At 57.2% G+C, this 57671-nt stretch carries 50 protein-coding genes and 4 tRNA genes (1 of these 54 only partly in view); 5 read left to right on the forward strand and 49 right to left on the reverse strand.

Translation table 11 applies throughout. The annotated features are described in order from the left end of the window. The 11 genes from ACHUE7_RS09890 to ACHUE7_RS09940 all read right to left on the reverse strand — a co-directional run bounded on the left by ACHUE7_RS09890 (window position 1) and on the right by ACHUE7_RS09940 (window position 10000). Window positions 1-76: transfer RNA gene (locus tag ACHUE7_RS09890), tRNA-Val, on the reverse strand. Between the two features lie 216 nt (window positions 77-292). Further along, window positions 293-1570 (reverse strand): TRAP transporter large permease, encoded by a 1278-nt coding sequence (locus ACHUE7_RS09895; protein WP_348477901.1) that lies wholly within the window; start codon window positions 1568-1570, stop codon window positions 293-295. Then, complete coding sequence (locus tag ACHUE7_RS09900) at window positions 1567-2049, reverse strand: TRAP transporter small permease (protein ID WP_394169808.1); 483 nt, start codon at window positions 2047-2049, stop codon at window positions 1567-1569. Before ACHUE7_RS09900 ends, ACHUE7_RS09895 begins: the two co-directional genes overlap by 4 nt. Continuing rightward, a complete protein-coding gene (locus tag ACHUE7_RS09905) occupies window positions 2046-3044 on the reverse strand; it encodes a TRAP transporter substrate-binding protein (RefSeq protein WP_394169809.1) in 999 nt (332 codons plus the stop codon). The genes ACHUE7_RS09900 and ACHUE7_RS09905 overlap by 4 nt, the downstream gene beginning before the upstream one ends. Window positions 3045-3110: 66 nt before the next feature. Further along, window positions 3111-3986: a TRAP transporter TatT component family protein gene (locus ACHUE7_RS09910; protein ID WP_394169810.1), complete on the reverse strand. Its 876-nt coding sequence runs from the start codon at window positions 3984-3986 to the stop codon at window positions 3111-3113. Window positions 3987-4123: 137 nt separating this feature from the next. Further along, window positions 4124-4663 (reverse strand): hypothetical protein, encoded by a 540-nt coding sequence (locus ACHUE7_RS09915; protein ID WP_394169811.1) that lies wholly within the window; start codon window positions 4661-4663, stop codon window positions 4124-4126. Window position 4664: 1 nt separating this feature from the next. Beyond that, on the reverse strand, window positions 4665-5366 hold the full coding sequence (locus ACHUE7_RS09920; RefSeq protein ID WP_348477896.1) for an OmpA/MotB family protein: 702 nt from the start codon (window positions 5364-5366) through the stop codon (window positions 4665-4667). Next, a complete protein-coding gene (locus tag ACHUE7_RS09925) occupies window positions 5363-6607 on the reverse strand; it encodes a hypothetical protein (protein ID WP_394169812.1) in 1245 nt (414 codons plus the stop codon). The genes ACHUE7_RS09920 and ACHUE7_RS09925 overlap by 4 nt, the downstream gene beginning before the upstream one ends. Before the next feature lie 143 nt (window positions 6608-6750). Further along, window positions 6751-7917: a sodium ion-translocating decarboxylase subunit beta gene (locus tag ACHUE7_RS09930; RefSeq protein ID WP_348477894.1), complete on the reverse strand. Its 1167-nt coding sequence runs from the start codon at window positions 7915-7917 to the stop codon at window positions 6751-6753. 11 nt (window positions 7918-7928) lie between these two features. Further along, complete coding sequence (gene oadA, locus ACHUE7_RS09935; protein ID WP_394169813.1) at window positions 7929-9728, reverse strand: sodium-extruding oxaloacetate decarboxylase subunit alpha; 1800 nt, start codon at window positions 9726-9728, stop codon at window positions 7929-7931. Window positions 9729-9769: 41 nt separating this feature from the next. Beyond that, window positions 9770-10000 (reverse strand): OadG family protein, encoded by a 231-nt coding sequence (locus ACHUE7_RS09940; RefSeq protein ID WP_394169814.1) that lies wholly within the window; start codon window positions 9998-10000, stop codon window positions 9770-9772. A 334-nt stretch (window positions 10001-10334) separates the two neighbouring features. Here ACHUE7_RS09940 and ACHUE7_RS09945 point away from each other — a divergent pair, with 334 nt between their 5' ends. Next, on the forward strand, window positions 10335-11297 hold the full coding sequence (locus ACHUE7_RS09945; RefSeq protein ID WP_394169815.1) for a tRNA-dihydrouridine synthase: 963 nt from the start codon (window positions 10335-10337) through the stop codon (window positions 11295-11297). A gap of 116 nt (window positions 11298-11413) precedes the next feature. Here ACHUE7_RS09945 and ACHUE7_RS09950 read toward each other — a convergent pair. The 9 genes from ACHUE7_RS09950 to ACHUE7_RS09990 all read right to left on the reverse strand — a co-directional run bounded on the left by ACHUE7_RS09950 (window position 11414) and on the right by ACHUE7_RS09990 (window position 18934). Then, window positions 11414-11490 (reverse strand) — tRNA-Arg (locus ACHUE7_RS09950). A gap of 144 nt (window positions 11491-11634) precedes the next feature. Continuing rightward, window positions 11635-11711 (reverse strand) — tRNA-Arg (locus tag ACHUE7_RS09955). Window positions 11712-11798: 87 nt separating this feature from the next. Next, window positions 11799-11888, reverse strand: a tRNA-Ser gene (locus ACHUE7_RS09960). A 106-nt stretch (window positions 11889-11994) separates the two neighbouring features. Next, window positions 11995-12189 carry a carbon storage regulator CsrA gene (gene csrA / locus ACHUE7_RS09965; RefSeq protein ID WP_028670139.1) on the reverse strand — a complete coding sequence of 65 codons (195 nt, stop codon included), beginning with the start codon at window positions 12187-12189 and terminating at the stop codon, window positions 11995-11997. Between the two features lie 251 nt (window positions 12190-12440). Further along, on the reverse strand, window positions 12441-13673 hold the full coding sequence (locus tag ACHUE7_RS09970; RefSeq protein WP_394169816.1) for an aspartate kinase: 1233 nt from the start codon (window positions 13671-13673) through the stop codon (window positions 12441-12443). 110 nt (window positions 13674-13783) lie between these two features. Continuing rightward, window positions 13784-16387, reverse strand: a complete 2604-nt coding sequence (gene alaS / locus ACHUE7_RS09975) for an alanine--tRNA ligase (protein WP_394169817.1) — start codon at window positions 16385-16387, stop codon at window positions 13784-13786. Window positions 16388-16722: 335 nt separating this feature from the next. After that, the gene (locus tag ACHUE7_RS09980) at window positions 16723-17199 is read right to left on the reverse strand and encodes a regulatory protein RecX (RefSeq protein WP_394169818.1); all 477 of its coding nucleotides are present in this window, start codon (window positions 17197-17199) and stop codon (window positions 16723-16725) included. Window positions 17200-17270: 71 nt separating this feature from the next. Then, window positions 17271-18359, reverse strand: coding sequence for a recombinase RecA (gene recA, locus ACHUE7_RS09985; RefSeq protein ID WP_394169819.1), 1089 nt, complete (start codon window positions 18357-18359; stop codon window positions 17271-17273). 86 nt (window positions 18360-18445) lie between these two features. Further along, complete coding sequence (locus ACHUE7_RS09990; protein WP_394169820.1) at window positions 18446-18934, reverse strand: CinA family protein; 489 nt, start codon at window positions 18932-18934, stop codon at window positions 18446-18448. Window positions 18935-19027: 93 nt separating this feature from the next. Between ACHUE7_RS09990 and mutS the strand changes: the two genes are divergently transcribed. Next, entirely contained in the window at window positions 19028-21592 is a 2565-nt protein-coding gene (mutS, locus tag ACHUE7_RS09995; RefSeq protein ID WP_394169821.1) for a DNA mismatch repair protein MutS, read from the forward strand. A gap of 157 nt (window positions 21593-21749) precedes the next feature. Next, window positions 21750-22073 carry a ferredoxin FdxA gene (gene fdxA / locus ACHUE7_RS10000; RefSeq protein ID WP_127554848.1) on the forward strand — a complete coding sequence of 108 codons (324 nt, stop codon included), beginning with the start codon at window positions 21750-21752 and terminating at the stop codon, window positions 22071-22073. A gap of 91 nt (window positions 22074-22164) precedes the next feature. Here fdxA and rpoS read toward each other — a convergent pair whose 3' ends face one another. The 29 genes from rpoS to rpsB all read right to left on the reverse strand — a co-directional run bounded on the left by rpoS (window position 22165) and on the right by rpsB (window position 53869). Beyond that, entirely contained in the window at window positions 22165-23196 is a 1032-nt protein-coding gene (rpoS, locus tag ACHUE7_RS10005; protein ID WP_394169822.1) for an RNA polymerase sigma factor RpoS, read from the reverse strand. A gap of 54 nt (window positions 23197-23250) precedes the next feature. Next, entirely contained in the window at window positions 23251-24174 is a 924-nt protein-coding gene (locus ACHUE7_RS10010) for a peptidoglycan DD-metalloendopeptidase family protein (RefSeq protein ID WP_394169823.1), read from the reverse strand. 113 nt (window positions 24175-24287) lie between these two features. Continuing rightward, entirely contained in the window at window positions 24288-25181 is an 894-nt protein-coding gene (locus ACHUE7_RS10015) for a DUF368 domain-containing protein (RefSeq protein ID WP_394169824.1), read from the reverse strand. A 67-nt stretch (window positions 25182-25248) separates the two neighbouring features. Continuing rightward, complete coding sequence (locus ACHUE7_RS10020) at window positions 25249-25929, reverse strand: protein-L-isoaspartate(D-aspartate) O-methyltransferase (RefSeq protein WP_348477883.1); 681 nt, start codon at window positions 25927-25929, stop codon at window positions 25249-25251. Further along, window positions 25926-26951 carry a tRNA pseudouridine(13) synthase TruD gene (gene truD, locus ACHUE7_RS10025; RefSeq protein ID WP_394169825.1) on the reverse strand — a complete coding sequence of 342 codons (1026 nt, stop codon included), beginning with the start codon at window positions 26949-26951 and terminating at the stop codon, window positions 25926-25928. Before truD ends, ACHUE7_RS10020 begins: the two co-directional genes overlap by 4 nt. Then, window positions 26951-27436, reverse strand: a complete 486-nt coding sequence (ispF, locus tag ACHUE7_RS10030; protein ID WP_127554845.1) for a 2-C-methyl-D-erythritol 2,4-cyclodiphosphate synthase — start codon at window positions 27434-27436, stop codon at window positions 26951-26953. The genes truD and ispF overlap by 1 nt, the downstream gene beginning before the upstream one ends. Before the next feature lie 36 nt (window positions 27437-27472). Next, window positions 27473-28180 carry a 2-C-methyl-D-erythritol 4-phosphate cytidylyltransferase gene (ispD, locus tag ACHUE7_RS10035; protein WP_394169826.1) on the reverse strand — a complete coding sequence of 236 codons (708 nt, stop codon included), beginning with the start codon at window positions 28178-28180 and terminating at the stop codon, window positions 27473-27475. A gap of 27 nt (window positions 28181-28207) precedes the next feature. Further along, window positions 28208-28522, reverse strand: a complete 315-nt coding sequence (locus tag ACHUE7_RS10040) for a septum formation initiator family protein (protein WP_246026187.1) — start codon at window positions 28520-28522, stop codon at window positions 28208-28210. Between the two features lie 186 nt (window positions 28523-28708). After that, window positions 28709-30004: a phosphopyruvate hydratase gene (eno, locus tag ACHUE7_RS10045; RefSeq protein WP_394169827.1), complete on the reverse strand. Its 1296-nt coding sequence runs from the start codon at window positions 30002-30004 to the stop codon at window positions 28709-28711. Window positions 30005-30194: 190 nt separating this feature from the next. Beyond that, window positions 30195-31817, reverse strand: coding sequence for a CTP synthase (locus tag ACHUE7_RS10050; RefSeq protein WP_127554843.1), 1623 nt, complete (start codon window positions 31815-31817; stop codon window positions 30195-30197). A gap of 174 nt (window positions 31818-31991) precedes the next feature. Further along, a complete protein-coding gene (tilS, locus tag ACHUE7_RS10055; protein ID WP_394169828.1) occupies window positions 31992-33344 on the reverse strand; it encodes a tRNA lysidine(34) synthetase TilS in 1353 nt (450 codons plus the stop codon). Beyond that, window positions 33341-33823, reverse strand: coding sequence for a GNAT family N-acetyltransferase (locus tag ACHUE7_RS10060; RefSeq protein WP_394169829.1), 483 nt, complete (start codon window positions 33821-33823; stop codon window positions 33341-33343). The genes tilS and ACHUE7_RS10060 overlap by 4 nt, the downstream gene beginning before the upstream one ends. 151 nt (window positions 33824-33974) lie before the next feature. Next, window positions 33975-34931: an acetyl-CoA carboxylase carboxyl transferase subunit alpha gene (accA, locus tag ACHUE7_RS10065; protein WP_394169830.1), complete on the reverse strand. Its 957-nt coding sequence runs from the start codon at window positions 34929-34931 to the stop codon at window positions 33975-33977. 568 nt (window positions 34932-35499) lie between these two features. Continuing rightward, window positions 35500-39009 carry a DNA polymerase III subunit alpha gene (gene dnaE, locus ACHUE7_RS10070; protein ID WP_394169831.1) on the reverse strand — a complete coding sequence of 1170 codons (3510 nt, stop codon included), beginning with the start codon at window positions 39007-39009 and terminating at the stop codon, window positions 35500-35502. Between the two features lie 90 nt (window positions 39010-39099). Continuing rightward, window positions 39100-39708 carry a ribonuclease HII gene (gene rnhB / locus ACHUE7_RS10075; protein ID WP_394169832.1) on the reverse strand — a complete coding sequence of 203 codons (609 nt, stop codon included), beginning with the start codon at window positions 39706-39708 and terminating at the stop codon, window positions 39100-39102. Next, window positions 39705-40859 carry a lipid-A-disaccharide synthase gene (gene lpxB, locus ACHUE7_RS10080; RefSeq protein ID WP_394169833.1) on the reverse strand — a complete coding sequence of 385 codons (1155 nt, stop codon included), beginning with the start codon at window positions 40857-40859 and terminating at the stop codon, window positions 39705-39707. Before lpxB ends, rnhB begins: the two co-directional genes overlap by 4 nt. Further along, window positions 40859-41629, reverse strand: coding sequence for an acyl-ACP--UDP-N-acetylglucosamine O-acyltransferase (gene lpxA / locus ACHUE7_RS10085; RefSeq protein WP_394169834.1), 771 nt, complete (start codon window positions 41627-41629; stop codon window positions 40859-40861). The genes lpxB and lpxA overlap by 1 nt, the downstream gene beginning before the upstream one ends. Beyond that, on the reverse strand, window positions 41626-42084 hold the full coding sequence (gene fabZ, locus ACHUE7_RS10090; protein ID WP_348477871.1) for a 3-hydroxyacyl-ACP dehydratase FabZ: 459 nt from the start codon (window positions 42082-42084) through the stop codon (window positions 41626-41628). The genes lpxA and fabZ overlap by 4 nt, the downstream gene beginning before the upstream one ends. Further along, the gene (gene lpxD / locus ACHUE7_RS10095; protein ID WP_394169835.1) at window positions 42081-43142 is read right to left on the reverse strand and encodes a UDP-3-O-(3-hydroxymyristoyl)glucosamine N-acyltransferase; all 1062 of its coding nucleotides are present in this window, start codon (window positions 43140-43142) and stop codon (window positions 42081-42083) included. Before lpxD ends, fabZ begins: the two co-directional genes overlap by 4 nt. Window positions 43143-43159: 17 nt before the next feature. Beyond that, a complete protein-coding gene (locus ACHUE7_RS10100) occupies window positions 43160-43732 on the reverse strand; it encodes an OmpH/Skp family outer membrane protein (protein ID WP_394169836.1) in 573 nt (190 codons plus the stop codon). A 122-nt stretch (window positions 43733-43854) separates the two neighbouring features. After that, entirely contained in the window at window positions 43855-46197 is a 2343-nt protein-coding gene (gene bamA / locus ACHUE7_RS10105) for an outer membrane protein assembly factor BamA (protein ID WP_394169837.1), read from the reverse strand. Window positions 46198-46271: 74 nt separating this feature from the next. Further along, the gene (gene rseP / locus ACHUE7_RS10110; protein ID WP_394169838.1) at window positions 46272-47621 is read right to left on the reverse strand and encodes an RIP metalloprotease RseP; all 1350 of its coding nucleotides are present in this window, start codon (window positions 47619-47621) and stop codon (window positions 46272-46274) included. Continuing rightward, window positions 47618-48820, reverse strand: a complete 1203-nt coding sequence (gene ispC, locus ACHUE7_RS10115; RefSeq protein WP_394169839.1) for a 1-deoxy-D-xylulose-5-phosphate reductoisomerase — start codon at window positions 48818-48820, stop codon at window positions 47618-47620. Before ispC ends, rseP begins: the two co-directional genes overlap by 4 nt. Before the next feature lie 2 nt (window positions 48821-48822). Further along, a complete protein-coding gene (locus ACHUE7_RS10120) occupies window positions 48823-49647 on the reverse strand; it encodes a phosphatidate cytidylyltransferase (protein WP_394169840.1) in 825 nt (274 codons plus the stop codon). 2 nt (window positions 49648-49649) lie between these two features. Beyond that, on the reverse strand, window positions 49650-50405 hold the full coding sequence (uppS, locus tag ACHUE7_RS10125) for a polyprenyl diphosphate synthase (protein WP_394169841.1): 756 nt from the start codon (window positions 50403-50405) through the stop codon (window positions 49650-49652). Between the two features lie 181 nt (window positions 50406-50586). Beyond that, window positions 50587-51144 (reverse strand): ribosome recycling factor, encoded by a 558-nt coding sequence (frr, locus tag ACHUE7_RS10130; RefSeq protein WP_348477864.1) that lies wholly within the window; start codon window positions 51142-51144, stop codon window positions 50587-50589. Beyond that, entirely contained in the window at window positions 51141-51881 is a 741-nt protein-coding gene (gene pyrH, locus ACHUE7_RS10135; protein ID WP_181952696.1) for a UMP kinase, read from the reverse strand. The genes frr and pyrH overlap by 4 nt, the downstream gene beginning before the upstream one ends. Window positions 51882-52086: 205 nt before the next feature. Further along, the gene (gene tsf / locus ACHUE7_RS10140; RefSeq protein WP_394169842.1) at window positions 52087-52953 is read right to left on the reverse strand and encodes a translation elongation factor Ts; all 867 of its coding nucleotides are present in this window, start codon (window positions 52951-52953) and stop codon (window positions 52087-52089) included. Between the two features lie 169 nt (window positions 52954-53122). Then, complete coding sequence (gene rpsB / locus ACHUE7_RS10145) at window positions 53123-53869, reverse strand: 30S ribosomal protein S2 (RefSeq protein WP_028670173.1); 747 nt, start codon at window positions 53867-53869, stop codon at window positions 53123-53125. A 351-nt stretch (window positions 53870-54220) separates the two neighbouring features. Between rpsB and map the strand changes: the two genes are divergently transcribed. Together map and glnD are read left to right on the forward strand one after the other, a co-directional pair. Continuing rightward, the gene (map, locus tag ACHUE7_RS10150) at window positions 54221-54997 is read left to right on the forward strand and encodes a type I methionyl aminopeptidase (protein WP_348477862.1); all 777 of its coding nucleotides are present in this window, start codon (window positions 54221-54223) and stop codon (window positions 54995-54997) included. A 76-nt stretch (window positions 54998-55073) separates the two neighbouring features. Further along, window positions 55074-57671, forward strand: partial view of a [protein-PII] uridylyltransferase gene (glnD, locus tag ACHUE7_RS10155; protein WP_394169843.1) — the 5' portion only. It continues 84 nt past the right edge of the window; the window shows 2598 of its 2682 coding nt (coding positions 1-2598); the start codon lies at window positions 55074-55076; its stop codon lies beyond the right edge, outside the window.

Here is a 57671-nt window from a genome sequence, read left to right on the forward strand (position 1 = left end):
TGGTGGGTGTGAACGGGATCGAACCGCTGACCCTCGCCTTGTAAGGGCGATGCTCTCCCAGCTGAGCTACACACCCACACCAATTCGGATACAATGCCTCCCGGCCCAAACTTCTGGTTGATGAGTCCAAGGCACTTCGTGCCCCAGCTGCACCCTGCGGGCATAAAAGCTACACACCCACACCAATTCGGATACAATGCCTCCCGGCCCCTTCCAAAGAACCACTCTGTGATCCTCGAAAGTGGAGCGCATTTTAGCGATTTTCCCAATTAAGTCAAACGTTTAGCGCAGATTATTTTACCAGAAATAGCACCATGTCGGGCCAATAGGTAATCAGTAGTACTACGCCCATAAGTACCAGCATCATCGGCAAGGTCGCCACGTAGAGCTCGGTGATGGATCGTTTGAACCGGTAACTGGCAATAAAGAGGTTCATGCCGACCGGTGGTGTAAAGTAGCCGATTTGCATGTTGGCCACAAAGATAATGCCCAGATGAATAGGGTCAATCCCGTATTCCAGCGCAACCGGCAATATCAACGGCACAATGATAATCAGGGCAGCAAAAATGTCGAGTACTGCGCCCAGCGCCAGCAAACCCACATTCAGGAACAGTAAGAACACCCAGCGACTGTCGATGTGCGTACTGACCCAGTCAAACACCTGGGCGGGCACCTGCAGATCAATGAGCAGATTGGTAAACGCCAGGGCAACGCCCAGAATCAGCAGAATGCCACCCACCATTTTCATCGATTCTGCCGCAACGGCGGGCAGGCGTCGCAACGGTATCTCGCGGTAGACGGCGACTTCTATAATCAACACATAGAGCGCGGTGATCGCGGCGATGTCCGATACCACCAGCCAGCCACTGAACAGGCCACCCATGACAATAGCCGGAATGCCCAGCTCCCACTTCGACTCCCATACCGCACTGCCCAGCTCGCGCAGGTTGAAGGGTGTCAGTGGCACCGGCTGGTGCCGTTGCTGCCACAGCCCCAGTAACCAGAGCGAGATGATCATGATCACCGCGGGAATGAATCCAGCCAGAAATAACGATTGGATATCAACGCCCTGCACGTCCATTTGCTGAGCGACAATGCCGTACAGGATCAACGGTATGGCGGGTGGCAGTAACAAGCCCAGACTGCCGGAGGTGGTGATCAGCCCCAGCGAGAAACGCTCGGAATACCCTGCCTGGGTCAGCGCCGGTAACAATAGCGCCCCAAGCGCGACGATAGTGACCCCGGAGCCGCCGGTCAGCATGGTAAAAAAGGCACAGGCCAGCAAGGCGATGAGAATCATGCCACCGGGCAACCAACCCAGCGCCGCTCTCGAAACTCGAACCAGACGTTCCGCCGTGCGCGACTCACTGAGCAAGAAACCGGCAAAGGCGAACAGTGGCAACGCCATCAGAAGGGTATTTTCAGTAAGCCGGTAGAGCTCGATAGGCAGAACCATCAGGTCGATTCCGCTCACCCAGAAACCCCAGGCCGCTGCGGCCAGAATGATGACAAACAGAGGCGCGCCGAGAGCGGCAATCAGTGCCAGCAGCGCCGAAACTAGAGCATTCATATCGCAGGTTTCACCGGTGGTTTAACAGTATTGAGCCCAAAGCGGAAACACATCCAGGCGAACCCAAGTGGCATGATCAGTTCAAACGGCCAGACGGGCAGCCCGGAAAAGGTCGTACCCCCATAGTGGAATTCATCCAGTACGAAACGGCTGGCGTGCCACGCCATCAGGCCAGTAACCAGCGCCGCAAAGGCATTGGCCAGAGCACTCATCAGCCTCGCTGTGCGCGGCTTCAGAAAATGTCCGAGCGCATCGATGGCAATGTGCTCCCCGGTTCGGGTGGCGACCATGGCCCCCAGTACGGCCAGCCAGAGCACCAGCAGGCGTGTAAATGGGTCGATCCAGTACCAGCTGGTATCCGCCAGGTTTCGCAAACCAATCTGCAGGACACTGAGACTGATCATGGTCAGCAGTATGGCCGCCAGCAAGACTCGCTCAGCCGTGGCCATCCATCGGTCCAGGAAACGCCAGACGGTCACAGCGCATCCCGGTGACGGGTCAGGATGTCACTGACTTTCTGATAGATATCGGCCGAGAACTGATCGCGTTCGATCAGCAGGCGGGTGGCCGCTTCTGATTCTGCTTCAAGGGCAGCCCGGTCGGCGCTACTTGGTTCGACGATATCGATCCCCAGCGTCTCCAGTGCCGCGAATGACCGCAGGTTGTCGACTCGCGTCTGCTGATCAATGGTCTCGCTGGCCTTGCGGAATTCGGCCTCAACAATGGCCTGATCCTCCGTTGAAAGCCGACTGTAAGCGCGCTCCGACAGGGCCAGTACGCCGTAGGTATACATGAAAGGAGCGTCCGTCAGGTAATCCACACGGCTGTACCATTGCAAGGTGATGGCACCTACGGGCGGCGCAACGATGGCGTCTATGGCACCGGTCTGCAATGCCGTCAGCACATCGCCAATGTTCAGCACAATGGGATTGATGCCAAAGGCCCGGGCTATCTGTTCGGAAAACGGATCGTTGGCAGGCAACCAGAGTTTCTGGGCCTTCAAGGTATCCATAGAGCTGATGGGCTGCTGGCTCATGCCGTAGGCAAAGCCTGCCTCGATCAAACCAAACGTTTTCCAGCCGCCCTCGTCAAACCCCTGTTCAATGTCACTGTCCAGTTCCTCGCGAACGGCATCGACCTCATCGTAGTCGCGGAACAACAAAGGGGCATTGAGCACCTGGGAATCCCGGAAGGCGCTGGCAAGGGCTCCACTTTGCACAAAAGCACCCTGCAACTGGCCGATGCGGATCTTGCGCTGGACCGCCTGATCATCGCCCATGACTCCACCGGGGTAATAGCGGATATCCACCCGGCCTTCAGTTTGCGTCTTAATGGCCTCCCCGGCCCGGCGCAACTCATTCAATACCGCATTACCGTCGGGGTACTGGGTGGAAATTTTCAATTCTTCGGCCTGTGCCATCACGGCAGTAACAGCCAGGATGATGCCGGCAGTCAGCATTCGAATGGGTGTCATAGTGTCCTCACTGGGGTGCATGCACCCCGAATCAGTCGCCGCGACCGGCGTTCTGCCGGTGACGGACTAAAAGTAATCATCAGCGCTGGCCAGGAGTCGCTCGGCTTGTTGCTGGGCGTATCGGTTTTGTAAGGTCAGGCCTTCAACATACGGATCGCGGCTTAACGCATCCTGAAGCAGCCGGTCGTGAAGCTCCCGGTCAAAGACCAACCGGGCAAACTGGGACGCATAATACACCTGAATGATCAGGTTCTGGCCATCAGCTGCGTCAAGCGCCTGCTCATAATACGCCTGAGCGACGTCTGGCTTGCCACCCAGACTCGGCGGCAGAATGCTGTTCATCACCCCCAGATACAACAGCGCGGTACCCCGCTCATACCCGGGTTCGATCGCTACCGTGCGCTCAAGCACCGCCTGGGCCTGGCCCAATTGCGCGACGGCAAGCCAGTCGTCGCTGTTGTTTTGAATGTAACTGGCCCAGGCGGTTCCCAGGGTGTAAAGGTAAGGTAAGTCATCGGGATGATCCCATTGCGACAGTGCTGACTCAATCTGATCCGGCTTTACCTCACGCAGGCCGCAGGCGTCGTCATCGTAGGTGCAAAACGCCGAAAAGGCGTAATCCAGCGCCTTTGCCGACATGGCACGGCGACGCTCAGTTTGCTCTGGCGGAATAAACACACCGGCATAGGCACTGTTCAGGGACGCAGCCGTCAATTGCATCTGCTCGCTGTCGGGGTAAGTCTCGACCAATGCATCAATCATCAGCAGATAGCTGGGCAGCCCGTCTTCGACGGTTTGCAGGTCATCGCTGTTTAGAATGGCGCTGGAGAGATTGGACGGGAGTTGCCGGGTTGCACAGCCGCTGAGCACGAGGCCAGCGAGCAGTACCAGAAACCCTCGTAAGGCAATTGGTTGGATCCGGTGATAATGGGTAACGGGCATCGGTACTTCCCCTGAAGATTGGATGTAATCGGCTGTACAAAAACAAGTTGGCGGCTACAGGCAACGGAGCACCAACCTGATCGCCAACAAAGCGGCTACAGTAAGTAGTAACAGATTTCTGTTGCCGTTGTGTGTTTCTATACGGCGTCCGCGACGCCCTGTGGTTCGCCCACATCGTCTGAACGGTCGAGCAGCTTCACTTTTTCGCGCTCCCGGTTCAGCGGGTACAGCAAATAGTCGGACCAGAATGCGTCCAGCGTGAATCGCTCAACGACCTGACGGTTATAATGCTCCTTGCGGGCCTTGTGTTCGTCATACCCCTTGTAGTTGAGAATCTGCAGGCAAGCCGGGCATACCAGCGGCTGACCTTCGAAGGCTCGCGCATTGGTTCCTACCCGGTACTGATCGCGCCCGGGGAATTGATCACAACGGGCCACGTGGAGGACGTTGTCTACAGCAATTGCCACCCGGGAGTTTTTATAGCACAGGCAATGATCAAGCAAACGCCCCAGCACAGGCCGGGGCAATGCCATTCCCTGCCGGGCCAATGCCGAGCGCTCGTCACCGGTCAGGTGGCGGTCCGGGTCGAACAGTTCAAATTGCCCGAGCTGATCCGTTCCCATCCGCTCGCGCATCTGGTTGAAGGGTTCAAATTCGAGGAAATCAATCAGTTCCACGCTACAAATCCTGCTCTTCGAGCATGGTGGCAATGCGGCTCTCAGCATCGGTTCTGAGCCGGAATTCGACGCGACGTGAACGTTCACCATCTTCGTCGCCCGCACTGTCGGTAATGGGTTTGGATGAGGACAATCCATTTGCCGTCATGTGCTCCTTTAACCAGTCGCGCTGATTGCTGACCGCCGGTAAGTTGAGCACATAAGCCAGCGTTGACCGCGTTCGCTCCTGGCTGAGCCCCATGTTCAGAATATAGGCCTCATCTTCAGTTTGGCCTAGCCAGCCACTGGAGGTATGGCCTTCGATTCTTACTTCGGCGATATCATCCCGGTATCTGTCCGCAGTGATGATGCGCATGTATCGCGGGAAAAACTCGGCGAGAATGGATTCAAAGGCCGGGCTAAGTTCACTCTCCCCACGCCCGAAAATCAGCGACTCGCGGTTGAATCGAATGCTCAGGTCCGGGTTGACCTCGGCCCCCCAGCGCTCCAGGTCCGGCTCAAACTCTTCCAGCAAATCCTGGTACAACTGGGTTCTCAGTCTGTCATAGAGCACCGCCACTTCACTGACTTTGTTACGTTCAATTTCTGCATCGACCATGAAGACAATCGCCACCAGCAAGAACACCATCATCAGGCCGGCCATCAAATCGCTGACTGAGACCCAGTGCTCCTCCTGTTCGATGTGCTCGGCGTCGTCTCTCATTTCGATTGCTCGGCCAGCCTGACCAGATCATGTAACTTGTCGGTCAACGGGGTGTAGTCGTTGACGAATTTCTCAGACAGGGCAGTCAGCTGGTAACCAAAGGACTTCATGGCCCGGTTCAGTTCCGCCTCCAGCGCCTGATCCATCTGTTGCATCTGCTTGTCGTTGCGTTCCAGCAACTGCGTCAACTGTGCTCCCATGTTCTGCTGGGCTCGCTCAGTACCTTCCAGCAGCACATCACTGACGTTTTTAACGGTATCGCGAATATCGGTGGCCGAGCCTTCCAGCAGGGTTCGCATCTGCTTTCCCTGGGTTTCCACCAGTTGCTGCATGCCTTCGGTGAGCTGCAGAATACGGGTTTCCAACTGCGGCAACCCCTGCTGGGCATCAACCACAAGGTTGGAGAAAGTCGAGAGATACTCGCGCAGGTTTTCGCTCTGCGTTTGCAGCGTCGACAACAACGCCTCCATGTCTTCGGCGACACTGGTGAAGGATCGGGTTTGTTGAATCAGCCGTTCGAAAGACTCCGCACCGAGTTTGGCACTTTCAGCACTCTGCCGATTACTCTCTACCAGCGCCTCTATGGACTCCCGGTGCTCTTTCTGCCAGGTAACCATTTGCCCGACAGCCTGATTCAATTGCCTGAAGTTCTCGCCATACTGCTCTTCAATTCGCGTATTGAACTCGCGCATTACATGGCCAATAGCTTGCTGCAAGGCCTGCTGGTTGGCTTCGGTCATATCCGACTGGTAGTTGCGAATGGTGCTTTCCAGCTGTTTCTGCTGAGCCATCTGGGCATCGTGCTGTTGCTTCAGCAGGGAACTGACCGGCTCTGCTTCTTCTGTGGCCAGATGATTGGAAATGCGCTCGAGATGCCAGGCCAGGTCGTCCATGGTCGCGGTTTGTTTGGCCTCGCGATGGGCACGCACACGCATACTGGCCACGGCATAGCGGAACTTGATGGTCAACGCGCCGAGCAACCCGGCGATGGACGTCCAGAAGGCGGTTTTTAGCCCTTCCAGCAGCGCCGGCACGCTGGACTGGATCGACCCGGTATCAAACTCGGCCAGACCCAGGGCGACGCCCAGAAAGGTGCCAAAGATGCCAATACTGGTGAGAATACTAGGTGTGTAGTTAGCGGTATGAGCGGAATAGACCGGGCCATGAAAATACAGCAGCAATACGCTGATAACACCAATGAACACCCAGGTCAGGGTCGAAAATGACGCGATTATCTCCATGCCACACCTATTCCAAAGACAGCGATGGGCAGTATGCCACTGGCAGCCCCTTGCCTCAAAGGCTGAATGCCCGCCTGGCGTCACGACGGCCTACCCGAATAAAAAAAGGCGGCCCGTGGCCGCCTTTTCAGTGCTTTCCAGGGTTAGCCCAGGTAACTGAGCAACACACCAGCTGCTACTGCAGACCCAATAACACCGGCCACATTGGGCCCCATGGCGTGCATTAGCAGGAAGTTCTGGTTGTTGTTTTCCAGGCCTACCTTATTAGACACCCGCGCAGCCATTGGCACCGCTGATACCCCGGCCGAGCCAATCAGAGGGTTAATCGGTGTCTTGCTCATCAGGTTCATCAGCTTGGCCATCAGCACACCAGTAGCCGTACCGACACAGAAAGCCGTCAGACCCAGCACCAGAATGCCCAGTGTCTCGACGTTCAGGAACGCATCCGCGCTGAGTTTCGAGCCAACCGCCAGCCCCAGAAAGATGGTGACAATGTTCATCAGCGCATTCTGGGCGGTATCGCTCAGCCGCTCGACGACACCACTTTCCTTCATCAGGTTGCCGAAACAGAACATGCCCAGCAGCGGCGCCGCAGACGGCAGGAACATGGCCACCAGCACTAGGACCATCAGCGGGAAAACGATCTTCTCGCGTTTGCTCACAACCCGCAGCTGAGTCATGGTGATTTTGCGCTCGGCCTTGGTGGTCAGCGCCCGCATAATGGGCGGCTGGATCAGAGGTACCAGTGCCATGTAGCTGTATGCCGCAACTGCAATCGCGCCCAGAAGGTCTGGTGCCAGCTGACTGGCGACGAAGATTGAGGTCGGCCCATCGGCCCCGCCGATGATCCCAATGGCGGCTGCATCAGCCAGCGAGAAGTCCATCCAGCCCATCGATGACATCCAGACCGCGCCGATGATGGTACCGAAAATACCAAATTGAGCCGCCGCGCCGAGAAAGAGCGTCTTCGGATTAGCCAGCATGGGACCAAAATCGGTCATCGCACCGACGCCCATAAAGATGAGCAGCGGAAAGACACCGCTTTCAATACCTATGCTGTAAACGTAGTACAGCAGACCACCCGCCGCTTCCAAATGGCCATCGGCTGCGTAGATGGGTTCGGCATACATGCCCGCCCCGGGGATGTTTACCAGAATGGCACCAAAACCAATCGGCAACAGCAGCAAGGGTTCGAAACGTTTGTTGATCGCCAGGTACAACAGCACCAGCCCGATGATGATCATCGTCAACTGACCGATGCCAAGGTTGGCGAGCCCTGACTGCCCCAATAATACGGTGAGCTTATCCATTCTTTATTCCCTCACAACGTCAGCAGGGTATCGCCAACGGACACCGAGTCGCCTTCTTTGACCTGGATAGTCCCAACGGTACCGGCCTGGGGAGCGCTGACTTCGGTTTCCATTTTCATGGCTTCCAGAATCATCACCACCTGGCCTTCTTCAACGGTGTCGCCTGGCTGAACCAGAATCTTGAAAATATTGCCGGCCAGCGGGGCAGGCACTTCGGTTCCACTTTCGGCGGGCGCAGCGGGCGCCGAGGAGACTTCCCCGCCCTCACTGATGTCCGTCTTATAGGTTTTGCCGTTGATCGACACACTGACGCCACCGGTCGCATCAACCTGGGCAACGTAGGACTTACCATTGATGGCGACGGTATAGGTTGCCGCCTCAGCCTTGCCTGCTTTGGCCGGGCTGGCCACCGCAGCGGTGGGCACCGGTTCAAAGGCTTCGGCATTGCCACGATTCTGCAGGAATTTCAGTCCTATTTGCGGGAACAGCGCGTAAGTCAGCACATCGTCAACTACGGCCTCAGCGAGTCTAATGTCTTTTTCTTTGGCGATGCCTTCCAACTCGGCCGTCAGCTTGTCCATTTCGTCATCAATCATGTCGGCCGGACGGCAGGTAATGGCCTCGCCACCATTAAGCACCTTGGCCTGCAAGTCGCTGTCGAAGGGGGCCGGCGCAGAACCGTATTCGCCTTTGAGAATGGCCTGGGTTTCCTTGGAGATGGACTTGTAACGCTCACCGGTCAAGACGTTCAGCACGGCCTGAGTGCCCACGATTTGGGACGTTGGTGTCACCAGCGGAATGTAGCCCAGGTCTTTGCGCACCTTCGGGATTTCATCGAGAACGGCGTCGAACTTGTCGCCAGCGCCCTGCTCTTTCAGCTGACTTTCCATATTGGTCAGCATGCCACCCGGCACCTGAGCAACCAAAATACGCGAATCAACACCGCGCAACTGGCCTTCAAAGGCGGCGTATTTCTTGCGAACGGAGCGGAAGTAAGCGGCGATTTCTTCCAGCTTGAGCAGATCGAACCCCGGGTCGCGGTCGGTGCCTTCCAAGGCAGAAACAATCGACTCTGTCGGCGAATGGCCGTAGGTCATCGACATGGAAGAAATAGCGGTATCGACATGATCGATACCGGCTTCAATGGCTTTCAGCAGGGTCATCGACGACAGACCTGCGGTTGCATGGCAATGCAGGCTGATCGGGATATCCAGCGCCGCTTTGAGCTTGGTAACCAGCTCAAAGGCATCGTAGGGCGTGAGAATGCCGGACATGTCTTTAATTGCCAGTGAATCGGCGCCCATGTCTTCGATTTCCCGGGCCAGTTGAACCCAGTTCTCGGTATTGTGAACCGGGCTGGTGGTGTACGAGATCGTACCCTGGGCATGCGCTCCGTTGGCTTTCACAGCAGCCATGGCACGCTGTAGATTGCGCGGGTCGTTCATGGCATCAAATACCCGGAAGACATCAACGCCGTTGGTCACAGCACGTTCGACAAAACGGTCCACCACATCATCGGCATAATGACGGTAACCGAGCAGGTTCTGACCGCGCAGCAGCATTTGCTGACGGGTATTGGGCATCGCCTTTTTCAGTTCGCGGATGCGGTCCCAGGGGTCTTCACCCAGGTAACGGATGCAGGCATCAAAGGTTGCCCCACCCCAGGATTCAACAGACCAGTAGCCTATGTTGTCGAGCTTTTCACAAATGGGCAGCATGTCATCGATGCGCAGCCGGGTTGCGAACAGCGACTGATGAGCATCGCGCAGTACGACATCGGTCAGCTTGATTGGATTCTTGTTAGCACTCATGGCAATCGCCCTTAGCGTTCAGTGAAATGGGTTGGCAATGGTCAGTGGCCGTGCACGGCCTTGACAGCAGCGGCAACCGCCGCCAGTTCAGTCAAATCCTCTGCGGCAGCGGGTCGCCGCTTGCCTCTGGGTTCCGGTTCAGGCTGGCCAAAAAACCGGTTTATGATCCTGGACATCAGGGTGGTACCAATCACCAGAACGGTTAAGAATACGAAGACGGTACCCATTCCCATGATCAGGAGCGAAAACCCTTCTGTTAGCAATTCGGACATCAGGAGATCCTTATTGTTGGCCGGCCGTAGAGTTGCCCTTCAAACCACCGCTGCAACGGTGCGTTCAGCACCCTGACCGCCGGTCTGAATTCTGTCTCTGAATGGTTGATAGTGGCTGATTTTGCCGGTAGCAGCACAGCGCCGAGCGACGGTAGGGTACCCCAAATCCGAGAATTGGCGCAACAGAGGCCAGTTCAGCAACTTTCGCAACAAACTGTTGCAATATACTGAATTGACAGGGATTTTCGGCCTTGATTCGACCTTGGTCTCAGGTAGACTGCGCGGTTGTTTTTCACTCAATTTGAGAGTACCACACCGTGATTGCGAGCCAGGCATGCGCTTGATTCTAGCCCCGATGGAAGGGCTTGCCGATGTTTACCTGCGTCGGCTGATAACCGCTCAGGGCGGCTTCGATCGCGTTGTCTCCGAATTTGTTCGAGTCGTAGACCAATTGCTTCCGGAAAGTGTTTTTTACAACGTCTGCCCGGAACTTTTGCAAGGCGGTCGGACGGACAGTGGCACCCCGGTTCGGGTTCAGCTCCTTGGCAACCACCTGGACGCCCTGGCTGCCAATGCCCAACGCGCCATAGCGCTGGGCTCGGATGGTATTGACCTGAATTTCGGCTGCCCCAGCAAAACGGTAAACCGCAGCCAGGGAGGCGCGGTGCTGCTGCGCGAGCCAGACACCCTGTATCAGGTGGTAAGAGCTGTCCGGGAAGCACTGCCAGCGCACCTGGTCGTTTCGGCTAAAATGCGCCTAGGCTACGACGATACCGAACTGATGCTCGATAACGCCAGGGCCATTGCTGACGCCGGCGCGACTGAACTGACTGTTCATGCACGAACCCGTGCCCAGGGCTATGCGCCCCCGGCTCACTGGCACGAACTCGCCCGTATAAGGGAAGCGATAACCATACCACTGATCGCCAATGGCGATGTCTGGACACCGGCCGATTACCGGGCATGTCGTCAAATTGCAGGAACCCCTGACATCATGCTGGGCCGCGGAGCCATCCGGCACCCTGACCTGGCCCAACGCATTCGTCACAATGACGAGACGCCGATGGCGTGGGCGCGTTTAGCCGGGTTGATTGGTCAGTTCTGGCGTGAGGTGCGCCGGGATATGCCAGAAAAATACTGCGCCGGGCGTCTCAAGCAATGGCTTAATCATCTCAGGGCAGTGCATCCGGATGCCGAACGCTTGTGGCACAAAGTCCGTGCCGAACGCTCCCTACCAGCGCTGGACACCCTGATTCGAGCCTTGGAAGCAGACCCTGAGGGCATGACAGAAGACTGATCGAATGACGGCCTGTCGCGTTAGCAACATCAGCATAGGGGCAATGAACAAGCAGAGGGGAAGCGTTGCAATTGAACTAAAAAACAGACGACTTGACGGCAAGAGGGAAGCAGAAATGGCGCGCCCGGCACGATTCGAACGTGCGACCGCCTGGTTCGTAGCCAGGTACTCTATCCAGCTGAGCTACGGGCGCGTACAACACCGAAGTTTTACCTCACCGGTGTGAGAGGGCTTATAAGCAAGTTACGCTGGTGCGCAGCCCTGCTGTTTACTCTGTTGCTTTCTCATTCCACCCTGCCTGCATCAGCAACCACAAGGTTGGTGACACTGGTAGTAATGGCGCGCCCGGCACGATTCGAACGTGCGACCGCCTGGTTCGTAGCCAGGTACTCTATCCAGCTGAGCTACGGGCGCGTAGATTGGCGAAACCGTCTCCGTTTTCGCCTTGCCTTCCAGTCTGTGGCTTGTGGTTTTAACGCCTTCAGCCTTCACGGAAAACAATGGCGGAGAGAGAGGGATTCGAACCCTCGATAGGATTTCTCCTATACACCCTTAGCAGGGGTGCGCCTTCAGCCACTCGGCCATCTCTCCAAACAACGGCGCGCATGTTATCATGTTTTTCGCAAAAGAAAAGGAAAAACTTCAATAAAATGAAGCGATTAGCTCCATTTCATCAACACGCTTCTGCCCTGGCCGGCTAGAGGTCATCCTCACCTTCAGGGTGACCCATCTCCCGCTGAATACGCTGATAGATTTCTTCACGGTGCACAGCAACGTCCTTGGGGGCATTCACACCAATACGAACCTGATTACCCTTGACCCCCAACACAGTCACAGTGACTTCATCACCGATCATGAGTGTTTCACCTACACGGCGTGTCAAAATAAGCATCTAAACTCTCCTAAATGTTCTGGAAACTTCCAGTATCCAGCTCCTGGTTGTGCCATTTGTCCGTGGTGGCCCATTCCTGGGGACCAACATCCTTTTAACAAATACACATCAGAGTATTGACCACATACATTAAAAATAAAGCCGGATCGTCCACATTTCTGCAAGAACCCGCCTTTATCCGCACTTTACAGCCTGACATTCCGGGCAGTGGAATGCAGGCCTTTCGCTATCGAAACCGATAACTGACCGGTTTAACGATTCTGCTCACGCGCATCCAGCTCAAACGCAGAATGGAGCGCACGTACTGCCAGCTCAAGGTAACGTTCGGCAATAACCACGGCAACCTTGATCTCAGACGTAGAAATCATTTGTATATTGATGTTCTCTGCCGCCAGTGTATCGAACATTTTCGACGCTACGCCAGCATGAGACCGCATGCCAACCCCTACAATAGAGACCTTGGCAATGTTGGCATCCCCGCGGACTTCACGCGCGCCCAGGTCATTGCCAACTTCGTTGAGCACTTTCTTGACACGTTCGAAGTCATTGCGGTGCACCGTAAAGGTGAAATCCGTGGAATTATCATCGGCCACGTTCTGAACGATCATATCCACTTCTATATTCGCAGCGCTAACCGGCCCCAGAATGCGACTGGCCACACCGGGGATATCCGGCACACCCAACACGGTCAGTTTGGCTTCATCGCGGTTAAAGGCAATGCCTGAAATCACCGGCTGTTCCATTGGCTGTTCTTCCTCCAGCGTAATCAAAGTGCCCGGGCCATCGACGAAACTCGACAAAACCCGAAGCGGAACGTTGTACTTGCCAGCAAATTCAACCGACCGGATCTGCAATACCTTAGATCCCTGACTGGCCATTTCCAGCATTTCTTCAAAGGTAATCTTGTCGAGGCGCCGGGCACTGTCGACCACTCTGGGGTCGGTTGTGTAAACACCGTCGACATCGGTGTAAATCTGGCACTCATCGGCCTTCAGCGCCGCAGCCAGTGCCACGGCAGTGGTATCAGACCCGCCACGCCCCAGCGTTGTTGTGTTACCCAGCTCATCAACCCCCTGAAAACCGGCCACTACGACCACTCGGCCGGTCTTCAGGTCGTTCTGTATTGCCTCGACATCAATATGCTTGATGCGCGCCTTGGTATGGGCACTGTCGGTCACTATCCGCACCTGGTCACCGGTGTAGGACCGGGCCGAACAGCCCCGCTTCTGCAACGCCATGCTCAACAAGGCAATGGTGACCTGCTCGCCGGTCGAGACCAGAACATCCATCTCGCGCGGGTTGGGCTGATCGGTAATGGCAGAAGCCAATGACAGCAGGCGATTGGTCTCACCGCTCATGGCAGATACGACGACGACCACATCGTGGCCATTATCGCAAAACGATTTCACTTTATCAGCGACATGCTCTATCCGGTCAGTCGTACCAACCGAGGTGCCGCCGTATTTCTGGACGTACAGAGCCATGGGACCCGTTCCGAAACAGTAGCTGTATGTTAAACAGGGTTAGTCGCACCCTGCCCCTCAATGTCAGCCCCGCGAATGCAACAGCCCCGCGTGCTGACAGCGATTAATGCTCAGGCAAGATGCTCAGTCACCCAGGGCACGACGCTAGCCAGTGCGGCAGCGAGGTGTTCGGGCTGATTGCCACCGGCCATGGCCATATCCGGCTTACCACCGCCCTTGCCTCCCACCTGGCCGGCAACATGATTCACCAGATCTCCAGCCTTGATCTTGCCCAGAGTATCTTTGGTCACGCCAGCGGCGATCTGAACTTTGGCACCATCCTTTACCGCAAGAACGATAACGGCCGTACCAAGCTTATCCTTGAGCTGATCCATGGTGGAGCGCAGTGTTTTTGCATCAGCCCCTTCCAGTTCGGCCGACAGAACCTTAACGCCACCGATGCTCTGGGCGCTGGCCGCCAGATCACTGCCTGCGGCTGAAGCAAGCTTGTTATTCACCTGCTCCAGGCTCTTCTCAAGCTCACGAATACGCTGCTGAGACTGCTGAGTACGATCAGACAGTTGATCCGGTGAACACTTGAGCGTCGCTGCCAATTGCTGCAACAAGGCGTCTTGCTGTTGCATGCTCGCCAGCGCATAGGGACCGGTAACCGCTTCAATGCGGCGCACCCCGGAAGCGATCCCGCTTTCAGAAACAATGCGGAACAGGCCAATATCGCCGGTCCGACTGACGTGGGTACCGCCACACAGTTCTTTGGAGAAGCCTTCGGTGCCCATGCTCAGCACCCGGACTTCGCTGTCGTATTTTTCACCAAACAGGGCCATGGCACCGGCTGCCTTGGCAGCATCAATGCTCATCAGCTCGGTTTGTACCGGAGTATTGGCCAGTATTTGCTCGTTCACACGCTGTTCAATCGCGGTGATTTGCTCTGCAGTGACTGGTTCCAGATTGGAAAAGTCAAAACGCAGCTTGTCGAAGGTGACCAGCGAGCCTTTCTGCTGAACGTGCTCACCCAGAATTTCTCGCAGGGCGGCATGGAGCAGGTGAGTGGCGCTGTGGTGACGGGCCGTGTTGCTACGCTCTTCACGCGCTACCGTAGCATTCAAGCGATCGCCCACTGCTATATTGCCCTGTACAACCTCGGCATGATGCAGATGATGCCCCTGCAACTTGGTGCAGTCGTCAACCCTGAGCTCAACGCCGTCGGCACTCAGTTGCCCGTGGTCACCCACCTGGCCACCTGATTCGCCATAGAATGGCGTCTGATCCAGAATCACAACGCCCGACTCGCCTGCATGCAGACGCTCCACACGCTCATTGTCACGCAACAGGGCGATGACCTTGCCTTCACCCAGCAGGGAGTCGTAACCCAGAAACCGGGTTTGACCCGGCAGGCCGAGGTCGAGATTGCGATCCATTTTGAACTTGTTGGCTGAGCGGGCGCGATCACGCTGGGCTTCCATGTGCTGGTCGAACCCGGCCTGATCAATCTCAAGATCCCGCTCGCGAGCAACATCGGCTGTCAAATCCGCCGGGAAGCCATAGGTATCATAAAGCCGGAACACCAGCTCGCCGGGCAACACCTTACCGTCAAGCCCTGCGATGCCGTCTTCAAGGACCTGCATGCCATGCTCGAGCGTTCGCGCAAACTGCTCTTCTTCCAGGCGCAGAACCTTTTTGACGTGATCTTTCAGTGTCACCAGCTCCGGGTAGGCAGCGCCCATCTCGGTAGCCAGCGCATCGACCAGTCGGAAGAAAAACGCCTCGTTCTGTCCCAGCTTGTGGCCATGCCGTACAGCGCGGCGAATGATGCGGCGCAGCACGTAGCCCCGCCCTTCGTTCGACGGAACAATACCGTCAACAATCAGGAAGGCACTGGATCGAATGTGGTCGGCGATAACGCGCAACGACCGGTTTTCAATATCATTGCACCCGGTCACGTCCATCGTCGCGCGAATCAGTTGCTGAAACAGGTCAATTTCATAATTTGAATGAACCGACTGCAATACGGCCGCCAGTCGCTCAAGGCCCATGCCGGTATCGACAGACGGCTTCGGTAATGGCACCCGAGTACCGTCTTCCAGTTGGTCAAATTGCATGAACACCAGGTTCCAGATCTCGATATAGCGATCCAGATCATCATCCGGACTGCCCGGAGGACCACCGGGAACCTCAGGGCCATGATCATAAAAGATTTCCGAACACGGCCCGCAGGGCCCGGTATCGCCCATCATCCAGAAATTGTCTTTTTCGCCGAGCCGCGACAGGCGGTCGGCCGGCACGCCAATTTCATTGATCCAGATATCGGCGGCCTCATCATCGTCGTGAAATACCGTCACCCAGAGTCGCTCTTTTGGCAAACCCAGTTCTTGCGTCAGGAAGGTCCAGGCAAATCGGATGGCATCTCGCTTGAAATAGTCGCCGAAACTGAAGTTGCCCAGCATCTCAAAAAAGGTGTGGTGACGTGCGGTATAGCCGACATTCTCCAGGTCATTGTGTTTGCCGCCAGCGCGGACACAACGCTGTGATGTCGTGGCTCGCGAGTAGTCGCGCTTATCAGTTCCCAGAAAAACGTCTTTAAACTGCACCATACCCGCGTTGGTAAACAACAGCGTAGGGTCATTGCCCGGTATCAGAGGGGCACTGTCGACTTCGCTGTGGCCTTGGCTGATAAAATAATCCAAGAAGCGTCGGCGTATTTCAGAGGTTTTCATGGTCAGTCTGACGTCCTGTTCCGCACGTGAATAAACAATATCTGGGGTGGGGTTTAGTCCGAAAAATGCAACACAGAGTGCCTTACGCAGTGCACCAGCTGAACCATTGCCTTCAGACTGAAAAACCCGAAAATTCTGTCAGCAGGCTTCGGGCCTTGCCAGCAGGGTTTAAAGGGCGCAATAGTACACAGATGCCGGGGCCGACACCAGTAGGGACGCCTGCGGACAGGCAGATAGGAAGGGGAGCAGGTCGTGTTATGACTGCGAAATAGCGCTTGGGCCATCAGCCCTTATTCGGCACTTCGCCCTGCTCTGCGGTCAGGAAGCTGGAATGGTCAGTCAAATCCGTCAGTGTCTGTTGAGTCTTCGCTCCGCAAAGCCTCCAGAGAGTGGCGAACATGATCCCCACTAAAACCCCGGTATGCCAGAAAGCGCGCGAGGCGCGCCCGGATTTTCTGATCGGCAGGATCGGATGAACCCAACTTGCGACGAGCCGCATCCAGCGCCAGTTCAAACCAGTCGATATCCCACTCATCGAGTAACGGCAGGACCAATTCGGCCACCCCTTTTTGCCGAGCTTCGTGCTGCACCCGAACCGGCCCTCTCGACCGGTTGATCTGCGAGCGCAAAAAAGCTTCGGCGTAGCGTTCATCGTTCTGCAGGCCGGTCTCAACCAGACGCAACAGAGCTGCTTCAACGGCACCGGGCTGATCGGGAAACCGATCGGTTAACCGGGTTCGTAGCTCGGACTGGCTGTATTCCCTGCGCGCCAGCATATTCAGCGCCGTGTTCCAGGGTGTTTTCTCAGCCATGCCAGGTGCACTCCGGGCTCGCCAGTGCGAGCCCTTCAGCCAGGGGAAGGCAATGCAGGCAGGTCATGCAATCAGACTTCCGCTTTACCTTTTTTAGCCGGAGTCACCGCCGCCTCGGGAGCTGCCTCTGCGGCTTCAGTTTCAGCCTTGGCAGGGTCTTCCTTGGGTGCGTTACTGACCAGATACGCATCGCGGATTTTGCCTTCAATGGTCTTGGCAATTTCCAGGTTGTCTTCAAGGAACTTGGCGGCATTGGCTTTGCCCTGGCCAATTTTGTCGCCCTGATAGCTGTACCAGGCACCAGCCTTCTCGATCAACCCAAGCTTGACGCCCAAATCAATCACTTCGCCCATGTGGTAAATGCCCTTGCCGTAGTGAATCTGGAACTCGGCTTGCTTGAATGGCGGGGCAATCTTGTTCTTGACGACTTTAACCCGGGTCTCGGAACCGACGACTTCATCGCCTTCCTTGATGGTACCGGTGCGCCGGATATCGAGGCGAACGGATGAGTAGAACTTCAGGGCATTACCGCCGGTTGTGGTTTCCGGGCTGCCGAACATAACGCCAATCTTCATACGGATCTGGTTAATGAAAATCACCAGACAATTGGCTGTCTTGATGTTACCGGTGATTTTGCGCAGTGCCTGGGACATCAGGCGAGCCTGCAAACCAACGTGCATGTCACCCATTTCGCCTTCAATTTCAGCCTTGGGCACCAGGGCCGCCACGGAGTCGATAACGATCACGTCGACCGCGTTGGAACGGACCAGCATGTCGGCAATTTCCAGAGCCTGTTCGCCGGTATCGGGCTGCGACACCAGCAGATCATCCACATTCACGCCCAGTTTGTTGGCGTAGGACGGATCGAGTGCGTGTTCTGCATCGACGAAGGCGCAGGTTCCGCCCGCTTTTTGGGCTTCGGCAATAACTTGCAGCGTCAGCGTCGTTTTACCGGAGGATTCAGGGCCATAGATTTCAACAACCCGGCCCTTGGGCAAACCACCAATGCCTAACGCGATATCCAGCCCCAGAGAACCGGTTGAAATGGACGGGATCTGGATGTGCTTCTGATCCCCCATGCGCATGACCGAGCCCTTGCCAAACTGACGTTCAATCTGGCTAAGTGCTGCTGTTAGCGCTTTTTCTTTGTTCGCGTCCATGGTGTTCCCCCATCAAAAGCCTGTATGAATGACCAGTATTCTTACACAGGGTGACCGACCCTGACAAGCCGGTTGACCCGATTAATTCAAAGTCTTTGCTGCAGGCCCTGTAACGCCTGCAACGCAGCCTGGTTGCGCACCCGGGTGCGGTCACCTTCAAAGTGAAATAACGTCGCCTCAATCCCGCCGGGCCAGGCCCAGGCGATCCAGACGGTACCTACCGGTTTTTCGGCACTGCCTCCGGCCGGGCCAGCAACCCCGGTTACCGCAACAGCTACGTCAACACCGGCTCGCAACCGGCCCTGTTCCGCCATTGCCAGCGCCACCGGTTCGCTCACGGCTCCGTGCGCTACTATCGTTTCGGGGGGCACTCCCAACTGCTCCTTAAGCGCATTCGAATAGGTGATCCAGCCGCCTTCATACCAGTCGGAGCTACCGGCAAGATCGGTAATCATTCCGCCAATGGCACCACCGGTACAACTCTCTACGGTCACCATACGCCAGCCCGTTGACATCAGTTGTTGCGCCAGTGCCGTCACCAGTTTTTCCGCTGCGGGCATTTCAGAAGCCGTCATGCATTTCATCCTGTCGGTGATTCGAATACCATGGGCGGTCGATCTAAAGCCAGCCATCAAGCCGACCCTATGCCGCCAACCAGTGCCAGTAAAATGCAACACACACCCATGATGCAACAGTACCTGCAAATAAAGCAGGCACACCCGAACGATCTGGTGTTTTATCGCATGGGGGACTTTTACGAACTGTTTTATCAGGATGCCAAACAGGCCGCGCGCCTGCTCGACATCACCCTGACCCAGCGCGGACAAAGCGCCGGTGAACCCATCCCCATGGCTGGCATTCCCTACCACGCGGCCGAAGGGTATATCGGCCGCCTGGTGCGCCAGGGCCATACCGTGGCCATTGCCGAACAAATTGGCGATCCGGCTACCAGCAAGGGGCCGGTGGAGCGTAAGGTCGTACGGGTACTGACCCCCGGCACGCTGAGCGATGAAGCCTTTCTCAGCGACCGGCAAGAAAGCTTGCTGGTCGCGGTCTGGCCCGGGCACGATGATTACGGACTGGCCGCGCTGGACATGGCCTCCGGCCGCTTTACCGTCCAGCTACTGAAAGACGGGGAGGCGCTGAGTGCAGAACTGGAGCGCTTGCGCCCGAGCGAATTGTTGTTACCCGAAGACCACCCGGCCCCTGAACTCATTACCCGCACGGCTATTCGTCATCAGCCCGTCTGGCTGTTTGATCTGGACAGTGCCCGCCAGGCGCTGACCCGGCAGATGGGGACCCGCGACCTGAGCGGGTTCGGCGTTGAAGACATGCCTTTGGCGCTGCAGGCCGCCGGTTGCCTGCTCAATTACGCCAGCGATACACAAAAAAGCGCCCTGCCGCACATTCGCTCCATCGTTCCCGAGCGACAGGATGAGGCCGTCATTCTGGATGCCGCTTCGCGCCGGAATCTTGAGATCGACATCAATGTCCGCGGTGAGGAAGACAATACGCTGTTCCAGTTAATGGACCACTGCGCCACGACCATGGGCAGTCGCCTGTTACGTCGCTGGCTGGGGCGCCCGCTGCGTGACCGGACCGAGCTGCAGCACCGCCACCATGCCGTCACCACCCTGCTCACCGATTTTGTGTTTGAAGAAATCAAATCGGCACTCAAGCCCATTGGCGATATCGAACGGGTGCTGTCTCGCATCGCCCTGGGCTCGGCACGGCCCCGTGACCTGATCCGCCTGCGAAGCACCCTGGCGCAACTGCCCGACCTGCAGCAGTTACTGACCCCACTCGACTCGCCCCGCCTGCAACAGCTGCGCGACGATCTCAGGGAACAGCCTGCCTGGCTCGATACGCTTGACCGCGCACTGATCGACAACCCGCCTGTGGTGATTCGTGACGGTGGTGTCATAGCGCCTGGATTTGATGAAGAGCTGGATGAACTGCGCGGGCTCGACACCAATGCCAGCGACTTTTTGATCCAGCTGGAAACCCGGGAGCGTGAACGCACCGGCCTGAGCACCCTGAAAGTTGGCTACAACCGCGTCCATGGCTACTACATCGAGATCAGTAAGGCACAGTCTGCACAGGCACCGGTCGATTACAGCCGACGCCAGACACTGAAAAACGCCGAGCGGTTCATTACACCGGAACTCAAACAATTTGAAGACAAGGCACTCAGTGCCAAAAGCCGGGCGCTGTCGCGCGAGAAATTTCTCTACGAGCAGCTGGTCCGGTCCCTGGCCGACGACCTGCTCACCCTGCAGCAACTGGGTCGCGCTCTGGCTCAGCTGGATACCCTGATGGCGCTGGCTTCCTGCGCCGACCGCTTTCAGTGGACAGCCCCGACCCTGACCGACGACGCCGAGCTGATCATCCACGAAGGTCGCCACCCGGTCGTTGAGGCCGTTACTGAAACGCCTTTTGTACCGAATGATCTGGAGCTGAACAGCGACATCACCCTCAAGGTAATCACCGGCCCCAACATGGGGGGTAAAAGCACCTACATGCGCCAGGCCGCTGTCATTGCGTTGCTGGCCCATATCGGCAGCTTTGTACCCGCCCGCGAAGCGCGCATCGGCAAACTGGACCGAATCTTTACCCGCATGGGCTCATCAGACGACATCGCCGGCGGGCGATCGACCTTCATGGTAGAAATGACCGAGACCGCCAACATTCTGCACAATGCTACGCCCAACAGCCTGGTCATCATGGACGAAGTCGGCCGGGGCACCAGCACCTTCGACGGTTTATCACTGGCCTGGGCCGCTGCCGAACACCTGGTGCAACACACTCACGCCTTAACCTTGTTCGCGACCCATTATTTTGAAATGACCGCCCTGCCCGAGCACAACCGCCAGGCCAGCAACCTGCACCTGGATGCCACCGAACACGACGATAAACTGGTGTTTCTGCATCGGGTGCAAGCCGGCCCGGCGAGCCAGAGCTTTGGTATTCAGGTGGCACGACTGGCAGGCGTTCCAGATGAAGTTATCGCCAGTGCCCGCGCCAAGCTGAGCGATCTGGAACGCGCACCTGCACCCGCGCGTCCGGAGACTCGATCGGGACGGACAGTCAGGCCGGCACAGGTACCCCAGCAAAATGACCTGTTCGCCGCAGAGACTCACCCACTGGTAGAGGCACTGCGCGAGCTTGATCTCAACAGGATGACGCCGCTGCAGGCACTGAACTGGCTGGCCGAACAGCAGGAAAAACGGTAAGCTGCCGGTTTTAGAGCCTTTGAAATCTAAAAACACAATTTATATTCTAATTGGCTATAAAGCCTTGGGTATTTGGTCTTAGATCTCACTTGAGGGGGTCCGAACCTGCCACTAGAATACGCACACACTCAGCATCAGGTATTGGGAGAAGGGCCCGATGACATTCGTTGTTCTCGAGAACTGCATCAAGTGCAAATACACCGACTGCGTAGAAGTCTGCCCGGTGGATTGCTTCTACGAAGGCCCGAACTTTCTGGTCATTCATCCGGACGAGTGCATCGACTGTGCTTTGTGTGAACCGGAATGTCCGGCCGAGGCCATCCTCTCGGAAGATGAGGTACCAGAAGATCAAATTGAATTTGTAGAACTGAATGCCGAACTGGCAGAAGTATGGCCCAATATTACCGAGCGAAAAGACCCGCCCGCCGATGCCGACGAACAAAACGGTGTACCCGGCAAGCGAGCAGCCCTGGCCCGATAAACGGCTGACTGCTCCTCATAAAAAAAGCGCCCTGAGGCGCTTTTTTTATGCTTTGACTATTACTGAAATACCGGTCACAGAGTCGATAAACTCAGGCTCCAAACAGTGCGGTGGCCGACAAACCCTGTTTTTCCATAATGTCACGCAAGCGCCGCAGGGCTTCTACCTGTATCTGCCGCACGCGTTCACGGGTGAGACCAATTTCGCGACCCACCTCTTCCAGAGTACTGGTTTCAAAACCGCGCAGACCAAACCGCCGGGCGACCACTTCCCGCTGCTTTTCGGACAGTTCATCGAGCCAGTGATCGATACTGAGCCGCAGGTTATCGTCTTGCAGGGTTTCGGACGGGTCTACCGATTTTTCATCGGCAATGGTGTCGAGCAAGTTCTTCTCGGAAGATGGCCCCAGGGGTGTATCTACCGAAGTCACACGTTCGTTCAGTGCCAGCATGCGCTTCACGTCTTCAATGGGCCGCTCAAGCAGCTCGGCAATGTCTTCTGCCGTTGGCTCGTGATCGAGTTTTTGCGTCAATTCACGGGCTGCGCGCAGATACACATTCAACTCTTTAACCACATGAATGGGTAAACGAATGGTGCGCGTCTGGTTCATGATGGCGCGTTCTATGGTCTGGCGGATCCACCAGGTCGCGTAGGTTGAAAAACGGAAGCCGCGCTCCGGATCAAACTTTTCAACCGCTCGAATAAGACCGAGGTTACCCTCTTCAATCAGATCGAGCAGCGTCAGTCCGCGGTTGAGATAGCGCCGCGCTATTTTTACTACCAGCCGCAGGTTGCTCTCAATCATACGCTTGCGCCCCGCCGGTTCGCCTTTTTGCGCCAAACGGGCGAAATAGACTTCCTCTTCGGGGCTGAGCAGTGGTGAAAAACCGATTTCGTTCAGATACATCTGCGTCGCGTCGAGCGAGCGTTGCATGCCGCTGAGATTATTGACGGCATCGCGAAATTCGGTGTCGGAATCGGCCTCGTAATCGACCTCGGTGGCGTCATCAGACTCCGCCTTTTCAGCGGCGCTGACTTCGTCATTTGGGGTATCGAGTAAATTGGTGTACGGAGTGAACGTATCTTCCGCAATGTCGGAATTGAGTTCCCGGAGTGCTGCCATAGTCATTCACCTGTGCGATATCGGGCATAAGCCCTGTGGCCGGAAAAAACCCGGTTACCGCCGAGGCAAAAACCTCATTGGATCGACGGGCTTACCCTCTTGCCGTATCTCGAAGTGCAGGCTGGGCTGGTCACCCTGCCTGCCCATTCGGGCAATGGCTTGCCCTGCGCTAACCTGATCCTGCTCCGCCACCAGCAATTCCTGATTGAATGCATAGGCACTCAGCAAGGAGCCCTGATGTTCCAGGATGATCAGGTTGCCATAACCAGGCAAACCATTTCCTGCGTAGACAACGGAACCCGCTGCCGCCGCAACCACAGAATCTCCAATCTCACCGGTCAGATCAACGCCTTTACGATCGGACACATTGGAGTCAAATGTTCGCACTATTTTCCCATTGTGCGGCCACACCCAAGTTAACTGATTATTATTACTGGCATTTCCCGACGCAGACGGTGCCGCTGCAGGTCTTGGCGCAGAGTTTGTAACCGTTTGTGAAGACGTGTTATTGACTGTAGGACCGGACGGCGAAGGCGAAGCGGACGAACCCGACGGAGCAGGCGCTGCAGCCCGGGTACTTGTCTCCCTGAGCGCCAGCACCTGACCGGGGTAGATGGTGTAACGACTATCAATGTTGTTGGCAGCGGCCAGTCGCCGAAAATCAAGACCAAACCGAAAAGCGATGGAGTAAAGCGTATCCCCCCGGCGAACCTGATACTGATCAGGACGTGACTCCGGCGACGCCGTGCGGGCGTTTGACGCCGGTGCGCCACCCGCAGGGCGGGACTGGACCACCGGCGAACTGGTATTGCTACTGCTCGATCCACGGGCGCTACTTCCAGCCGGCTCCAGCGAACGGTAGGCACTGCTGGTGCAGCCCGACAGCACCAACAGAGTGCACAGGCATACCCAGAAAATTGACGCCCCCCGGACGAGATTCGTCACGCTGGATTCCTTCTCAAAATAGGTTTCATCCACCCCTCAAACGCCGTTCACAAAGCTGCAATATAGCCCAACCTTAATACAGGGTAATTTATTAGGTGTAATTAATCTAAAAACGGCCTGACGTAAGGTTCGAACCGAGTAGTGCTTCATGTTTCTGATTTGACAAGCCCGGAACCGTCCGTTTTAAGACTCAATAAGGTCACCAGCGCCGCTCCAATGATCGCTGCCAGCAGGGCCGTAAAAAACCAGGATGGCTGGCCAGACAGGTTCACATAATTTTCCGGCGTCAACCATTGCTGATCGTGCTGCCAAGGCCAGACTTTCAACAAGGCGCCCAGAACAAACCCCAGCATGAACCCCATCACCCGATCGTGCCAGCGTGCCAGCACCCATTGCAAAAAACGACTGAACACCAGCAACCCGATCAGGCAACCCAGAGCCACCCAGGCAATGGTGACCAGATCCCGGGCATGCACCGCCGCTGTGATCGCCGGGTACAGCCCCAATAGCAGCAAAATGAAGCTGCCGGAAATACCAGGCAACAACATCGCCGATATGGCCAGTGCTCCGCCTAAAACCAGTGTCAGAGGCGTAACCGCAAGCGCCATCTCCCCCAAAAAAGAAATACTCGCGGCGATGGCCGTTCCGGCGATGAACAGGCCAATATCGACTCTGCGCCAGCGGTGCTCCTTCAGCAACATGATCAGCGAGGCAACAATCAACCCGCAGAAGAATGCCCACAATACTGGGGGTGCCGTGCTTAACAACCACTGAACGAGATTTAGAACCGTTACCAGGCTGACAATAATGCCAGCGCCCAGGCTGACCAGAAAGGCGCCATCAACCTCACGCCAGACCGCAATGAATTCACCTTGTCTGAGCAGCCCCAGCAGACCAAACCGAAATGACGCCAGCGCGTTGATCAACCGCTCATAGATGCCGGTAATCAGTGCCATGGTACCGCCAGAAACACCGGGCACAGCATCGGCTGCCCCCATAACGACCCCTTTGAAAAACCAGCTCAAAACTAACTTAATCACGCAGTATCTCCCTGCTCATAATCTGGATCCCTTCCGGCTTAAGAATGACGGGCCAGGCAGCGACACGTCAGAGTCTCAACGTATCAGAATCGCCAGTCTGAATGCCCGCAAGCATAGGTACGAAGCGCACGGCTTCAATGCGGCGCTCGGTAAATTCATCACCCTGGCGCTCCACCACGGTTAAAAACTGCTCTTCGGTACCCACCGGCAAAATCAGCTGACCGCCGTCGGGGACCAGTTGATCCAGTAAGGATTGCGGGGCTGTTTCGGGAGCCGCCGTCCCGATGATGACATCAAAAGGCCCTGCATCGGGCCAGCCAAGGAAGCCGTCATCGAGCTTCAGGCGCACGTTGTACAGTTTTTGCAGACGCAGCCGCTCCCGAGCTTTCAGTTGCAGCGGTTTGATGCGTTCTACTGAATAGATTTCATCCACCAGATGCGCCAGTACCGAGGTCTGAAACCCGGAACCGGTACCAATTTCAAGAATGCGCTCATGGTGGGGGGCGGCCAAGACCAGCTCACTCATGCGTGCAACAATATAGGGTTGCGATAAGGTCTGACCGTAACCGATGGGCACGGCCATGTCTTCGTAGGCTTTATGGCCCAGGGCTTCATCAACAAAGATGTGCCGCGGCACCTTCATAAAGCAATCCATGACCCGGGCATCACGAATGCCCTTGGCAAAGAGTCGCTCGATCAGGCGCTGGCGGGTACGCTGGGACGTCATGCCGATACCGGACAGATTCACTGAGACTCCTCCTCGCGCCAGGCTGACACTTCACGCAACACCGCCGTGGCATAACTGCCAGCCGGCAGAAAGAACCGGAATTGCGGATCCGTTCCCTGCCATTCAAGCTGACCCTGCTCTGGATAAACCCGCAATTTACGCAAGCTGCGCTGAATGCGCAGTCGTATCAGCGCCTGCGTCCATTCTGACTGCTGCGCCAGTACAGGCGCTTCGCGTTCATCGAGCAGAGAAAAGGTTTCCGTTTGCTCACCGGGCAAACTGGCGCTTGGCGATAACTGACCCGATGCTACCCGGGACCATTCACTTTCGGTCGGCTCCAGACATTCAAACCCCCGTTTGCCTTCCTTGAATTGCAGGAAATCACCGGGGAGCACCTGGTTCCAGGTACCCTGCCGCACTCGCTCGGCCAACAAGTCATTGAACAGTAAGCTGCGCATCGCAGACACATGAATGCCCTGCTGCCCTCGGGGTAACCGGCCTTCACCGCGTATCCAGGCCAGTGCCCGGCTCAGATTCTGACCCTGGTCACCAAACCGTTGCGGACCAAAGTAATTCGGAAACCCCTGCTCAACCAGTGTTTGCCAGCGTTGTACCAGAGCATCGCCATCCCCTTGCCAGTCACGCAGCCTGATCACGAAATGATTGCCAATCAGTTGACCGGTACGCAGTTTGCGACCATGTCGCTTGAGCGACAGCACCCGAGCACCGTCCATAATCAGCGGTTCTGAGGGGTCCGGTTTACCGGGCAGATGCAGGGAGAAGGTCTGGCGAGTTACGGCATGGCGGTCTTTCAAACCGGCGTAACTGACGTCCCGGGGGGGAATGCCCGCCCAGCGGGCCAACTGCTTGCCAAGCCAGGCGGTATTCTGGCCGGTTTTTTCCAGGGTGACCCATAAATGCTCACCCTCGCCGGAGGCTGTCTCTGGCAGAGCCTCCTCAACGTAAAAATCAGCCGGTTCGGCTTTTAACCGCCCCGACCCGACAACATCACCCCAGGCTCCGGGCCACTGCGGCAGCTCCATCAGGACACCACCTCCAGCAGGCATACTGCCTCGGTGGCGATACCCTCCTTGCGGCCGGTAAAGCCAAGCTTCTCGGTGGTCGTCGCCTTGATGTTTATCTGACCCGGGTCACACTGCAGCGTTTCGGCAATGGTCAGTTTCATTGCGCCCTTGTAGTCACCCAGGCGAGGGGCCTGGGCAATGACGGTGACGTCCAGATTCACCAGCCGGTAACCCAACCCGGTAATGCGATGATAGACATCGGTCAGCAAAGCACGGCTATCTGCCCCGGCCCATTGTGCATCCGTATCCGGAAACCATTCGCCAATGTCACCCAGCGCGGCAGCGCCCAGCAGGGAGTCGGCGATGGCATGCAACACGACGTCGCCGTCGGAATGCGCCAACAGAGGATGCTCCGCCGGTACTCGCACGCCACCCAGCGTTATGTCCATGGGACCGGCATTCAGGTCGAACCGGTGTACATCAAAACCATGGCCTATTCGCATGCCCTGCTTCACTCCAAGTAATCGCTGATAAAAAGCTCAGGTCGGCGTCAGCCGACCCTGTTGTTGCAGATAAAACGCCACCAGTGCCAGATCGTCCGGGTGCGTTACCTTGATGTTATCGCTACTGCCGCTGACCAGACCCACCGGGTCACCCATCCACTCCATCGCCGAGGCTTCATCGGTCAGGGGTACGGCATTGGCCAGGCCAAGAGACAAAGCGCGATACAAGCGCCCGTATCGAAAGCACTGGGGTGTCAGGGCGGCCCATAATTGTCGGCGGTCGACCGTCGACACCTGATCGCCCTGCTTGCGTTTTATGGTGTCTGTCAGTGGGCGCGCCAGCAAGGCGCCGCGGTCTTCAGACTGGCAAAGGTCGAGCAACGCCAGAATATCTGCACGGCGAACGCAAGGTCGTGCAATATCATGCACCATCACCCAGTCATCGTCCGCTGCGCTCATGGCTGCCAGCCCGGCCAGAACCGAATCGGCGCGCTCGGCCCCTCCCTTTACACAGCTCAGGCCCGGATAGCGCGCCGCCAAAGCCCGGCCCCGATCGTCATTACCAGACAATACCAGTATGCGTTCGCCATGAAACGGCACATCCTTCCAGGCATCGAGCGTCCATTCCAGCAGCGTTTTGCCGGCCAGTTGGGTGTACTGCTTGGGATGTGGCTGGCCAAACCGCTGACCAACGCCAGCGGCAGGAAATATCAGGTGTACTCGGGGGGGATCAGTCAGGTTCATAACATCCAAATCAGCGGCCACACCGCTTTATTCGGCAGGTATGACGTAGAAAACCTCGCCCGGCCTGATCAGCCCGAGGTCACTTCGACCCAGCTCCTCGACCGCATCAAGCCCGGACTTCAGGTCGGCAACACGGGCACTCAACACCTCGTTGCGTGCCCGTCGCTCGGCATTAATGCTTTCCTGGGCGGCCACATCCGCTTCCAACCGACTCACATCGACCCAGCTGTTTTCGCCCAACCACCAGCGGAATTGCAACATCACCAGCAACACCAGCAAGCCTATTTGCAGCCAGCGCAGAGGGTTCTTGCGTTGCAGTTGTGGCACAGCCGTGGCTTTCAACGGTCCGGTTCTCTCTGTTAGCCACTCAGCAGTGGCAGTGGGTAATGACCCCAGGGTTTCAGGGGAGGCACCTAATGGGCACCATTGTACAACTCTGGCGGCATTCTGACTCAAACAAAAAAGGGGGCCAAGCCCCCTTTTTGCATTTACCGCTCAATTTCCGCCAAAACAGGCATTAAAACGGGCTCAGCCCTGGCCTTTGATCTCTTTCAGACCGTTATAGATGGCCTTGTCTCCCAGCTCCTCTTCAATACGCAATAACTGGTTGTACTTGGCAACACGGTCAGAACGGCACAATGAACCGGTCTTGATTTGACCAGCCGCAGTCCCGACCGCCAGGTCGGCAATGGTGGCGTCTTCGGTTTCACCTGAGCGATGCGAGATTACGGCGGTGTAACCGGCATCTTTGGCCATCTTTATGGCGGCCAGCGTTTCGGTCAGTGAACCAATCTGGTTGAACTTGATCAGAATCGAGTTGGCGATGCCCTTGTCGATGCCTTCCTGCAGAATTTTGGTATTGGTCACGAACAGGTCGTCGCCCACCAGCTGAATCTTGTCGCCCATCAGGCGGGTCTGATAGGCAAAGCCGTCCCAGTCAGACTCGTCCAGACCATCTTCGATCGAGACGATGGGGTATTCGCGGGTCAATTGCTGCAAGTAGTTGGAGAACTCTTCAGAGGTGAAGACCTTGCCTTCGCCCTTGAGGTTGTACTGTCCGTTTTCATAAAACTCGGAGGCAGCGCAATCCATCGCCAGAGTGATGTCTTTACCCAACTCGTAGCCTGCCGCTTCAACCGCTTCTTTAATAGCCGCCAGCGCGGCTGCATTGCTTTCGAGGTTCGGTGCGAAGCCGCCTTCATCGCCTACAGCGGTATTCTGACCCTTGGCGCTCAGCACTTTTTTCAGGGCATGGAAGATTTCAGCACCCATGCGCAGTGCTTCGCTGAACGATTTCGCGCCCACCGGCTGCACCATGAATTCCTGAATGTCGACGTTGTTATCGGCATGCTCACCGCCGTTGATGATGTTCATCATCGGTACCGGCAGGCTGTACTGGCCCGGTGTTCCGTTCAGGTCGGCGATGTGTACGTACAGTTCAACGCCTTTAGACAGTGCTGCCGCCTTAGCAGCCGCGAGAGAGACCGCCAGAATGGCGTTGGCGCCGAAGTTGGACTTATTCTCGGTACCGTCCAGCGTAATCATGGTGGCATCGAGACCAGATTGATTCAGGGCGTCAAAGCCGAGCAGCGCGTCGCGGATCGGGCCGTTAATGGCGGCCACCGCTTTCAGTACGCCCTTGCCCAGGTAACGGCTTTTATCACCATCACGCAGTTCCAGAGCTTCGCGGGAGCCGGTAGAGGCTCCAGAGGGAGCGCAGGCACGGCCACGAATGCCGCCTTCAACAATAACGTCCGCCTCAACGGTCGGATTACCGCGTGAATCGAGCACTTCGCGTGCTTTGATGTCTAGAATCTTGGCCATCTGTGACTCTCCTGATTGTTCAATAAGCCGTGTTGTGGCGCCCGAGCCTTAACTGCTGCAGGGTCACACCGGCTTTCAGCTGTGACCTTACCCAAGTCTCGACCGCTCAAAAAATGTAGTTTTATTACAAAACGGACAGCGCCGGATTATAGGGGAAAACCCTCCAAATGCTACCCCTCACCACCCTGTATTACTTCGCCATAGCGCGCACGGCGCCAATGAAACCACTGAACAAACCGTGGCCATCACGGGGTGTGGAGGTAAATTCGGGGTGAAACTGGCAGGCCACAAACCAGGGATGATCGGGCACTTCAATGATTTCAACCAGGGCTCCGTCGACTGAACGACCGGCGATGATCAGACCCGATTTTTGTAAGTCTTCTACATAATGGTTATTCACTTCGTAGCGATGACGGTGCCGTTCAACAATGCGCGGCTTGCCATAGCAGGCTTCTGAACGGGAGCCTTCGGTCAGCATGCACTCCTGTCCGCCCAGCCGCATGGTGCCGCCAAGGTCGGTTTTGTCATCGCGTTCGACTTTCTTGCCGTCGGCTTCAATCCATTCGGTTATCAGACCGACCACAGGGTGGCGGGTCTGGCGATCAAATTCAGTGGAGTGCGCCCCGTCGAATCCCGCGACGTTGCGGGCGTATTCGATAACGGCGACTTGCATGCCCAGGCAGATGCCAAGGTAAGGGATTTTGTTCTCACGGGCGTACTGCGCAGTGGCAATCTTGCCTTCCACGCCCCGGTAACCAAAGCCACCCGGCACCAGCAATCCCTGCACACCGGCCAGGCAGTCGGTGCCTTGTTTCTCGACTTCTTCGGCGTCGATAAAGCGGATGTTGACCTTGGTCCGCGACCGGATGCCGGCGTGATCGATGGCTTCGATCAGCGATTTATAGGCATCCAGCAATTCCATGTACTTGCCGACCATGGCGATGGTGACTTCACCATCCGGGTTGAGCTTGCGATCGGTGACGTCTTCCCAGTCGGCTAAATCCGGCTGCGGGCACTCCAGACCGAATTTTTCAACGACAATGTCGTCCAGTCCCGAGCGGTGCAGCATACCGGGAATGCGGTAGATGGTATCGGCATCCGGCAGGGGGATAACGGCGCGCTCTTCGACGTTGGTGAACAGGGATATTTTGCGCAGTTCGCTCTTGCCAATCGGACGTTCGGAACGACACACCAGGATGTCGGGCTGCAGACCAATGGTGCGCAACTCTTTTACCGAATGCTGGGTAGGTTTGGTTTTCACTTCACCGGCGGTGGCTATGTAAGGCACGAGCGTCAGGTGCATCGACAGTGCTCGGCGACTGCCCAGCTCAACTTTCAGCTGGCGCACGGCTTCAAGAAACGGCAGCGATTCAATATCGCCCACGGTGCCACCCACTTCCACCAGGGCGACATCGGCATCACCCGCGCCTTCAATAACGCGGCGTTTGATTTCATCGGTGATGTGCGGAATAACCTGAACGGTACCGCCGAGGTAATCGCCACGGCGTTCTTTTCGCAGCACATCCTGATAGATTCGGCCGGTGGTGAAGTTGTTGCGCCGGGTCATGGTAGTGCGCACAAAGCGTTCGTAGTGGCCAAGGTCGAGGTCGGTTTCAGCGCCGTCTTCGGTCACGAAGACTTCGCCGTGCTGAAACGGGCTCATGGTGCCCGGGTCAACGTTGATGTAGGGATCCAGCTTGAGCATCGTCACCGACAGCCCCCGCGCCTGAAGGATGGCGCCCAGCGAGGCCGATGCGATGCCCTTGCCCAATGAAGACACCACACCGCCGGTGACAAAAATATAACGCGTCATAATAGATCCCATCCGATAGTCGCAAAGTTGGTCTGCCGCAAGCAACCCCCCAACACAACGCAAAAGCCCGCCCGATGGCATTTTGACTGGCCATAAGACGTGTTGCGGGTGTGGGAATTTGTGCGACTTAAGATGGGAGGCCAGATTAGCAAAAAAGCCTCACTGCCTCAATCTTTAATCGTCGCTATTGTCGTGTCGGGAAGGGTCTGTTGGTTTGGATGATTGCCAGTCTACCACCCAGCCCGGCTCGCCGGAGTCTGCCTGACAGGCAAGGTCCACCGCCAGGTTGGCAACGGCAATGAGCTGATCGCCGGAAAACAACAGCGGCACCCGGTCGCGCTGCCAGGGCGGCAGCCGGTATTCCTGCAGCAGGCGCTTCAGGTCCCGCCGCGCCGAACGCCCGGCTGGCCATAACGATTCACCCCCCTGGCGCAATTGCCAGCGCCAGTCAGCCGGCTCGCCCCGGAGCCGTCCAGGCCCGTCAGCTGCGCGTCGCACTCGCAGCCAGCCAATGCCCGGCCAGTGCTGCCAATCTTCACTGACCGCGCAGGGCGAGTCACAGGGCTCTACTTGGTTGGGAACCCAATACAGAGCGGTTCGAAAACGCCGGACTGACCCGTCACCCAGAGCGACTTCAGGCTGGGCATCCACCCGGGCATTAACCACTTCGCGGACGATGCGTTGCAGTGCTGTTTCACTGGGCGATCTTACATTCTGCCGGTACAGCCAGCGGTGAATCAGCGCCTGCACCTGCTCTGACGACCAGTCGTCCAGCTGCACGGCTTTAAGGGCGCCGTCATGTGCCAGCCGATGCTCCAGTTCGAGGTCGAGCTGGCGTTGCTGTTCACGGGCAGCCTGATCGAGGTGTCCGAGTGACCGTGACAGCGTCTGTCGGTACTGGTGCCAGCGCGTGGCAATGAGCGGTAATACCTGCTGACGCAGAAAATTGCGATCAAAACGCACATCGCTGTTGCTGTCGTCGGTTATCCAGTGCAGGCCCAGCTGCCGGGCCCGGTTCTCGATGCTTTCCCGAGAGGTCGTCAGCAGGGGGCGCAACATCAGCCTCTGTTGCCGACTCGTTTGATCCGACATGGCCGACAGACCGGTCAGACCACTGCCCCGCAACAGTCGCAACATAAAGGTTTCAAGCTGATCATCCAGGTGATGCCCGAGCCAGAGGCTATGGCCCGGGGGCACCCGACTCAGGAATACGCGGTAGCGTGCTTGCCGTGCTGCCGCTTCAAGCCCCTCGCCCTGGGCCGAGACCGCCACCGAATGCGATTCGAAGCCACAACCAAGGGCTTTGCAGTACTGTGCACAATGCGCTTGCCAGTTGTTAGCCTGGGGGCTGAGGCCGTGATTGATGTGAAGGGCGATAACGTCGCCGGGTGGCAGCCGACTGCAGAGTTCATGCAAGACCAGCTGCGAGTCGACACCACCACTGTAACCAACGAAGACCGGTCGCTCAGAATAGTCGGCCAACCAGGCATCGAACCGCTCACCGGCGGTGTAACCGCTCCCGGTCATGCCGTGTCCGTGTCGGCCAGGCCCCAGCGATAGCGTAGCTTCTCGCGGTCTCCGCGACGCCACAGTTCGGTACCGCGAGGCACCGACACCCGCTCAACGAAGCGGGCACCAATGCGTTCGCAGGTGCGCACAGAAGCGATGTTGTCGGGGTTGCAGGTTATCCAGAGTTCAGCCATGCCGTGATCGAGTGCTACCGTTCGAATCAGCTCGCAGGCCTTGGCGGCGTAATGATGGCCTCGGTAGGGGCGATCGATACCGTAACCGATTTGCCCGGCGTAGGTTACCAGGGCGGGTGTGTCGCCCACACGCAGGTCAATCTGGCCAATCAGGGTGCCATCGTGTAGCACCACGTCGAACAGGTAGGCGGGCGCGCCTTCGAGCGCGCGCGCACCCTCAAGATAGCGGTTGAGCAATAGCGCAATGTCTTCTGAGACCAGGGGGTCGTAGTGTCGAAACGCAAAGGAATATGCCGCCGTCATCTGTTTCTGCCATGCTGGGATCTGTCATCCGGGCTTTGGCGACCGGAGCCGTTCCGATAATACGAATAGCGGCCGGTAGCAGACCAAAGCTAAAACGGCGTTGCCCGACGCCGCCTTAGACAGCTTAGTTGCTTTGCAGGCCAGTTTCGAGTCAGGCCGATTCGAGCCCGAACGACATCAGGCGCTTGTAACGGTTTTCCAGCAGGTCGTCCAGCGCGACACCGCGCAGCTTATCTAGCTGGCCAATGAGCGCGTGGCGCAGGTCGGCCGCCATGGCTTCGGGGTTGCGGTGCGCGCCGCCCAGAGGTTCTTTGATAACGGTATCCACCAGGCCCAGTTCACGCAACTTTGGCGCTGTAATGCCCATGGCTTCGGCTGCATCGGAGGCCCGCTCCGCCGTCTTCCACAAAATAGAGGCACAGCCTTCCGGGGAAATAACCGAATAGGTGCTGTATTGCAGCATATTCAGGTGATCGCAAACCCCGATCGCCAGCGCCCCGCCAGAGCCGCCCTCTCCAACAACCGTTGAAATGATCGGCGTTTTCAGGGACGACAGTTTTAACAGATTGTAGGCAATTGCCTCACTCTGACCGCGCTCTTCAGCACCAATACCGGGGTAGGCACCCGGGGTATCGATAAAGGTCAGGACCGGCATTTTGAAACGCTCCGCCATTTGCATCAGGCGCAGTGCCTTGCGATAGCCTTCTGGCTTGGGCATGCCAAAATTGCGGCGTACCTTTTCTTTCACATCCCGGCCCTTCTGGTGCCCAACCACCAGCACCGGCTCTTCATTCAACCGGGCAACGCCGGATACGATGGCAGCATCGTCACCGTAATGGCGGTCGCCATGGAGCTCATCCCAGTCGGTAAAGACGTGATTGATGTAATCGAGCGTGTAAGGGCGCTTGGGATGACGCGCCAGCTGGGAAACCTGCCAGGAGGTGAGGTTGGAAAAGATCTGCTCGGTCAGCTTGATCGACTGGGCGTTCAGCTTTTCGATTTCGCCTGAAATGTTGAGATCATTGCGGTTGCCAACCAGTCGCAATTCTTCAATTTTGGCAATCAGGTCTGCAATGGGTTGTTCAAATTCCAAGTAATCTGGATTCATGCCGTTTCCCTAGTGTGCCGTCAATGGTGTATTGCGTATCCGCCAAGCGCCAAGTAAAGCAGGCTGGGCAGCAACGTCAACCGTCTATCAGGGCCGACCTTGCCATTCTGGACCGCCATACACCCCAGGCGGTTCAATTCAATGTTGCAATCAGCCTAATGGGCCGACTGCCATTGAGCAAGCGTATCAAACCTTATTGAGCTTTGAACAAACGGAAACAATCAGTAAAGTTAGCGCTTACTACAGACTCAAGTTCCGGAGTTATGGATGGCTGCTAGCACTGGTCCGCGCCGGATACCGGGCATGCCCTTGTGGGGGCCGGCGTCAATCCGTCAATGGCGGTCCGTCTGGTCCGGCACCCCGGTCTCGGGCCCAGGCCACAGGAAATGAATCCCATCCATGGGATTCACCCTTCGGGTTCGCTGCGCTCGTGCTAAAACGCTCCCGGCGTTTTAGTCTCTGCTGCGGCCTACCCCACAAGGGCATACCCGGCACCCGACGCTGGTCTTCTAAGCAAGTTCCAAAAACGGTGTAAAAAAACGCTTGTCTTAGAATAGATTTGTCAGCTTCAGTCCTGATAGCGAAACCGGTAAGCCGAATCATCAAAAGTCTGTCGAATGCGGTGCAATACCTCGTCTTCCAACGGAATCCGGTGGGCCGGGTTCAGCCGCACCTGGCCCTGGGCCACCCGGGATTCGTAGCTGATCCAGACCGGTGTGCCCTGCCCATCTTCCAGGTCGCTGCGCACCAGATCGTTCAACCGTTTGAGGAAATCCTGCGTTTGGGCTTCAGTGACCCGGAACTCAATGCCGCGAATCAGTTCCTGGCGTGCCTGGGCCAGGGTGTAGATGTTTTGTGCGCGGATTCGGGCCCGCTCGGCGTAATCGTCCCAGCCAATCTCGGCTTCGACGAAGATCACCTGATCCGGCTCCAGCAACGGTTTGAAACGCTGATAGTCTTCTCCGAACAGCGTCATTTCGATGCGTCCGGTCCGGTCGTCCAGCGAGACAATGGCCATGGTATCGCCGCGCTGGGTCTGGCGGGTGCGAACACCGAGCACCAGGCCAGCCAGGGTTTTGGTCTGCTTGCGCAAGCGACGCAGCTCTTCCGGCGGCATATCGAGCTCGCCAAGGCGCATTGAGGCGATTTTGTTGACTTCCGATTCGTATTCGTCGATCGGGTGGCCGGTCAGGTACAGGCCCAGCGTTTCTTTCTCGCCCATCAGACGCTCTTTCAACGAATGCTGCATCACCTGCTCATAGGGCGCATAGGGCGCTTTCTGGCTTTCCACCTGCAAGTCGTTGAACAAATCGATCATGCCAGCGGCCTGATTGCTGGCCGACTGCTCAGCCGTGCGTACCGCATCTTCCATGGCAGCCAGCAGCATGGCCCGGTGCGGGGCCAGCCGGTCCAGTGCGCCGGCCTTGATCAGCGCTTCGATGCACCGCTTGTTTACCTTGCGACTGTCGACGCGCTCGCAGAAGTCGAACAGGTCGGTAAAGGGCCCGCCGTTTGACCGGGCGGCGACGATCGCCTCTACCGGGCCTTCGCCGACCCCCTTGATCGCCCCCAGCCCGTAAATGATCTGATCGTTTTCATTCACCGTGAACATGTAATCACCGGCGTTCACATCTGGCGGCAGCACATCGATGCCCAGTTGCCGGCAGTCTTCGATGAAGATAACTACCTTATCGGTGTTATCCAGTTCCGACGACATGGTCGCGGCCATAAAAGCGGCCGGGTAATGCGCCTTGAGCCAGAGCGTCTGATAAGACACCAATGCATAGGCAGCCGAGTGCGATTTGTTGAAGCCGTAACCCGCGAACTTTTCCACCAGATCAAAAATCTTGGTCGCCAGTTCCGCATCGACCCCCTTGGACGCTGCACCGGCGGCGAAGACTTCACGCTGCTTGGCCATCTCCTCGGGCTTTTTCTTGCCCATCGCCCGGCGCAGCAAGTCGGCGCCGCCGAGTGTATAACCTGCCAGTTCCTGGGCGATCTGCATCACCTGCTCCTGATACAGGATGATGCCGTAGGTTGGCGCCAGAATCGGCTTCAGCCATTCGTGCTGATACTGCGGATCCGGGTAGGCCATTTCTTCGCGTTCGTGTTTCCGGTTGATGAAGTTATCCACCATGCCCGATTGCAGCGGGCCCGGCCGGAACAGGGCCACCAGGGCGATCATGTCTTCCAGACAGTCGGGCTTCAGCCGTTTAATCAGGTCTTTCATACCGCGCGATTCAAGCTGGAACACCGCCGTGGTGTGGGCTTTCTGCAACAACTGAAACGAGGGTTCGTCATCGAGCGGAATATGCGCGATGTCGATGGCGGGCTGACCCTTGGCGGCCAGCCTGGGGTTAATGATTTTCAGCGCCCAGTCGATGATCGTCAGGGTGCGCAGCCCGAGAAAGTCGAACTTGACCAGGCCAGCGGATTCCACGTCGTTTTTATCGTACTGGGTAACCAGGCCGGTTCCGTCTTCTTCGCACAACAAAGGCGAGAAATCAGTCAGCTTGGTTGGCGCGATCACCACGCCCCCGGCGTGCTTGCCGGTCTGGCGGGTTATGCCCTCGAGCTTGAGCGCCATCTCCCAGATTTCCATGCCTTCTTCGTCATCAGCCAGAAACTCCTTGAGCTCGGCGACATCGTCTATGGCCTTGGTCAGCGTCATACCCGGGTCAGCGGGAATCAGCTTGGATATTCGGTCAGCCAGACCATAGGCCTTGCCCTGCACACGGGCAACGTCGCGCACCACGGCCTTGGCAGCCAGGGTACCGAAAGTAACGATCTGGGACACCGCCTGGCGGCCATACTGATCGGCCACATACTGAATAACGCGGTCGCGCTTCTCCATGCAGAAGTCGACGTCGAAGTCGGGCATCGACACCCGCTCCGGGTTCAGGAAGCGTTCGAACAGCAGATCGTATTCCAGCGGGTCCAGGTCGGTAATATCGAGCGAATAGGCGACCAATGAACCGGCACCCGAACCCCGGCCCGGCCCAACCGGAATATCGTGCTCTTTGGCCCAGCGAATAAAGTCCATCACGATCAGGAAGTAGCCGGGAAAGCCCATCTGAATGATGATATTCAGTTCGAATTCGAGTCGGGTGACGTAGTCGGCGTGCTTGCTGGCGTACTCAGGATCGTCCTTCTTCAGGCTGACTGCCAGACGCCGCTCCAGGCCTTCAAAGCTCAGCTGGCGGAAGTACTCATCCATCGTCATGCCATCGGGGATGGGATAGTCCGGCAGGAAGTACTCGCCCAGTTTTACCGTTGTAGAACAGCGCTCGGCAATCAGCAGGCTGTTATCGATGGCTTCAGGCAGATCGGAGAAAAGCTCCGCCATCTCGTCAGCACTTTTCAGGTATTGCTGGTCGGAGTAACGGCGGGCACGCTTGGGGTCGTCGACCGTCACACCGTCGTTGATGCAGACCCGGGCTTCATGGGCGTCGAAGTCATCCTGAGTCAGAAACATGACGTCGTTGGTGGCCACCACGGCAATGTCGAGCTCGCGCGCCAGCAACAGACTGCCCTGCACGATGACTTCGTCCTGGTCACGCCCGGTGCGTTGCAGCTCCAGGTAATAGCGATCGCCAAAGATCGCCTGCCAGTGCCGGGCCAGTTCTCCCGCAACATCCGCCTTGCCACGGCTCAGCGCCTCACCGACGTCACCAAAGCGACCACCGCTGAGCAGGATCAGCCCCTCGTTTTTCGTCTTAATCCACTCCGCTTTAATCACAGCGCGGTCATGTACCTGGTGCGTCTGATACGCCTCAGAAATCAGCTCGGTCAGGTTGCGGTAACCCTGGGCGTTTTGTGACAGCACCGTCATCCGGAACGGCGCTGTCGCATCTGCCGGGTTCTCCACCCAAAGATCAGCCCCCAGCAAGGGCTTGATGCCCGCGCCCAGTGCCGCATTGTAAAACTTGATCAGCCCGAAAAAGTTGGTGATGTCTGTGATCGCGACCGCCGGCATCCCCTGCTTGAGCGCCGCCTGCACCAACGCCTTGGGGCGAATCAGGCCGTCGACCAGTGAATATTCGGTATGAACTCTGAGATGTACAAATTGAGCGGACACGCTGGGCTTTCTCCTTCTTGACCGGCGACCATGGTACTACTTGAAGCGGCCGGTTGGCAGGTACTGATGAGGGGAATTGTGTATTCAGGTTTAACGGTTTGTGGTGAGTATGGCCTTAACTGGCGCATAGCTACGCCGGTGCTCGGCTATGACGCCGTGGGCCTTCAAAGCCGCCAAATGAACCGGCGTCGGGTAGCCTTTATGGCGGGCGAAGCCATACTCTGGGTAGCGCTGGTCGAGCTCGACCATTTCGGCATCCCGCTGGACTTTGGCGAGAATGGACGCCGCGCCGATGGCAGGGATCAGGCTATCGCCTTTCACAATGGCTTCCGCCGGGCAAGGCAGGCCTATGGGCAGTTTGTTGCCATCGATCTGGCAAAACCCGGGAGCCACCAATAGACCCTCAACGGCCCTCCGCATGGCCAGCAGACTGGCCTGTAGAATATTCAGTTCGTCAATTTCCGCGACACTGGCACGGGCGATACACCAGCTCAGTGCGCGGGCTTTGATTTCTTCACTGAGCTGTTCGCGGCGTTTTGCGGTGAGCGCTTTGGAGTCGGTGAGGCCTGCGATGGGTTGTTTCGGGTCCAGTATGACGGCGGCGGCCACAACATCGCCCGCCAGCGGCCCGCGACCGACTTCATCGACGCCCGCCACAAGGTCGGCAGCACTCTGAAAGACCAGACCTTGCTGGGTCATTGGGGTGAGAACCCGGCAACGCTCAGCACCGCTTCGGCGGCCTGCTCATCGGCGCCTCGCGCCAATTGACGGTGCAGGAACCGGGAGCGCTGTTCAAACTGATCGCGGTAATCGGTGTCGGTGAGAATGTTAACAAGATCGGTCGCCAGGCGTTCAGGCGTCGCTTCATCCTGCAGTCGCTCAGGCACCCAGTCGCTCTGGGTCAATACGTTGGGCAATGAGACCCAGCGTGTGGTTGCCATGGCGCGCATGATCCGGAACGTAAGCGCCGTTAACCGGTAGGAAACCACCATGGGGCGCTTCAACAGCATGGCTTCCAGTGCCGCCGTACCGGAGGCCAGCAAGACGCCGTCGCTGGCAATCATGACATCGGTCGACTGACCCGCATAGAGCTGGATGTGCAGCCCATTGCCGTGCTGACGCACGGCTGCTTCAATCTGCTCACGGCGAAACTCATTGGCCGCGGGTATGAGCACCGTGAGCGGTCCCAGCGTTTTCTGGGCCAGAGTAGCCGCTTGCAGAAACAGCGGCGCCAAGCGCCCAACCTCACTGCCCCGGCTGCCCGGCAAAACCGCCAGGCACAGCCCCAGCTCCGGTACACCCAGACGTTGCCTCGCTGCCAACCGGTCCGGTTCCATCGGCAACTGGTCAGCCAGGGTATGGCCAACAAAGGTAACCGGTACCTGATGCTCGCGGTAAAAATCGGCTTCAAAGGGCAACAAGGTCAGCATGTGATCAACACTGCGGCGGATTTTCTTGATGCGGCCCTGCCGCCAGGCCCACACTGAGGGCGAGACGTAATGCACGGCCTTGATGCCGGCATCGCGCAACTGGCGCTCCAGGCCCAGGTTAAAATCGGGGGCATCGATGCCGACGAAAACATCCGGCTGCCAGTGAATGCACCAGTCCCGGTAAGCCGCTCGAATGCGGAACAATTCGCGCAGCCGCCCTACGACTTCTGTCAGCCCCATCACCGACAGCCGTTCCATCGAAACGCGGCTGTCCAGCCCTTCGGCAATCATGCGTTCACCGCCGATACCCCCAAATTCAATATTGGGGTGGCGTGCGCGTAACGCGCGCATCAGACCGGCACCGAGAATGTCGCCGCTGGCTTCACCGGCCAGCACGGCCACGCGCAAGGGTCGGGACATCAGCGCACAATACCCCGGCTAGCGGTTTCAATGCTGCGCACAAACAAGGCCACTTCCGGAAACTGCTCGGCAATCGGAGCCAGCTCAGCCAGAGCAGCCTTGGTGGTCTTGCTCTGGCGATAAACCGTTTTGTAAGCATTACGCAGCGCTTTGATCGACTCCGCAGAAAAGCCACGCCGGCGCAGGCCTTCGGTGTTCATTCCATGGGGCGCAGCCGGATAACCTTGCACTGTCACAAAAGCGGGAACGTCTTTCAGAACCGTGGAACCAGCGCCAATAAACGTATGTTCACCGATAGAGACAAACTGATGAACACCGGAGTGTCCACCGACAATCGCGTAATCACCGACCTTCACGTGACCCGCCAATCCTGCAGAGTTGGCGAGAATCACATGATCTCCGACAATCACGTCATGAGCGACATGAGTATAAGCCATCAACAGGCAATGGTTGCCTACCCGGGTCTCTCCCTTATCCTGAATGGTGCCGCGATGCAGAGTGGCACCTTCACGAATGGTGTTGTGATCACCGATGATCAGCCGCGTAGGCTCACCCTTGTATTTAAGGTCCTGACACGCTTCACCAACGCTGGCAAACTGGTAAATCTTATTGTGCCGTCCAATGGTTGTTGGTCCGTTGATGACCACATGCGGACCGATCCAGCAGCCTTCGCCAATTTCAACATCCGGACCGATAACGGTGAATGGACCAATAATGGCCCCATCGGCAATACGTGCGGTTTGATCGACCAGTGCAGTAGGGTGAATCACGACGTTGACTTCCGCTCAGCGCACACAATATCGGCAGTGGCCGCTAACTGGCCGTCCACTTCCGCCCGGCAGTTGAATTTAAAAATACCGCGGCGTTCAGACACCAGCGTACTGAACAGATCCAGCCGGTCACCGGGCACGACCTGCCGCTTGAATTTAACGTTATCGAGCCCGGCAAACAAATACAGATAGCCTTCGCTCGGGCGGTTGCCTGATGTCGCAAAACCCAGAATAGCCGAAACCTGAGCCATGGCCTCACACATCAGCACACCGGGAAAGATGGATTGACCCGGGAAGTGCCCGTTGAATAACTCTTCATTGCCCGTAACGTTCTTGAACCCGGCAATGGCCTCACCCGGGGTCAGTTCGGTAATACGGTCAACCAGCAAAAACGGGTACCGGTGTGGCAACAATTGCTTGATGGCTTCATGATCCAGGGGCAGTTCAATGCTCATTCCGAGTCCTCAGATTCCGGAGCGGCGGGACGCATTGCCAGCGCCTTCTCCAATGACTTCAATCGCTGTTCATACTGGTCTAACTGGCGCAAGCGTGCAACGGTACGACGCCATTCCCGACTGGGCTGTGCCGGCCAGCCCGAGGAATAGAGTCCTGCGTCTGAGATGCTTTTGGTCACCATGGTCTGGCCGGTAAAATGGGTGCCCGCAGCAATATCGATATGGCCGGCAAACCCGGCCTGCCCCCCTACAGTACAGCCAGCGCCCAGGGTGGTACTGCCAGCAATACCGACCTGCCCGGCCAGTGCCGTGGCTTTTCCGATCACAACATTGTGTGCAACTTGAACCAGGTTATCGATGATGACATCGTCTTCAATGCAGGTATCGTCGATGGCCCCGCGGTCGATGCTCACATTGGCACCGATATCGACCCGGTTGCCGATACGGACAGTGCCCAGTTGGGCAATACGCTGCCATTGCCCCTGATCCGGTGCAAACCCGAACCCATCGGAGCCGATAACCGTTCCCGGCTGTACCCGGCAATCGTCGCCCATCACCACCCCGTGGCAAAGCGTAACGTTCGCCATAATCCGGGTGTTCCGGCCAACCCGTGCACCGGCATCGAGTACTGCCCCCGCACCGATCTGACTGCCCTCGCCAATGCTCACGCCAGAGCCGATGACCGCTCCGGGGCCAATGGTCACTCCTACGCCGATCACCGCATCTTCGGCCACCACGGCACTGAGGTCAATGTGGCCGGTTGGTGCTGGCTCACGGCTGAAGTGGTGGGATATACGGGCATAGCTCAAGTAGGGGTCCGCCACCAGAATCAGGGCGGCAACACCCGGAGCCTGGTCGGCCATATCCGGTTTCAGGATGATGGCCGTGGCCTGGCTGTCTGGCAGGTCTGCCAGATACTGTCGGGATGCCAGGAACGTCAGGCTCCCGGACTGGGCCTTATCCAGAGCAGACACCCGCTCCAGAGGCATATCCCAGGCCTGCTCACTACCGCCCAGCTGCGCATCGAGCTGTTCGGCCAACTGTCGGGCTGTGATCATCCGTCTGACTCGTCAGCTTATTGTTGCGCCTGGTACAGCGCATTGAATTCTTCCAGTACCGCTTCGGTAATATCCAGTGAATTACGATGGTAGACCACGGCGCCCTTGTCCAGGATCACATCATATTCCTGGCCGTCGACGGCCGTTTCTATGGCTTGCGCCATCATCGGCTGGTACCGCTCGATAAAGGCATTGCGGCGCTCGCCCTGCACTTGCTGCAGCTGTCGCACCAGCTGGTCGCGCTGGCGTGCTCGCTGCTGCAGTTCACTTTCAAGTTCCGACAACTCATCTTCGGTCATGATGTCAGCATCGGTCCGGGCCCGGCTCTGCAATTGCTGGATCGCCTGCCCCAGCGTTTGCACTTGCTGTTCTTCCTGTTCAAACTCGCGTTTCAGTTCGGCGGTGGCATCCTGGGCTGCATCGCTATTGAACAACACATAATTCTGATCCAGCAATGCCACTTCAGTCGCCTGAACAGAAGCGGTCATGCCAATGGCAACCAGTGCGAAGGCTATTCGGCTCAGCCAGCCAGATTCCCGTGACCGGCCAGTCGCTTTGGTCGGGGCAATGCGTTGTGCTGAAGTCTTCATGCTTTCTCCTTCGGTTCGAGTGATGCTGTACCTGCCTGCTACTTGCCAGGCAGGTCATTCTAATGTGTACGGCCAAGACTGAGTAGTGGGCCCAACCGCATGCCTTTTCAACCAGCCCGACCTCAGTATCCGATACCAATTGTAAAGGCGAAATTCTTTTCAAGATCCCCATCGCGCGCATTCAGAGGCCAGGCATAACTGAAGCTCAACGGCGCGATCGGCGTAATCCAGGTGATATCAACACCTGCGGCGTAACGCAGGTCGGACAGATCCACACCATTGGTGCAGTTTGCATTGCCGGCGCGACAGTCATCGGAATAGACATTGCCACCGTCAATAAACAACGACGCTCTGAAGGCATCCTGGTTCTGTACAAACGGCATGGGTATCAGCAACTCGGCGCCGTATTCGATCTTTATGTTTCCACCGATGGGCGATGGGTCGTCCAGCGGATCATTATTGCCATCCAGATTGGGGGTGCTCAGCGGCCCCAGCGACCCATACTGATAGCCGCGTACCGACCGGACACCTCCGGAATAAAAGTGCTTGTAAAAGGGCAATCGGTCCGCATCGCCGTAACCGCTGCCGTAGCCAACGTCCGAGTGTAGACGAATACTGTACTGATCGTTGACCGGGAAGTACTGTTCCGCACTGCCCGTCAAACGGTAGTAGGTCAGATCACCCAGTGGCGTGGCTACTTCACCCGACAAGGTCAGTTGGCGACCCCGGTTAGCCTTGAAGGTGCCGTTCAAGCTGTTGAGGTTCCAGGTCAGACGGGTGTCGATGATTTCATAGTCACTGCCGTTGCTGTCCCGGAAATCCGTCATTTCCTGAGGAGCGCTATCACTGAGAAACAACTCATCCTGACTGTAGCCAACACCGTAAGTGATACGCTGGTTTTCAGACAGCGGGTAGCCCAGTCGCAACCGGCCACCGGCGGTATTGGTCGCATAGGTCCTGAAGGTTTGCTCACTGAAGTCGGTACGGCGGTAATACAGATCGATACCGCGACTGACCCCATAAATCGTGAAGTACGGGTCTTCGAACGAGAGGTTATAATTCTGCTCGGCGTTGTTCACCGTTACCGAGGCTGAAAAGTCGTAGCCTTTGCCTTGAAAGTTCTTTTGCTCAATCTTGGCTTCGGTAAAAAAGCCGCTCTGATCCGAGTAACCGATAGAACCGGTTATCTGGCTATTGGTGGTTTCTTCAACGGTCACGATCAGGTCGACCAGGTCATCCCGGCCTTCGATGCGCTGGGTCCGGATATCGACCTGACTGAAGTAACCCAGGCGTTCGAGGCGCTGGCGCGACCGCCGAATATTGCTGTTTATGACCAGTGCGCGTTCCAGTTGGCGCATTTCACGGCGGATGACTTCGTCATTGGTTTCCGAGTTGCCTCGAATCTCAATTCGATTCACATACACCGGTTTGCCCGGAATGACGCTGAGCGTGATATCCACCGTTCGGGCGTCACGGTCGGGATCGAGTTCGCTGTTGACCTCGGCGAAGGCATAGCCCTTGTCACCGAGCACGTCGTTCATTCGCGACGACAGATTGCTGATCTCAACGCGGGAATAGACGTCCCCTTCACGGACATCGATCAGGGCTTCAAGCTCATCGCCCAGATCGACCAGATCGCCGGTCAGCGAGAGCCCCGATACCTGGTAGGGTTCACCCTCAAATACGTTGAGAACCAGAGTGATGTCGGCTTTGTTGTCCGAGATTGAAACCTGATGAGACTCCAGCCGGAAATCCAGGTAACCCCGATCAAGATAATAATCTTCCAGGCGCGCCAGATCGCCCGTCAACTGAGCCTGGCCAAAACGATTACGGCGAGCAATAAACTGAAACGGGTATCGCTTGCTGGATTCACGCAGGCGCAGGGCTGCCTGCAACTCGTCGTCGGTGAAGACTGAGTTGCCGGTAATTTCAATATGGTTGATCTTCGCCACCGGCCCTTCGCTGATAACCAGCTCAACGTCGACCCGGTTTAGCGACAGCGGCGTCACCTCAGGCACTACCGTGGCGTTGTAACGGCCCTGAATGCTGTACTGACGCTCCAACTCCAGTTCAATGCCCTCAAGCAGTGACTGGTTGAAAATCTCACCTTCTTCCAATCCGACGTTCGACATGACGCGTTCCAGCGTCTCGGTCGGAATCACCTTGTTGCCAGAAAAATCGACACTGTTGATCGCCGGGCGTTCGGTCACTTCAAAAACCAGGGTGCCGCCATCGCGCAACACCTGCACATCACTGAAATAGCCGGTACTGTATACCGCACGTAACCAGTCGTCGGCAGCGTCGGAATCAACCTGATCGCCTTCCTGAATGGGTAGCGCCTGCAATACCGACCCCAGCGATACCCGCTGCAGGCCGTTGACGGTCAGGGCATCAACCCGAAACGGTTCCGCCATGGCACTTGCACTGAACATCAGCGCCAGGGCTGCCGCGACAACAAATCTCATAGTTACTCCTGTTCGTTAAAATCGGGACTGTCGGGGCAGCAGCCGGGACAGGCACATCGACCGATCACTGACCGTTATAACCGGCCGATATCATTTACAAACGCCAATACCATCAGCCCGACAATCAGCATCAGGCCAATTTGAGACCCTATCACCTGCAAACGTTCCGACAAGGGCTTGCCACGCATCCATTCGACCGCATACATCACAATATGCCCGCCATCCAAAATCGGGATGGGTAGTAAATTGACCACCCCGAGACTGATGCTGATGAACGCCAGAAAGCGAATGAAGCTTTCGGCGCCGCCCTGAACCGAATCACCGGCCATCTGCGCCATGGAAATGGGGCCACCAATCTGCTCTACCGACACCAGGCCCGTCACCATCTTGCCGAGCATGGCAAAGCTGAGCCCGACCATTTCAGCGGTATCCTGCAGGCCGAGCCAGATACCGGTCCAGGGCCATTCGCGCTGGACGATAATCTGTTCTTCCGGCCAGGGAGCGGGCGCAGCTATAGCGCCAATATAGCCCTGGCTTTGGCCTTCAACGTCACGCTCAGCTGGCGTGACTGTCAGTGTTTGCCGGGCCTGATCACGCTCCAGCACGACGGACAACGGCCGGCCGCCATTGGGCTGAATAATAGCGACCCAGTCCACCCAATTTTCAATCATTTGACCATTGACCGAAATAATCCGGTCGCCAGCCTGCAAACCTGCAGCCTCAGCCGCTCCACCCGGAACCACCTGGCCAATCATTGCCGGCGTTTCAGGGCGGCTCGGATACAGCCCCAGGCTGGCCATGGGGTTGGGTTCGCTGTCGCGGGCCATCCACTGATTAATCGGCACCGCCAGCTCTTGCAGTTGCCCGTCCCGGCGCACGCTCAGCTCAATGATGCCAGTGTCGCCAACACGCCGAGCCAGCGCGAGGTTGATATCGGTCCAGTCGTCAACGTTACGGCCGTCAACCTGCTCAATAACATCACCACGTTGAACACCGGCTTCTGCCGCGGGAGTTTGCGCTGGCGGCGTATCAGCCCAGGGGGCAAGCCCCTGGACACCAATGCTGTACAACAGAGCAAAGGCAAGAATGGCAAACAGAAAGTTGGCGATAGGCCCGGCCGATGCGACCGCAATGCGCTGGGCTGGCGTCTTACGGGTGAAAGCCTGGTCGAGTTCGGCGTCATCCACCGGACCTTCCCGTTCATCAAGCATTTTCACGTAGCCGCCCAGCGGAATCCAGGCGATAACAAACTCGGTGCCATGGCGGTCGTACCAGCGGTACAACGGCTGACCAAACCCCACTGAAAAGCGCAATACCCGAATACCATTGCGACGGGCCACCCAGAAATGGCCGTACTCATGCACGGTCACCAGAATACCCAGAGCCACCAGAATACCGAGAATATTGGTCAGAATTGCCATCATGTTCGTGCCTCTATCGCGGCCTTCGCCAGTGTTCTGGCGCGCGCGTCAATACCCAGCAATTGCTCAACCGACTCAGCAGGTTCGTGTGCCAGCTGGTTGAGCACCTGTTCATTAATGTGGGCGATTTGGGGAAATGACAGGCGCCGCTGCAAGAAGGCTTCAACGCTGATTTCATTGGCGGCATTTAACACCGCCGGGCACGTTCCGCCGACAGCGATGGCCTCTTCAGCCAGGCGCAGGCAGGGAAACCTGGCCCGGTCAGGCTGATCAAAACTAAGCCCCAGCTGGGCAGTAAACTCGAGGGCGGCACTGCCGCTGTCAATGCGATCCGGATAGGCCAGCCCGAACGCTATGGGGGTACGCATGTCAGGCGATCCCAGTTGTGCGATCACCGAGCCGTCGATGTAACGTACCATGGAGTGAATGACGCTCTGTGGGTGCACCACGACCTCAACATCAGCCGGCTGCAAGTCGAACAGCCAGCAAGCTTCGATCAGTTCCAGCCCCTTGTTCATCAGAGTGGCGGAATCGACCGAAATTTTCTGGCCCATGGACCAGTTTGGATGAGCCACCGCCTGTTCGGGCGTTACCTGCTCCAGCTGCCCGGCGGTAAAGTTCAAAAAGGGGCCACCGGAGGCCGTCAGCAATACGGATGCAACACCCTGGCGCCGGTGCTCACCGGGCATGCACTGGAATATGGCATTGTGTTCGCTGTCGATCGGCAGTAATTCGGCACCGGACCGCTTCACTGCCGACATCAGCAGGTCACCAGCCACCACCAGGCTCTCTTTATTGGCCAGCAGCAATCGTTTGCCAGCCCGCGCGGCCGCCAGTGACGACAACAAACCGGCAGAACCGACAATGGCCGCCATCACCACCTGAACATCCGGATGCTCAGCCATGGCTTCCAGCGCGGCATTACCGACCAGTATTTCAGTAAGGGTATCGGACAGGCGCGCCATCAGCGCTTGCCGGCCATTACTATCAGCCACCACGGCGTAACGTGGCCGATGCTGTTCAATTTGTCGCGCCAGTAGCTCAATGTTGCGATGACCGGACAGCGCAAAGACCCCAAAACGATCCGGGTGGCGGGCAATAACATCCAGGGTATTGCAGCCGATGGACCCGGTGGATCCGAGCACGGTCACCCATTGACGGGGCGCGGGAGTGGGTTCTGAGACACCGTTTGAGATGGTCATGGCTAGAGGATCACCGCCAGCAAGAGCACGCAAAACATTGGTGTGGCAGCACAGAGACTGTCGATCCGGTCCAGAATTCCACCATGCCCCGGCAACAGGCCAGAACTGTCTTTAATGCCCCGGTAGCGCTTGAGCAGGCTTTCGAACAGATCACCCAAAACGGATATTGCCACCACCAGCGCGCTGATGACCAGCAACAGCAGCCATTGCAACGGTGTCAGGCCGGGCAGAAAAATAAGCGCCATTGCGGCAGACAGTACAACCGAGGTGGCCATACCGCCGTAGACACCGGCCCAGGTTTTACCCGGACTTACCGAGGGCGCCAGCTTGCGATTGCCGAACGCCTTGCCGGCAAAATAAGCACCGATATCTGCGCCCCAGACCAGCAGCATCAGCCAGGTCAGCACCAGATTGGCGTTCGGCTGACCTTTCAGTACATTCAACCCAAGCCAGAGCGGCAGCAACACCGGCAACGCCATCAACAGGCGTACCCAGCGGTGCTGAATCCAGCTCTGGCTGGCCGGGTAGCGCACCACCATGAGCAGTGCAAACAGCCACCACAGCAGCGACCATAAAGTCAGCTGCAGCCAGGTCAGGGTGGTTCGGGTCTGCAGCCACCACAGCAAGCCGAGCGCTGCCGCCGTCAGTACCGCCATGCCCAGGCGGGTGGTCACCCGCTGAAAACCGGCCAGATTGGCCCATTCCCAGGCCCCCAAAACAACAATGGCGCCAATGAAGGCGGCAAATCCGGGCTCCGGCAGCCAGTAAATGCAGGCCAGCATCAGCGGGGCCAGTACCAGCGCAGTCAACACGCGTGTGATCAGCATAATCAGGAAGTCACTCTTTGTTCCAGTTGCTCGTCAGTTCGGCCAAAACGGCGCACCCGGCCGGCAAAACTGGCGAAGGCTTGCTGCAACGATTCTTTATTGAAATCCGGCCAGAACTCATCGGTGAAATAGAATTCGGTATAGGCGAACTGCCAGAGCAGGAAGTTCGAGATGCGCTGCTCGCCCGCCGTGCGAATGCACAGATCGGGAGGTGGCAAATCACCCAGGGCGACCCGGGCCTGCATGGCCGCTTCGGTCACGTCGTCCGGCGTCAGCCTGCCACAGGCCACATCACGGGCCAGACTTCTGGCGGCCTGGGTAATGTCCCAGTGCCCGCCGTAGTTGGCGGCAATCACCAGCGTCATGCCGGTATTGTTGACGGTCAGTGCCTCCGAGCGGGCAATAGCCGCTTGAATGGCCGCGCTGAAGCCGGTCTTGTCGCCAATGATGCGTAATTTCAAATTATTCTCGTGCAGTTTCTTTACTTCACGGTTCAACGCCATCAGGAACAGCTCCATCAGGGCGTTTACCTCGTCTCGGGGGCGGCGCCAGTTCTCGGAGCTGAAGGCGTACAGGGTCAGCACCTCCACACCCGCTCTGGCACTGTGTTCAACAACGGTTCTCACCGCCTTGGCACCGGCTTTATGCCCTGAAATACCGCCCAGCAATCGCTTTTTTGCCCAGCGATTGTTTCCATCCATGATAATGGCCACATGGCGAGGAACAGAACTGTCTCCTGCTGAGTGTGCTGTGGTCATAATTGTCCTTTACTGAATCAGGGCAGCGTCTGCGGATGTCGATTCGCGAGCAACCACCCTGAGCCTGGCTGTTCATTTCAGCGGCGACGGCACTCTTTTTTGTTTGTGCTACGCCGTCCCTACAAAAAACAAAGGCAACATGGGGTTCCCATGCTGCCTGAGTCAAGGTCCCGTAACGGTATTAAACCGTCATCAGTTCCTTTTCCTTGCTGGCCAGATGCGCCTCGACCTGAGCGGTCGCGGCATCGGTCAGCTTCTGGATGTCATCTTCGGCACCGCGGCCTTCATCTTCGGACAGCTCTTTTTCTTTAACCAATTCCTTGATGGTGGCGTTGGCATCGCGGCGACCGCTGCGGATCGACACGCGTGCTTTCTCGGCTTCTGAGCGGGCTACCTTGATCATGTCCTTGCGTGACTCTTCCGTCAGCGCGGGCATGACCACACGAATCTTATCGCCGGAGGTCGCCGGGTTTAGCCCCAAGTCGGCCTTCATGATGCCACGTTCGATTTCCGGCACCAGATTTTTCTCCCAGGGCACAATCGCCAGGGTACGGCCATCTTCAACGTTGATGTTCGCCACCTGCTTCAGTTGGGTGGGCGTACCGTAGTAGTTGACCATGACGCTGTCGAGAATGGCAGGGTTGGCCCGGCCGGTGCGAATCTTGTTGAAGCCGTCGTCCAGCGCGCCAATCGCCCGGCGGTTGTGCGCCTCAACCTCTTTCTTTATGTCTTCGATCATGCAGTTATATCCTCTACCATCAGCGTTCCTTCATTACCGCCTACCATCAGCGATATCAACGCTCCCGGCTTGTTCATATTAAAGACCCGGACCGGCATTTTATGGTCCCGCACCAGACAAACAGCGGTCAAATCCATCACACCCAGCTGTTTCTCCAGTGCCTCGTCATACGTCAGACGGTCATATTTTACCGCATCCGGATTGGTTCGGGGATCATCATTATACACGCCGTCGACGTTCGTTGCCTTGAGTACCAGATCTGCTTCGATTTCGATACCACGCAGGCAGGCCGCCGAGTCGGTGGTGAAGAAGGGGTTGCCCGTGCCAGCGGCAAAAATAACGACATCCCCCTGGGTCAGATAACGAATGGCGCTGCGCCGGTCGTAGTGTTCTACAATCCCTGACATGGGAATGGCCGACATCACCCGGCTGCGAATATTGGAGCGCTCCAGCGCATCCCGCATGGCCAGCGCGTTCATCACCGTAGCCAGCATGCCCATATGGTCGCCGGTTACCCGGTCCAGCCCGGCTTCATTCAGGGCCTTGCCGCGAAACAGATTGCCACCGCCGATCACCAGTCCGACCTGCACCCCAATCCCCACCAGCTGACCGATCTCCAATGCCATGCGGTCCAGCACTTTGGGGTCAATCCCGAAGCCCTGTTCGCCGGAGAGCGCTTCGCCACTGAGTTTGAGTAGAATGCGCTTATGGCGCGGGTGGGGGTCTTTCGTGGGCATGGTAATCTCCTAAACTGGGTCGCTGGTATCGGCTACCGGGGGACGTTAACTCCGCGCCGCTACTGTGCGACGCAAGCGTCGCCGGTGCAAGCGGGATTCGCGTAAACAGACCCGGCAGGGAGCCCGGAGTTACGCGCTGTCGGCACAGGCTTGCCGTGCAGACAAAAAAAAGGGCAGTCAGACTGCCCTTTTTAGAAACACTTGATCAGTTGCCTTTGGCAGCAGCGGCGACTTCGGCGGCGAAGTCGACTTCTTCGCGCTCAATGCCCTCGCCCACTTCCAGACGCAGAAAGCTGAGAATTTCGGCATCCGCGTTCTTGGCCAGGGTTCCGACCTTGGTGTCCGGATCCTTAACAAAAGGCTGTTCCAGCAAAGAAATTTCAGCAACAAACTTTTTCAGGCGGCCCTGAACCATCTTCTCGATGATTTCAGCTGGCTTGCCGGAGTTCTCGGCCTGGGCGGAAACCACTTCTTTCTCGCGGTCCAGCACTTCCTGAGGTACCTGATCGGCCGATACAAACTGCGGGTTGATCGCAGCAATGTGCATGGCAACATCACGACCCAGCTCTTCATTGCCACCGTTCATTTCAACGGCTACGCCAATGCGGCCACCGTGAACATAGGTTGCAACTGTTTTACCTTCGCCACCGAGCAGCACAACACGGCGCACGGAGATGTTCTCACCGATCTTCTGCACCAGGGCTTCACGTGCAGACTCCAGTTCACCGGCCATCAGGGCGGCAACATCGCTTTGCTGATCAGCAAAGGCTTTATCGGCTACGGTATTGGCAAACTCAAGGAAGTTGTCGTCACGGGCAACAAAGTCCGTTTCGCTGTTTACTTCCAGCAGCATGGCGCGGCTGTTGTCAGCGGACTGACGATTAACGATGATGCCTTCGGCAGCTGTGCGGCCAGCTTTCTTCGCCGCTTTCAGACCGGATTCTTTGCGCATGGTGTCGATGGCTGCTTCGATATCGCCGTTCGACTCAACCAGGGCCTTTTTGCACTCCATCATGCCAAGACCGGTACGCTCACGCAGTTCTTTTACCAGGGCTGCTGTGATGTTAGCCATAGTGTATTCCTCACTCATTAAATGGATTCGGTTCACTCGCCGGGCGCCTGCGGCATCCGACAGTCCCTACAATTCGTTTCACGGCCAGCGACAGGTGCATCGCAATCGGGCGTCTGTATAGCAAAAAGGGGCCGAGGCCCCTTTTTCACTTGCCTGAGCCGTGCGCCGATTACTCGGCCGGGGTGTCTACAACCGCGTCAGCGACTTCAACAAATTCGTCGGCCTGGGTGGCGTTGGCCGCCTTGGCTTCCAGAACAGCGTTAGCGACTGAGCTGGCGTAGATTTCAATGGCGCGAATGGCGTCATCGTTACCCGGGATTACAATGTCCACACCGTCGGGGTTGGAGTTACTGTCCACAACGCCGATGACCGGAATGCCCAGCTTGTTGGCTTCCAGGATGGCAATACGCTCGTGGTCTACGTCGATCACGAACAGGGCATCGGGCAGGCCGCCCATGTCCTTGATACCACCGATGGTCCGCTCCAGCTTCTCGATTTCGCGCTCACGCATGAGACGCTCTTTCTTGGTCAGCTTGTCGAAGGTGCCGTCTTTGCTTTCGGCATCCAGATCACGCAGACGCTTGATCGACTGGCGGATGGTCTTGTAGTTGGTCAGCATGCCACCCAACCAGCGGTGCGCCACATACGGCATGCCAGCACGGGTTGCTTCTTCACGAATGATGTTGCTGGCAGAACGCTTGGTACCAACGAACAATACCTTGTTCTTGGCCGCTGCCAACTCACCGATCTGTACCAGCGCCTTGTTCAGGGCCGGAACGGTATGTTCAAGGTTAATGATGTGAATCTTGTTACGGGCACCAAAGATGTATTTACCCATCTTCGGGTTCCAGTAACGGGTCTGGTGACCGAAGTGAACACCTGCTTTGAGCAGGTCACGCATAGAAACAGTAGCCATAGTATCCTCACTGGTTCGGGTTAAGCCTCCACACACCCCATGATTCAACCCCTGACCAAACCTGACCAAAGGCACCCGGAATCATGTGCCGGTGCATGTGAGAGTTAATAGACACCGCCCGGATCTTTGTCGATTCAGACGGCATTCCTTTGAACAGTCCGTCCAAAGCGGCGCGCTTTATACCATAAACGAAGGCCGATTCAAAGTTTTTTGGCACCATCCCAGGGCACCCTAGCCCCGTCAAAAGCACCTCTCAGGGCAGCCTCGGGCGGGTTTGCGGCAGCGGTGCTGCAAGTCGCAGCCAAAAGCTTTAGAATGATGCGCCATTATTCATGTTCGCCTGGGAAACTCATGTCTGTAACCATCAAGACCGCCGAAGAAATCGAAAAAATGCGCGTGGCGGGCCGGCTCGCCGCTGAAGTACTAGAAATGATTGGCGAGTATGTTCAGCCGGGTGTCAGCACCGGGGAACTGGACCGCATCTGCCATAATCACATTGTCGAGGTTCAGGGAGGCATTCCGGCGCCACTCAACTACGGCAACCCGCCCTTTCCCAAGTCGATCTGCACCTCAGTCAATCACGTGATCTGTCACGGCATACCCAGCGATGACAAGATTCTGAAAAAAGGCGACATCGTCAACATCGACGTGACCGTCATTAAAGACGGCTACCATGGCGACACCAGCAAGATGTACTTCGTCGGTGAGCCGCAACCACACCTCGAGCGTTTGGTCCGCATCACCCAGGAATGCCTGTACAAAGGCATTGAACTGGTGCGACCCGGCACTCGCTTGGGCGATATCGGCCATGTGATTCAGCAACATGCGGAAGCCAACTATTACTCGATTGTTCGTGAATACTGCGGACACGGTATTGGCGCTGTCTTTCACGAAGAACCACAGGTACTGCATTACGGACGCCCCGGCACTGGCATGGAATTAAAGGAAGGCATGACCTTTACCATTGAACCCATGGTCAATGCCGGCAAACCGCAATCGAAACTGCTCGGTGACCAGTGGACTGTGGTGACCCGAGACCGCAAAGCCTCGGCCCAGTGGGAGCACACCCTGCTGGTAACCGCCACTGGCGTTGAAGTACTGACCCGCCGCCAGGAAGAGTCCTTTTAATCCGAAACAGTACCCAGAACCCTCAAGCGGACCCTTTTGTTAACGCACCGTGATGTCGTCTCTTTAGGATGAGTGCATGAATCTGAATGATTATGCCGATGCTGACCTGATTGATGCAGACAGCCTGACGCAGGTAACGACCCAAGCCCCGCCGATGCAGGCGTTGCGCCAGGCCCTGGATCACCTCTATCAGACGCTGGATCGCCGCTTCCTGCAAGGCGAGCCCATACGTACTCTGGTGTTCGGTCGCACCTGGGCCATGGATCAGATTCTGACAGCCGCCTGGCACCACTTCGACTGGCTTAACGAACAGAACATCGCCCTGATTGCTGTCGGTGGTTACGGGCGCGGAGAGTTGCTGCCCAAATCCGACATCGACCTGCTCTTGCTGTTCGATACCGAAGCCGACATCGATGCCAATGTTGATTCAATACAGGCGTTTCTGACCCTGATGTGGGATCTGAAGCTCGATATCGGTCACAGCGTCCGTACGCTGGAGGCCTGCCAGGAAGAAGCCCGGGGCGACGTCACCATCACCACCAATCTGATGGAAAGCCGCACCCTGAGCGGCAATCCGACGCTGCGCCAACGCGTTTCCGGGCTGATCAGCCAGGCCCACATATGGCCCAGCGACGACTTCTACAAAGCCAAGCTGAACGAACAGACCCACCGCCACCAGAAGTACAACGAGACCGAGTATAACCTGGAACCAAATGTCAAAGCCGGCCCGGGCGGGTTGCGCGACATTCAGACCATCGCCTGGGTAGCAAAACGGCATTTCGGCGATACCGATCTGGCCGAGCTGGTCGAGCGTGGCTTCCTGACCGATGCCGAATACCAGGCCCTGATCGACGGACAGGACTACCTCTGGCGCATCCGCTATGCCCTGCACCATTTCAGCGGGCGCGAAGAAGACCGCCTGTTGTTTGATCTGCAGGAAAAAGTCGCCGAGCAGTTCGGCTACCAGGACCGAGAAGGTCAGTTGGCGGTCGAACACCTGATGCAGGATTATTTCCGCCAGGTATTCAAGCTGCGTGCCCTGAACATCATGTTGCTGCAACTGTTCGACGAAGCCATTCTGCACCAGAACGAAGACGACCAGCTGATTCCAATCAACTCCCGGTTTCAGGTCCGTAACGGCTACATAGAGACGCTGAACGACACGGTATTCATCCGCACGCCGTCGGCTCTGCTGGAAATTTTTGTGCTCTGTGCACAGCGCCCGGATACCAAGGGTATTCGCGCCTCAACCATTCGCCAGATCTTCGCCAACCGGCATCGCATCAACGGCAAGTTCCGCCAGGATCTGCGCAACATCACCTTCTTCATGGAGCTGCTGCGCAGCCCGGCCGGGGTGTCCACCAATCTGATGCGGATGAACCAGTACGGCATACTGGGGCGTTATTTGCCCGAGTTCGGGCTGATAGTCGGGCAGATGCAGTACGATCTTTTCCATGTCTTCACCGTCGACGCCCATACCCTACTGACCATTCGCAACCTGCGCCGTTTTCGCCACGCCAACAACACCGTTGAATTCCCCATCGCCACCAAGGTGATTCACCAGCTACCCAAAGTGGAACTGGCCTACATCGCCGCGCTCTATCACGACATCGGCAAGGGCCGTGGCACCGATCATTCAGTCGAAGGCGCCGAAGAAGTCCGCCGTTTCGCGCTGCGCCACCGCATGACGGCCTGGGAGAGCGACCTGGTAGTCTGGCTGGTGCGCAACCACCTGCTGATGTCGATCACCGCCCAGCGGCTCGACATTTCCGACCCCGAAGTGATTAACCACTTCACCCAGCAGGTTGGCGACATCCACCGGCTCAACTACCTGTACGTATTAACGGTTGCCGACATCTACGCCACCAACCCCAACCTCTGGAACAGCTGGCGCGCTTCCCTGCTGAAAAAACTCTACCATGAAGCCATGGCTGCCCTGCGACGCGGGCTGGAAAACCCCATAGACAAAGAAGAACGCATTCGCGATGTTCAGTCGGCCGCCATGACCATGCTGCGCGACGATGGCTTTACCGAGGCCGAGATCCTGCAGCTCTGGGACAATCCGGGGGATGACTATTTTCTGCGCGAAAGCCCGGAGAACATCGCCTGGCACACGCGCGCCATCGCTAACCATGGTCTCAATGTGCCGTTGGTACTGATTCGCGAAACCGACGAGCACAGCTTCGCCGGCGCTACTCAGATTTTCATTTACGCACCGGACCGACCGCATTTGTTTGCCGACATTGCCGCCTGCCTCGACAGCTGTGAACTGGACATTCAGGACGCCCGCATCATGACGTCCTCCGCCTCGGATTTCAGTCTCGATACCTTTATCGTGCTCGATGAAGAGGGCCACAGCATCGGCAACAACCCGGCTCGCCTGAGAGATGTACAGCACCGCCTGTTGCTGGCTATTCAAGACCCGGAAGACACCGCCACGCCGAACCGGCGTCTGTCGCGCCGCCTTAAACACTTCAGCATTGCGCCCATCATTACTGTCAGCAACGACCCGGCCAACCACCGAACCGTGGTCGAGGTAATCACCTCGGACCGCCCCGGTCTGCTGGCCGACATAGGCCGGGCCTTCAAACGTCTTGATCTGCGCATGCAAAGCGCCCGCATCTCAACGCTGGGCGAACGGGTGGAAGACGTCTTCTTTGTGGTCGACAACCAG

Origin of the sequence: Saccharospirillum alexandrii (assembly GCF_043641555.1) — a bacterium.
GTDB lineage: Bacteria > Pseudomonadota > Gammaproteobacteria > Pseudomonadales > Natronospirillaceae > Saccharospirillum > Saccharospirillum alexandrii_A.

What these genes read in the sequence shown, in the direction of transcription:
- rpoS (WP_394169822.1), bottom strand. Translation starts at nt 23,196, where the DNA reads ATGGCAGCACTCCGGGAACTCAATTCCGACATTGCGGAAGATACGTTC.
- ispD (WP_394169826.1), bottom strand. Translation starts at nt 28,180, where the DNA reads ATGAACCTGACTGATCCCCCCCGAGTACACCTGATATTTCCTGCCGCT.
- lpxD (WP_394169835.1), bottom strand. Translation starts at nt 43,142, where the DNA reads ATGATCACAGCCCGACAGTTGGCCGAACAGCTCGATGCGCAGCTGGGC.
- ACHUE7_RS09940 (WP_394169814.1), bottom strand. Translation starts at nt 10,000, where the DNA reads ATGTCCGAATTGCTAACAGAAGGGTTTTCGCTCCTGATCATGGGAATG.
- lpxB (WP_394169833.1), bottom strand. Translation starts at nt 40,859, where the DNA reads ATGTCCCGACCCTTGCGCGTGGCCGTGCTGGCCGGTGAAGCCAGCGGC.
- ACHUE7_RS09970 (WP_394169816.1), bottom strand. Translation starts at nt 13,673, where the DNA reads ATGGCTCTGTACGTCCAGAAATACGGCGGCACCTCGGTTGGTACGACT.
- tilS (WP_394169828.1), bottom strand. Translation starts at nt 33,344, where the DNA reads ATGACCGGGAGCGGTTACACCGCCGGTGAGCGGTTCGATGCCTGGTTG.
- ACHUE7_RS09920 (WP_348477896.1), bottom strand. Translation starts at nt 5,366, where the DNA reads ATGAGAGACGACGCCGAGCACATCGAACAGGAGGAGCACTGGGTCTCA.
- ispF (WP_127554845.1), bottom strand. Translation starts at nt 27,436, where the DNA reads ATGCGAATAGGCCATGGTTTTGATGTACACCGGTTCGACCTGAATGCC.
- accA (WP_394169830.1), bottom strand. Translation starts at nt 34,931, where the DNA reads ATGAATCCAGATTACTTGGAATTTGAACAACCCATTGCAGACCTGATT.
- ACHUE7_RS09945 (WP_394169815.1), top strand. Translation starts at nt 10,335, where the DNA reads ATGCGCTTGATTCTAGCCCCGATGGAAGGGCTTGCCGATGTTTACCTG.
- csrA (WP_028670139.1), bottom strand. Translation starts at nt 12,189, where the DNA reads ATGCTTATTTTGACACGCCGTGTAGGTGAAACACTCATGATCGGTGAT.
- truD (WP_394169825.1), bottom strand. Translation starts at nt 26,951, where the DNA reads ATGGAGCTGCCGCAGTGGCCCGGAGCCTGGGGTGATGTTGTCGGGTCG.
- ACHUE7_RS09905 (WP_394169809.1), bottom strand. Translation starts at nt 3,044, where the DNA reads ATGACACCCATTCGAATGCTGACTGCCGGCATCATCCTGGCTGTTACT.
- ACHUE7_RS10100 (WP_394169836.1), bottom strand. Translation starts at nt 43,732, where the DNA reads ATGAAGACTTCAGCACAACGCATTGCCCCGACCAAAGCGACTGGCCGG.
- ACHUE7_RS09925 (WP_394169812.1), bottom strand. Translation starts at nt 6,607, where the DNA reads ATGGAGATAATCGCGTCATTTTCGACCCTGACCTGGGTGTTCATTGGT.
- ACHUE7_RS09895 (WP_348477901.1), bottom strand. Translation starts at nt 1,570, where the DNA reads ATGAATGCTCTAGTTTCGGCGCTGCTGGCACTGATTGCCGCTCTCGGC.
- alaS (WP_394169817.1), bottom strand. Translation starts at nt 16,387, where the DNA reads ATGAAAACCTCTGAAATACGCCGACGCTTCTTGGATTATTTTATCAGC.
- pyrH (WP_181952696.1), bottom strand. Translation starts at nt 51,881, where the DNA reads ATGCCCACGAAAGACCCCCACCCGCGCCATAAGCGCATTCTACTCAAA.
- rnhB (WP_394169832.1), bottom strand. Translation starts at nt 39,708, where the DNA reads ATGACCCAGCAAGGTCTGGTCTTTCAGAGTGCTGCCGACCTTGTGGCG.
- uppS (WP_394169841.1), bottom strand. Translation starts at nt 50,405, where the DNA reads ATGACCACAGCACACTCAGCAGGAGACAGTTCTGTTCCTCGCCATGTG.
- frr (WP_348477864.1), bottom strand. Translation starts at nt 51,144, where the DNA reads ATGATCGAAGACATAAAGAAAGAGGTTGAGGCGCACAACCGCCGGGCG.
- ACHUE7_RS09910 (WP_394169810.1), bottom strand. Translation starts at nt 3,986, where the DNA reads ATGCCCGTTACCCATTATCACCGGATCCAACCAATTGCCTTACGAGGG.
- rseP (WP_394169838.1), bottom strand. Translation starts at nt 47,621, where the DNA reads ATGATGGCAATTCTGACCAATATTCTCGGTATTCTGGTGGCTCTGGGT.
- tsf (WP_394169842.1), bottom strand. Translation starts at nt 52,953, where the DNA reads ATGGCTAACATCACAGCAGCCCTGGTAAAAGAACTGCGTGAGCGTACC.
- ACHUE7_RS10120 (WP_394169840.1), bottom strand. Translation starts at nt 49,647, where the DNA reads ATGCTGATCACACGCGTGTTGACTGCGCTGGTACTGGCCCCGCTGATG.
- ACHUE7_RS09990 (WP_394169820.1), bottom strand. Translation starts at nt 18,934, where the DNA reads ATGACGGCTTCTGAAATGCCCGCAGCGGAAAAACTGGTGACGGCACTG.
- recA (WP_394169819.1), bottom strand. Translation starts at nt 18,359, where the DNA reads ATGGACGCGAACAAAGAAAAAGCGCTAACAGCAGCACTTAGCCAGATT.
- rpsB (WP_028670173.1), bottom strand. Translation starts at nt 53,869, where the DNA reads ATGGCTACTGTTTCTATGCGTGACCTGCTCAAAGCAGGTGTTCACTTC.
- oadA (WP_394169813.1), bottom strand. Translation starts at nt 9,728, where the DNA reads ATGAGTGCTAACAAGAATCCAATCAAGCTGACCGATGTCGTACTGCGC.
- ispC (WP_394169839.1), bottom strand. Translation starts at nt 48,820, where the DNA reads ATGACCATCTCAAACGGTGTCTCAGAACCCACTCCCGCGCCCCGTCAA.
- eno (WP_394169827.1), bottom strand. Translation starts at nt 30,004, where the DNA reads ATGGCCAAGATTCTAGACATCAAAGCACGCGAAGTGCTCGATTCACGC.
- ACHUE7_RS09930 (WP_348477894.1), bottom strand. Translation starts at nt 7,917, where the DNA reads ATGGATAAGCTCACCGTATTATTGGGGCAGTCAGGGCTCGCCAACCTT.
- fdxA (WP_127554848.1), top strand. Translation starts at nt 21,750, where the DNA reads ATGACATTCGTTGTTCTCGAGAACTGCATCAAGTGCAAATACACCGAC.
- ACHUE7_RS09980 (WP_394169818.1), bottom strand. Translation starts at nt 17,199, where the DNA reads ATGGCTGAGAAAACACCCTGGAACACGGCGCTGAATATGCTGGCGCGC.
- ACHUE7_RS10060 (WP_394169829.1), bottom strand. Translation starts at nt 33,823, where the DNA reads ATGACGGCGGCATATTCCTTTGCGTTTCGACACTACGACCCCCTGGTC.
- map (WP_348477862.1), top strand. Translation starts at nt 54,221, where the DNA reads ATGTCTGTAACCATCAAGACCGCCGAAGAAATCGAAAAAATGCGCGTG.
- mutS (WP_394169821.1), top strand. Translation starts at nt 19,028, where the DNA reads ATGCAACACACACCCATGATGCAACAGTACCTGCAAATAAAGCAGGCA.
- ACHUE7_RS10050 (WP_127554843.1), bottom strand. Translation starts at nt 31,817, where the DNA reads ATGACGCGTTATATTTTTGTCACCGGCGGTGTGGTGTCTTCATTGGGC.
- fabZ (WP_348477871.1), bottom strand. Translation starts at nt 42,084, where the DNA reads ATGAGCATTGAACTGCCCCTGGATCATGAAGCCATCAAGCAATTGTTG.
- bamA (WP_394169837.1), bottom strand. Translation starts at nt 46,197, where the DNA reads ATGAGATTTGTTGTCGCGGCAGCCCTGGCGCTGATGTTCAGTGCAAGT.